Origin of the sequence: Saccharopolyspora ipomoeae, from assembly GCF_029952525.1 — a bacterium.
Lineage (GTDB): Bacteria > Actinomycetota > Actinomycetes > Mycobacteriales > Pseudonocardiaceae > Saccharopolyspora > Saccharopolyspora ipomoeae.
In genome coordinates this window covers 1-56,482 of sequence record NZ_JASAOF010000014.1, presented here as the reverse complement: position 1 = coordinate 56,482, position 56,482 = coordinate 1, and the positions used below count along the sequence as shown (strand labels likewise).

Here is a 56,482-nt window from a genome sequence, read left to right as displayed (position 1 = left end):
CGGACTTGACCATGATGTCCTGACCGGCGGTGTAGTACGGCCCGGCGAAGCTGATCCGCTGCTTGCGCGAGTCGTTGATGGTGTAGGTGGCCACCACCATGTCGACGCGGCCCTGCTCGATGATCTCCTCGCGGGTCTTGCTCGGCGCCTCGACCCACTGGATCTTGTCGGCCGGGATGCCCAGCTTCGCCGCGACCAGCTTGGCCATCTCGACGTCGAAGCCCTGCGGCTTGCCCTCCAGATCGTTCAGGCCGAACAGCGGCTGGTCGATCTTGGTGCCGATCCGGATGGTGCCCGCCTGCTTGAGGTTGGCCATCGTGGTGCCGGGTTCGAACTGCGCGTTCTGGTCGACCGGGATCTCCGGGGCGCCACCGCCGCCGGCCAGCTGGTTCTCGCCGCCCCCGCCGCAGGCGGACAGCGCCAGGGCCAGCGATGCCGTCAGCACCGTGACCAGACGAAACCTCTTGCCTCGCATCTGCTTAACGCCTCTCTGTGCAGTGGGTGGAGAACATCAGTGGGTGAGGATCTTGCCGAGGAAGTCCTTGGCCCGGTCGCTCTTCGGCTCTCCGAAGAACTTCTCGGGCTCGGCGTCCTCGACGACCTCGCCATCGGCCATGAACAGGACGCGGTGCGCGGCGCGGCGGGCGAAACCCATCTCGTGCGTGACGACCACCATCGTCATGCCCTCGTCGGCCAGGCCGGTCATCACGTCGAGCACCTCGTTGACCATCTCCGGGTCCAGCGCGGAGGTCGGCTCGTCGAAGAGCATCACCTTCGGCTTCATCGCCAGCGCCCGGGCGATGGCCGCCCGCTGCTGCTGGCCACCGGAGAGCTGCGCCGGGTACTTGTCGGCCTGGTCGGCGATGCCGACGCGCTCCAGCAGCTTCGTGGCCTCGCGCTGGGCCTCGTCGCGGCCCTGCCCGCGCACCTTGATCGGTCCGAGCGTGACGTTCTCCAGGATCGTCTTGTGCGCGAAGAGGTTGAACTGCTGGAAGACCATGCCGACGTCGGCGCGCAGTTCGGCCAGGGCACGTCCTTCGGCGGGCAGCGGCACGCCGTCGATCTCGATCGATCCGGAGTCGATCGGCTCCAGCCGGTTGATGGCCCGGCACAGCGTCGACTTGCCGGAGCCGGAGGGACCCAGCACGACGACGACCTGTCCGCGGGGCACTTCGAGATCGATCGACCGCAGCACGTGCAGTGAGCCGAAGAACTTGTCGACCGCGGACATCCGGATCATCGGGGAGTCCGAGGGGGCTGCGGTCATTCAGTGCTCCCGAATGCGTCGTTTGTGGATTTCGTTGGCGGAAACTTAAGCCTGTCGCGCAGCCGGAGTCCAGTGGTTGGGATCGATACGTTGTTTCAACTCAGTTACGCAATGCGGTTGTCCTCATCCGCGTAAGGGCTTAACCCGTGCACCCCTGTTGCGCTCCGTAGTTGCCCGGTGTGGTCCGGCACCGCCCCATCATCGGTCCGGGCGGGTGAATCGGCGATCTGACCAGGCGCTACCGTGGAACGGTGAGCACGAAGACGTACGAGATCCGCACTTTCGGCTGTCAGATGAACGTGCACGACTCCGAGCGGCTCGCGGGCATGCTGGAGGACGCCGGATACGTGCGGGCCGCCGGTGGCGGGGAGATGCCCGCCGACGTGGTCGTGTTCAACACCTGCGCGGTGCGCGAGAACGCCGACAACCGGCTCTACGGCACGCTCGGCCACATGCGTCCGCAGAAGGACGTCAACCCGAACATGCAGATCGCCGTCGGTGGCTGCCTCGCGCAGAAGGACCGCGACACCATCGTCAAGAAGGCGCCCTGGGTCGACGTCGTCTTCGGCACCCACAACCTCGGCTCGCTGCCGACGCTGCTGGAGCGCGCGCGGCACAACCAGGAGGCCGAGGTCGAGATCCTGGAGTCGCTGGACGTCTTCCCGTCCACGCTCCCGGCGCGCCGCGACTCCGCCTACTCCGGCTGGGTCTCGGTGTCGGTGGGCTGCAACAACACCTGCACCTTCTGCATCGTGCCGTCGCTGCGCGGCAAGGAGAAGGACCGCCGCCCCGGCGAGATCCTCTCCGAGGTCGAAGCGCTGGTCTCCGAGGGCGTGCTCGAGGTGACCCTGCTGGGCCAGAACGTCAACGCCTACGGCGTGGAGTTCGGCGACCGCTTCGCCTTCGGCAAGCTGCTGCGCTCCTGCGGCCAGATCGAGGGCCTGGAGCGGGTCCGCTTCACCTCGCCGCACCCGCGCGACTTCACCGACGACGTCATCGAGGCGATGGCCGAGACGCCCAACGTCTGCCCGCAGCTGCACATGCCGCTGCAGTCCGGTTCGGACCGGGTCCTCAAGGCGATGCGCCGCTCCTACCGCAGCGAGCGCTTCCTCGACATCGTCGGCAAGGTCCGCCGGGCCATGCCGGACGCGGCCATCACCACCGACATCATCGTCGGGTTCCCGGGGGAGACCGAGGAGGACTTCGAGGCCACGATGGAGGTCGTGCGCCGCGCCCGGTTCTCCAGCGCCTTCACCTTCCAGTACTCCAAGCGCCCGGGCACGCCCGCCGCGGACATGCCCGACCAGCTGCCCAAGGAGGTCGTCCAGCAGCGCTACGACCGGCTGGTCGCGCTGCAGAACGAGATCTCCTGGGAGGAGAACAAGAAGATCGTCGGCCGCGAGGTCGAGCTGCTGGTCGCCGAGGGGGAGGGGCGCAAGGACGCCGAGACCCACCGGCTCAGCGGCCGCGCCCGCGACGGCCGCCTGGTGCACTTCACGCCCACCGGCGCGCTCGACGGCGAGATCCGCCCCGGCGATCTCGTGCGGACCACGATCACCCGCGCCGCCCCGCACCACCTGGTCGCCGACACCGAGATCACCGGCCACCGCCGGACCCGCGCCGGCGACCACTGGGAGGAAGGCGTGCGACCCAAGACCTCCGGGGTCAGCCTCGGGCTGCCCTCCATCGGCGCCCCGGCCCCGCAGCCGGCGGCGCAGCAGGGATGTGCGTGTTGAGCGAGGAACAGGACGTCAAACCCCGCATCGCGGTGCTGCGGCGCTTCGACCCCGGCTCCAAGGCGCTGGTCATCGCCACGGTGATGCTGGTGCTCGTGGTGAGCGCGCTGCTGCCGTGGGCCGGTGACAGCGCGGGCTGGCAGGTGCTGGCCGGGCAGGCCGACCCGGACCTGAAGGTGGGCCTGCTGCCGCGGCTGTTCGCGATCAACGCCACCATCATCGGGCTCGGCTTCGGCGCGCTGGCGCTGATCACCCGATTCTGGGGAGCGGCGTTCGTGGCCGGTCTCGCCGGACTCGTAGTCACCTTCGAAGGCATGATCGCGATCTGGTCGCGGCAGACGAGCGGCACCGGGGGGCCGGGCGTCGGCCTCCTCCTCGCCGTGGCGTGCATGCTGATCCTGGCGATCCAGTGGATGCGCATCGTCTGGTCCCGCGACTGACCGGTCCCGCGATTGCGACCGCTCGCGAAGAAGCCCCGCACCGGAACGGGTGCGGGGCTTCTTCGCGTTCCGGCTCAGCGGCTGGCGATGGCCTGCTCCGCTGCGCGCAGCCACTCGCGCCACTGCGCGGCCTGCTCGTCGGCCTTCTTGGCGCGGCGCTCGTCACCGGCGGCCCGGGCCTTCTCCGCCTGCGCCTCGAACTGCTCGACGCGGCCGCGGAACTGGTCGACGCGGGCCTGGGCCTCCGGGTCGGTCCGGCGCCACTGGGCGTCGGCGGCCTCGTGGACCTTGTCGGCCACCGCGCGCAGCCGACCCTCCAGCTCGCGCATCCGCTCGCGCGGGACCTTGCCGATCTCGTCCCAGCGCTCCTGCAACCGCTGCAGCTGCGACTGCGCCGTCTTCAGATCGGCCGACGGATCGATCTGCTCGGCCTCGACCAGCAGCTCCTCCTTCAGCTTCGCGTTGGCGGCGTACTCGGCGTCGCGCTCGGAGAACGCCGCAGAACGGCGGCTGAAGAACCGGTCCTGGGCGGCGCGGAAGCGCTGCCACAGCTGCTCGTCGGTGTCCTTGGGAGCCCGCCCGGCGGCCTTCCACTCCTGCATCAGCTGCTTGTAGCGGTTCGCCGTCTCGCCCCAGTCGCTGGACTCGGTCAGCGACTCGGCCTCCTCGACCAGCTCCTGCTTGTGGACCTTCGAGGCCGCGCGCTGGCGGTCCAGCTCGGCGAAGTGCGAGCCGCGACGGCGGCTGAAGGCGTCGCGGGCCTTGGAGAACCGCCGCCACAGCTGCTCGTCGGTCTTGCGGTCGACGCCGCGGACCTTCTTCCACTCCTCGAGGATCTGCCGCAGCCGGTCGCCCGCCGACTTCCAGTGCGTCGACTCGTGCGCGATCTCCTCGGCCTCGGCGACCAGCGCCTCCTTGCGGGCGATGGCGTCCGCGCGGGCGCGCTCCTTCTCGTGCTTGGCGCCCTCGACGGCCTCCTCGGCCCGGGCCACCAGGTGCTCGAGGCGGGCGGCCAGCGCGCCGAGATCACCGATCACGGCCGCCTCGGGCAGCGCCTCCTGGAGGTGCTTGGCGCTGGTCAGGGTGTGCTTCGGCTCCCCGGCGTGGGTGCCCAGCCGGGTTTCGAGCAGCTCGACCTCGGTGACCATGTCGTCGAACTTGCGGGCGTAGAGGGCCAGGCCTTCGGCCGCATCACCGGCTTGCCACGAACCGATCGCCCGCTCGCCGTCGGAGGTGCTCACGTACACCGTCCCGTCGGCGTCGACCCGACCCCACTTGGACGGGTCCGAGGAGGCTTTCGGTACTGCGGGCGCGACCGCGGGTGACCCGGTGTTGCTGCTGGTCGAGTCCGCGACCGCCTTGCTGGCGACCGACTCGGGGGTCGTGTCCTGGTGCGTCATGGCCGGCTTCCTCCTTGCGTGCCCGCTCCGATGCCCGTGTCCGGCACGGGCGCCCCGCATCGACGGGGCCCAGCAAGCGTCAGCCCGAACCGTCGGATGGTCCGGCTTCCGCTGGCGCATTCAAACAGGTCAGCAGCCGATCCGGTACTCCACGTCCGAATCGGTGCCCGGCCGAAACCTCGCGACGCCATGACCTGCACGGCTTCATTGTCATCGGAGGCCCGTCCAGCGGCAGCGAGCAGGGTGCCGATGCCTCGCACCGGTCCGCACCGCCGCGCTCCGCGGTCACCCGCTCCAACCAAGTCGACCGTGACCTCTTAACGTGCACGGATGTGATCACCCGAGTCGCCGTCGTGCCGCACCCGCCGCTGCTGGTTCCCGCCCTGACCGTGCGGGCCGATGCCGAAACCGAGCGGTTGCGAGGCGCCTGTTTGCGCGCCGTGTCCAGTCTGGCGGATTCGAGCGCCGAATGGGTGGCCGTTGGCGTAGATCCCTCCGGCCCGATCCGATTCAGTTCGACCACCTCGGGCACCTTCGCCGGCTACGGCCGGGACGTGCGCGTCTCGCTCGGCGACCCATCGCTCGGTGATGCGGCCGAACCGCTAACGGAGCTGCCGTTGCCCGCCCTCATCGCCGGGCTGCTGCGCGAGCAGGCGGGCGCCCGGACCGTCGACGTGCGGCTGCTGGCGCCCGGCACCCCGGCCGAGCAGTGCCGCGACCTGGGTGCGGAGCTCGCCGGATCGGACACCGCGCTGCTGGTCCTGGCCGAGGGCAGCAACCGCTCGGACGAGCGCTCCCCGCACCGGCCCGACCACCGCGCCCGGCCGCTGGACGAGCTGCTGGCCACCGCCCTGGCCCGGGTCGACGCCGAGGCCCTGATGGAGCTGGATCCCGCGCTGTGCGCCGAGGTCGGGGTGTCCCGCGAGGCCCTGCAGGTGCTACCGGGAGTGGTCGCCGAGGGCACCTGGAGGGGTGAGCTGCTCTACTCGGGCACCCCGTTCGGGGTGACCTACGACGTCGCCACCTGGACCAGGGACGACTGAAGCGCCGGGCGAGCTCTTAAGGTTCTGGTGTGTCCCCGCTCCCGCACCCCGTCGCCGTCGTCGGGCCCACCGCGACCGGCAAGTCCGACCTGGCCGTAGCGCTCGCCGAACGCCTCGACGGCGAGGTGATCAACGCCGACGCCATGCAGCTCTACCGAGGCATGGACATCGGCACCGCCAAGCTCACCCCGGACGAGCGACGCGGCATCCCGCACCACCAGCTCGACGTCCTCGACGTCACCGAGACCGCCTCCGTGGCGGCCTACCAGCGCGCCGCCCGCGCCGACGTGGAGGACGTCCTCGCCCGCGGCCGCACTCCGATCCTCGTCGGCGGTTCCGGGCTCTACGTGCAGGCGGTCGTCGACGACCTGACCTTCCCGGGGACCGACCCCCAGGTGCGGCAGAAGTACGAGGACGAGCTGGCCCGGCTCGGCCCGGTCGCGCTGCACCGCAGGCTCGCCGAGCTCGATCCGGCAGCGGCGACGGCCATCCTGACCAGCAACGGGCGGCGCATCGTGCGGGCGCTGGAGGTCATCGAGATCACCGGCGAGCCGTTCTCGGCGAACCTGCCCACGCCCGGGCCCGCCCGCTACGGCACCGTCCTGATCGGCCTGGACCGCCCGGCCGAGGACCTCGACGACCGCGTCGACGAGCGCGTGACCCGCATGTTCGACGCGGGCCTGGCCGACGAGGTGCGCCACCTGGAAGAACAGGGGCTCCGGCACGGCCGCACCGCCAGCCGGGCCCTGGGTTACCAGCAGGTGCTCGCCGAGTTCGACGGGGCGGGCGACATGACCGCCGCGGCCGCCGAGACCGCGCGGCTGACCCGTCGCTTCGTGCGACGGCAGCGCTCCTGGTTCCGCCGCGACGAACGCATCCGCTGGTTCGACGCCGCCGACGCCTCGCTTGCCGACGATGTCCTGGCCCTGGTGAATCCGTAGACTGGCGACGTGCACGCCTTCGCAGGACCCGAGTACATCAAGGGCCACGGGACCCAGAACGACTTCGTCATCCTCCCCGACCCGGACGGTGAGCTGGAGCTCACCGAGGACCGGGTGCGCGCGCTGTGCGACAGGCAGCGCGGCCTGGGCGCTGACGGCGTGCTGCGCGTGATCCGAGCGGCCAACCTGCCCGACGCTCCCGCCGACGTCCCCGGCGACGTGTGGTTCATGGACTACCGCAACGCCGACGGCTCCATCGCCGAGATGTGCGGCAACGGCGTGCGGGTCTTCGCCCGCTACCTGGTCGAGTCCGGCCTCGCGCAGGCCGGTGACCTGCCGGTCGGCACTCGCGCGGGCATCCGTCCGGTGCGCACCCACGACGACGGCCGGGTGACCGTGGAGATGGGGCAGGCCAAGATCTTCGGCGAGTCCACCACGGCCGTGACCGGCCAGGTCTTCTCCGGGGTCGCGGTCGACGTCGGCAACCCCCACCTGGTCTGCGTCGGCGACCACGACCTCGACGCCCTGAACCTCGACACCGCCCCGCCGCACGACGCGCACCTGTTCCCGGACGGCGTGAACGTCGAGTTCGTCCGGCCGCTGGGCGGCGACGAGGTGCGCATGCGGGTGCACGAGCGCGGCGTGGGCGAGACCCGCTCCTGCGGCACCGGCACGGTCGCCGCGACCGCCGCCGCGCTGCACGCCGCAGGTCAGACCACCGGGCACCGGACCGTGCACATCCCCGGCGGCACCGTCGAGGTGGAGGTCACCGCCAGCGGCTCGACCCTGACCGGACCGGCCGTGCTCGTCGGCGGGGGACGGCTCGACGCCGGTTGGTGGCAGAACCCGTGACGAGAGACTTCCCGAAAGCGCAGGTCAACGCCGGTTTCGGCGGTGCGCGATCGGGCGCCTGCGAGCGCTGTGCGGGAAAATGGGTCGCGCAGCGTGGGACAATGACCCTGAGATGAGAGATTCCTTGACCGCATCCCCAGAGCTCGACCAGGACTCGGCGTTGGAGCCGGACGTGGCCGACGTCGACGAATTCGAACCGATCCTCGACGGGGACGAGCCGTCCACCGGCGAGATGGAGCTGGAGGAACGCGCGTCCCTCCGGCGGATCTCGGGCCTGTCCACCGAGCTCGAGGACATCACCGAGGTCGAGTACCGGCGGCTGCGCCTGGAGCGCGTCGTGCTGGTGGGCGTGTGGACCGAAGGCGACGCCGAGCACGCCGACGCCTCGCTGACCGAGCTCGCGCGCCTCGCCGAGACCGCGGGCTCGGAGGTGCTCGACGGCATCATCCAGCGCCGCGACCGGCCCGACCCGGGCACCTACATCGGCTCGGGCAAGGTCCGCGAGCTGCGCGACCTGGTCGCCTCCAACGGCGCCGACACGGTCATCTGCGACGGCGAGCTCTCGCCCGGCCAGCTGCGGCAGCTGGAGGAGAAGCTCAAGGTCAAGGTCGTCGACCGAACCGCGCTGATCCTCGACATCTTCGCGCAGCACGCCCGTTCCAAGGAGGGCAAGGCGCAGGTCGAGCTCGCTCAGCTGCAGTACTTCCTGCCGCGCCTGCGCGGTTGGGGTGAAACGATGTCCCGTCAGGCCGGTGGCCGGGCGGGCGCCAACGGCGGCGTGGGCACCCGCGGTCCCGGTGAGACCAAGCTGGAGACCGACCGCCGGAGCGTGCACAAGCGCATCAGCAAGCTGCGCAAGGAACTGGCGGCGATGAAGACCGTCCGCGGCACCAAGCGCAGCCGCCGCGAGTCCAACGAGGTCCCGGGCGTGGCCATCGCCGGTTACACCAACGCCGGCAAGTCCAGCCTGCTCAACGCCCTGACCGGCGCCGGTGTGCTGGTCGAGGACGCGCTGTTCGCCACCCTGGACCCGACCACCCGCAAGGCGGTCACCCCGGATGGCAGGCCGCACACCCTCACCGACACCGTCGGGTTCGTCCGGCACCTGCCGCACCAGCTGGTCGAGGCGTTCCGCTCCACCCTGGAGGAGGTCGCCAGCGCCGACCTGCTGGTCCACGTGGTCGACGGCTCCGAGTCGTCGCCGCACGAGCAGGTCGCCGCGGTGCGGGAGGTGCTCAGCGAGATCTCCGAGGAGCACGCCTCGGAGATGCCGCCGGAGCTGCTGGTCGTCAACAAGATCGACTCGGTGGACGCGACCAGGATGGCCGAGCTGCGCCGCCTGCTCCCGGAGGCCGTGTTCGTCTCCGCGCACAGCGGCAAGGGCATCGAGGGTCTTCGCGAGATCATCGCCGACCGGCTTCCCCGACCGGAGCTGTTCGTCAACGCCCTGATCCCCTACACGCGGGGTGATCTGGTGGCGCGGCTGCACAGCGACGGAGAGGTCGTCGTCGAGGAGCACACGCCGGAGGGCACCCGCATCCAGGCCAAGGTCCGGCCGGACCTGGCCTCGTTGCTCGAGCCGTTCGCGGCCGACGGTGCGGCCTGACCGAGCCGGCGGCCTGACCGGGGCCGCGCTGCTCGCCGCGGGCGTGATCGTCACCGGCACGCCCGCGCACGGCCAACCGGGACCGGTCGAGGTGTGCACGGTCGAGGACTCCGAGCTCTCCGAGCTGTCGGGCCTGGCCTCCGACGGGAACCACTGGTACGCCGTCGGTGACGGGGGATCTTCGGTGCAGGTGTTCCTGCTGAACCCGCAGACCTGCGAAGTGGTGTCCCAGCGCACCAGCACGGCCAACCCCTACGACGTCGAGGACCTGGCGCTGGCGCCCGACGGCGCGGTGTGGCTCGCCGACACCGGCGACAACCGGCACGACCGCAAGACCGTCGCGCTGCACGTCCTGCCCGCGGGCGGCGGCTCGACGCTGTACCGGATGCAGTACCCGGACAGCCCGCACGACGCCGAAGCGCTCCTGCTGGATCGCGCGGGAGTGCCCTACGTCGTCACCAAGGAACCGCTCGGCTGGGCGGGCGTCTACCGGCCCGCGCAACCGCTGGACCCGGACGCCACCGTCCCGATGGAACGAGTCGGCACAGTGTCGTTGCGCGCGACCAGGACGCCGGGCGGGCCGATGGACGGGTCGATGGGCTCGGTCCTGGTCACCGGCGGTTCGGTGAGCGCGGACGGCACGCTGGTCGCGCTGCGCACCTACACCGAGGCCTACGTCTACCGCTCGCCGAACGGCGACGTGCTCGAGGCGCTCCGCGGCGAACCCGTGCGCATCCCGCTGCCGAACGAGGAGCAGGGCGAGGCCATCGCCTGGGAACCCGGCGGCGGGCTGCTGTCGGGGTCGGAGGGCAACGAGCCGATCCGCCGCGTTTCCGGTGCGGACGGGGACCCGTCCGAGGAGCCCGCGGCGAACCCCGCACCCGGCGACGGTGATCAGGCCCAGCCCGCGGCCGAGGAGGACGGCATGTCCACCGGCCGCTCGCTGGTCTTCGCCGTAGTCGTCGCCGCCCTGCTGGTCTACCTGGTGGGCTGGCGCCGCAGGCGCTCCTGACCGCCTCGTTCGCAGGAGGGCCTCGTCCGGAGGCGGTCTTCGGTCAGGGACGGCGCCCAGGTCTGGGACGGCCCCAGGTCAGAGACGGCCCCCAGGTCAGAGACGGCCCCCAGGTCAGAGACGGCGCAGGACCGCGACGACCTTGCCGAGGATCTGGGCGTCATCTCCGAGGATGGGTTCGTAGGCCGAGTTGTGCGGCATCAGCCAGACGTGATCGTCGGTGCGCTTGAGCGTCTTGACCGTGGCCTCGCCTTCGATCATCGCTGCGACGACCTCGCCGTTGTCGGCCTCGGGCTGCTGGCGAACCGCGACCCAGTCCCCGTCGGTGATGGCCAGGTCGACCATCGAGTCGCCGACGACCTTGAGCAGGAACAGCGTCCCGTCGCCGACGATTTCCTTCGGCAGTGGGAAGACGTCCTCGATGGACTCCTCGGCGAGGATCGGGCCACCGGCCGCGATACGCCCGACGACCGGTACGTAGGCCGGCTTGGCCTGGGTCTCGCTCTCGGACTCGCCGCCGACGAGCACGCCCACGGTGCGCGGCCGGTGCGGGTCGCGGCGCAGGAAGCCCTTGCGCTCCAGCACGCGCAGCTGGTAGGCCACCGACGAGGTGGAGGTCAGGCCGACCGCGTCGCCGATCTCCCGCACGCTCGGTGGGTAGCCGTGCTCGCTCATCCACTCCCGGATGGCTTCGAGGACCTTCAGCTGGCGGTCGCTGAGCTCCTCGGCCGCCGTGGCCTGTTCCGGCACGGTGTCCACCTCGGCAGGGGAGTCCTTGATGTCGTGTACGCGGCCCCCGACAGAGCCGGTCGCATTCGTCGCCACCGCTGCCTCCTGAATCCGTGTGAACTGCGGTGCTGGTGTGGGTCGAGCGGTGCGTCGCCCCGGTTCTGGTCGCCGGTGACCGCCGTTCGCCGCTCGCTTTCCACAGTAGACGCGACAAACACGGAGATCAAACACCTGTTCGAGTTAATTTCAGGCTCGGGTCTCGCGCTGAAGGCCACTCTTGGTACACAATCGCACGGAGGTTCGATCGAACAACCTTTCGATCATTGTTTCCGCGCGGGAGGCGACATGACCACGTTCATCGACACAGTACGGCGGGTTCGGCCGGTTGAGCGGGAATCGCTCGCCGTGCGGCCGGAAGTCGAACCGATCGTGTCGCCCCGCCGACGTGCGGAAGAGCGTCGCCCACATGGGCGGGTGATCCAGGCGGCCGGTCGTGGCCGGGTGGGCGAGGTCAGATCGTGCGCGCGGCCGCTGCGCGCGATCGGCAGAGCCGGTGAGTGGCTCGTGCTGGGCGGCGTCGCGGCCGCGACCTTCCTCGTCGTGGTGCTGGTGGGGCTGTTCGGGGTCGGCGACGCGCCGGTGACGGGAGGTACCACCGTTGTGCAGGTGCGAACGGGGGACACTCTCTGGGGCATCGCGACGCGGATGGCTCCCGACGAGGACCCCCGTGCGGTGGTCGAGCGCATCGTCGAGCTCAACGGTCTCGGGGGCGCTTCCGCCGAAGCGGGACGTCACCTGGTGGTGCCGGTCGGTAGCTGACCGAACCACTAGATGTTGTGGTTCGCCGGGTTTTCGCAGCTGGGGCGAGGAGTGCGTCATCCGGCCGGGCGACAAGGGTGTGTCGGTTTGCAACGCGGTTGGACACGGGTTTAGAGTCGACCACAACATCTAGTAGTTACGTCCATGTGGTTAGCCCAGAGATTGGGCTTCCGGTCTTCCGGGTACTCCATGGGCGTACGTGGTCGTGGGCCGGTGGGAGTCGGTCGGCGGCCGCTCAGGGGGAAGGGGGTGCATGGCCGGTGCGGTGCCCGTTCTGCCGCGGCGATGACTCCAGGGTCGTGGACTCGCGCGAGGTCGAGGACGGCCAGGCGATCCGTCGTCGGCGTTCGTGCTCGGCGTGCGGTCGCCGGTTCACGACCATCGAAGAACTGGTGTTGTCGGTCGTGAAGCGGTCGGGTGTCACCGAACCCTTCAGCCGGGACAAGGTGGTGACCGGTGTGCGCCGCGCGTGTCAGGGGCGTCCGGTAGAAGAGGACGCGCTGCAGCAGTTGGCGCACCAGGTGGAGGAGGCGATCCGGTCCTCCGGCATCGCCGAGCTGCCCAGCCACGAGGTCGGGCTGGCCATCCTCGGTCCGCTGCGGGAGCTGGACGAAGTCGCGTACCTGCGCTTCGCCAGCGTCTACCGCGCGTACTCCTCGGTGGAGGACTTCGAGAAGGAAATAGCCGACCTGCGGTCCGCGAGGGAGACCCAGCGGGACGGCGAGCAACGAGACGTGGAGAGCGGCGGTTGAGCAAGCCGCGACGGCGCGCGTCCCGCAGAGGGGGCGGAAGCGCGAAACGCCAATCGGCGTCCCGGGCGGGCACGCCGAAGAGAACAGAGCCGCGACCGAACCGGACGGGGAGCCCGGACGGGGCCGACAGAACGCGATCGACTGAGCGAGCGATGAAGAACGAAAAGGGGCAGGTCATGACAGAGACCGTCGGTAGCCCGGCCGGCGCAGCGGGGGAGCCGGAAGCAGGTGCCCGCGAGGGCATCCGGGTGGAGCGCGTCTACACCACCGAGGGGGTGCACCCCTACGACGACGTCAAGTGGGAGCGCCGCGATGTGGTGATGACCAACTGGCGGGACGGTTCGGTCAACTTCGAGCAGCGCGGGGTCGAGTTCCCCGACTTCTGGTCGTTGAACGCGGTCAACATCGTCACCAGCAAGTACTTCCGCGGTGCCGTCGGCACCGACGAGCGCGAGAGCAGCCTGCGGCAGCTGATCGACCGGGTCGTCAAGACCTACGTCGCCTCGGGTGTCGAGAACGGCTACTTCGCCACCGACGCCGACGCCGAGATCTTCGAGCACGAGCTGACCTACATGCTTCTGCACCAGGTCTTCAGCTTCAACTCGCCGGTCTGGTTCAACGTGGGCACCAGCTCCCGCCAGCAGGTCTCGGCCTGCTTCATCCTGTCGGTCGACGACACGATGGAGTCGATCCTCGACTGGTACAAGGAAGAGGGCCTGATCTTCAAGGGCGGCTCCGGCGCCGGGCTGAACCTGTCCCGGATCCGCTCCAGCAAGGAGCTGCTGTCCTCCGGTGGCACGGCCTCCGGCCCGGTGTCGTTCATGCGCGGCGCCGACGCCTCCGCGGGCACCATCAAGTCCGGTGGCGCCACCCGCCGCGCGGCCAAGATGGTCGTGCTCGACGTCGACCACCCCGACGTCGAGGAGTTCATCGAGACCAAGTCGCGCGAGGAGCACAAGATCCGCGCGCTGCGCGACGCCGGTTTCGACATGGACCTGGGCGGCGCGGACTCGAACTCGGTGCAGTACCAGAACGCGAACAACTCGGTGCGCGTCTCCGACGAGTTCATGCGCTCGGTCGAGAGCGACGGCGACTTCGGCCTGCGCTCCCGCACCGACGGCGACGTGATCAGCACCGTCAAGGGCCGCGAGCTGTTCCGCAAGATGGCCAAGGCCGCGTGGGAGTGCGCCGACCCGGGCATCCAGTACGACGACACGATCAACGACTGGCACACCTCGCCGGAGACGGGCCGGATCACCGCGTCCAACCCGTGCTCGGAGTACATGCACCTGGACAACTCCAGCTGCAACCTGGCTTCGCTGAACCTGATGAAGTTCCTGCGCGATGACCTGACCTTCGACGCCGAGCTGTTCTCCAAGGCCGTCGAGTTCGTCATCACCGCGATGGACATCTCGATCTGCTTCGCCGACTTCCCCACCGAGTCGATCGGCGTCACCACCCGCAAGTTCCGCCAGCTGGGCATCGGCTACGCCAACCTCGGCGCGCTGCTGATGGCCACCGGTCACGCCTACGACTCGGACGGCGGTCGTGCGCTGGCCGGGGCGATCACCTCGCTGATGACCGGTACCGCCTACAAGCGCTCGGCTGAGCTGGCCGGTGTCGTGGGCCCGTACGAGGGCTACGCCCGCAACGCCGAGGGCCACCAGCGGGTCATGCGCAAGCACGCCGCGGCCAACGACCTGGTGCGCACCTACCACCACAACGACAAGACCGTGCACAAGCTGGCCACCGAGGTCTGGCAGCAGGGTCTGGAGATCGGTGGCCGCAACGGCTGGCGCAACGCCCAGGCGTCGGTGCTGGCCCCGACCGGCACCATCGGCCTGATGATGGACTGCGACACCACCGGTGTCGAGCCCGACCTGGCGCTGGTGAAGTTCAAGAAGCTGGTCGGCGGCGGCTCGATGCAGATCGTCAACCAGACGGTGCCGCGCGCCCTGCAGGCGCTGGGCTACCAGGAAGAGCAGATCGAGGCGGTCGTCGAGTACATCGCCGAGCACGGCCACGTCATCGACGCGCCGGGTCTGCGCCCGGAGCACTACGAGGTCTTCGACTGCGCGATGGGCGAGCGCTCGATCGCGCCGATGGGCCACGTCCGGATGATGGCCGCGGTGCAGCCGTTCATCTCGGGTGCGATCTCCAAGACGGTCAACATGCCGGAGTCGGCCACCGTCGAAGAGGTCGAGGAGCTCTACTTCGAGGGCTGGAAGCTGGGCCTGAAGGCGCTGGCGATCTACCGCGACAACTGCAAGGTCGGCCAGCCGCTGTCCGCGGGCAAGGGCGACAAGGGCGAGTCGGAGAAGGCGGTCGAGAAGCAGATCGAGTACCGCCCGGTCCGCAAGCGCCTGCCCAAGAAGCGCCCGAGCCAGACGGTGTCGTTCACCGTGGGCGGTGCCGAGGGCTACCTGCACGCCGGGTCGTACCCGGACGACGGGCTGGGCGAGATCTTCGTCAAGCTCGGCAAGCAGGGCTCGACCTTGGCCGGCGTGATGGACGCCTTCTCGATGTCGATCTCGGTGGGTCTGCAGTACGGCATCCCGCTGGAGTTCTACGTCTCGAAGTTCCAGAACCTGCGCTTCGAGCCGGCCGGTATGACCGACGACCCGGACATCCGGATGGCCAGCAGCGTCCTGGACTACCTGTTCCGCCGCCTGGCGCTGGACTACCTGCCCTACGAGAAGCGCGCCCAGCTGGGCATCTTCACCGTGGACGAGCGGGAAGCCCAGGTCAACAACACGGAACCGGCTCCGGCGTCGGACAACGTCGACCTGGACACGATGCGGTCCACGGTGGACTACTCGAAGGCCGAGGAGAAGTCCGAGTCCAAGGACGACGTCCGCGCGGGGAGCTCCACCGAGCTGCTCGAGCTCCAGCTGGGCAAGGCCGCCGACGCGCCGCTGTGCATGACCTGCGGCACGAAGATGCGCCCGTCCGGTTCCTGCTACCTCTGCGAGGGCTGCGGTTCCACCTCGGGCTGCAGCTGAGCCTGAGGGCTGAATGACCGAAGTCCGGGGTGGGTGTGACCAACACACCCACCCCGGACTTCTTTCGTGTCAACACCGTTCGCGTTTGGCCAGGTGAGGCGTTCACGGTCAGGCGACGCCCGTCGGGCGACCGCCGGAAGAACCCGGTGGAGCGCCGCGGATTCGGCACGCTCGTCCGCACCGAACAAGCGGAGGTGGAGATGCGGGCACGAAACCTGTTGAAGAACGCGATTCTCTTCGCGGCACCTGGGATTCACGTCCTGACCGTGACCGGGCTCCCGGACCCGGACCGGTCCGTGACCACCCTGGCGGCGATCGACTACGCCGGGGAACTGGCCTTGGAGAACCCCGAGGCCGAGCACTACCTCGACGAGTTGCTCGACGAGGAAGCGGTGGTGTCGATCGTCCTGCACTCGCTCAGCGAGGAGGTCGCGTTCACCGATGCGCGCGGCGAGGACGTGCTGGTCAAGCACGTGTACGGATGGTTCATCGAGGGTGGTGTGATCTCGCCGGTCACCGCGGCCGAGGCGTTCGACCTGGGCTGCGTGGATCCGGACACGGGAGAGCCCGTCCCGCCGGAGCCCGGTGTCGTCTACGAGGACGCCTGGCCGCTGGTGCTGGAAGGTGAGAGCTCCAGCTGATCAGACGACGAAGGCCGGTGCGGTTCCGCGGAACCGCACCGGCCTTCGTCGTGCTCGGGTCAGGACTGCTCGTCCGCCAGCAGCTTCTCGGTGGCGATCAAGCGGACGCAGACGGCCAGGCCCGCCGTGGCGGCCTCGACGTCGGCGAGCTCCGGGAAGGTCGGCGCGATGCGGATCACCGAGTCGGCCGGGTCGTCACCGTGGGGGTGGGTCGAGCCGGCCGGGGTGAGCGCGATGCCCGCTTCCTTGGCCTTGGCGACGACGGCCTTCGCGCAGCCTTCGGGAACCTCCAGGCTGATGAAGTAGCCGCCGGCCGGGTTGCTCCACCGAGCGAGGCCGGTCCCGCCCAGTTCGGCGCTGAGGATCTTGTCCACGGCTTCGAACTTGGGCCGGATCAGCGCGGCGTGCTTGCGCATGTGCTCGCGCAGCCCGTCGCGGTCGCGCAGCAGTCGGGCGTGCGCCCGCTGGTTGACCTTGTTCGGGCCGATGCTGCGCTTGGAGGTCGATGCCAGCCACCACTCGATGTTGGCGGGGGAGGAACCGAAGAACGCCACGCCCGCGCCCGCGAAGGTGATCTTCGAGGTGGAGCCGAACACCAGCGCGCGGTCCGGGTTGCCGTTCTCGGCGCACAGCGCCAGCAGGTCGGCGATCTCCGCCTCGTCGTCGGTGAGGTGGTGCACCGCGTAGGCGTTGTCCCAGAAGATCCGGAAGTCGGATGCAGCGGTGCTCATCGCCGCCAGCCGCCGCACGGTCTCGTCGGAGTAGACGGTGCCGTCCGGGTTGCTGTACTTCGGCACGCACCAGATGCCCTTGATCCGGGAGTCCTCGGCGACGAGCCGCTCGACGACGTCCATGTCGGGGCCGTCCGCGGTCATCGGAACGGTGATCATCTTGATCCCGAGGCGCTCGGTGAGAGCGAAGTGGCGGTCGTAGCCGGGAACCGGGCACAGGAACGCGATCTCCGGCTCGGCGACCCAGCGCTGCGAGCCGCCGGGAACCCCGTTGAGCAGTGCGAACACCAGCGCGTCGTGCATCAGCTCCAGGCTGGAGTTGCCCGCGGCGAGCAGCTGGTCGACCGGCACCTGCAGGTCGGTGCTGAAGATCTCGCGCAGCTCGGGCAGGCCGTTGAGGCCGCCGTAGTTGCGCAGGTCGGCACCGTCGGCGTCGGTTCCGCTGGCGAGGTCGAGCAGCTCGTTGGAGAGGTCGAGTTGCTTCGGCGAGGGCTTTCCTCGGGTGATATCCAGTTTCAGGCCACGCGCCACGAGATCTGCGAACTCCTGGTGGGCGCGGTCGCGCTGGGCGGTCAGCTCTTCGATGGTTGAAGCTGGATCGGGCACCGGTTGAATCCTTCGCCGTATCGGGTAACGAGCAGGAAACAGCCTAGTCGTTGTGGCCGGTCGGTGTGAGCACGACCTGCGGCCAAGCCGACACCGCACCGCTCATCTATGACGTGGATCACCGGATTGCGCTGGTCATGGCGTCACGCCGGCGGGGTTGACCTCGTCTGCCCGGTGAGACTTCGAGGGGAGGGCCACGACGTGGGAAAGTCGATCTTGGTCACCGGTGGGACCGGAACGCTCGGCAGCGCTCTCGTGCGGCGACTGCGGGAGGATGACGAGGACGTCGAGGTGCTCAGCCGCCGCCCGGGCACGGGTCGGGTGGTCGGCGATCTGCGCACCCGGCAGGGACTCGCGGACGCGGTCTCCGGCGCGGACGTGATCGTGCACTGCGCGACCACCAACAGCGGTCACGACGTGCAGGCCACCCGCAACCTGGTGGAGTTCGCCCGCCGGTCCGGTCGACCGCACGTGGTCTACATCTCCATCGTCGGCATCGAGCGGATCCCGCTGTTCTACTACCGCGCCAAGCTCGAGTCCGAGCGGCTGATCAGCGAATCCGGGCTGCCGTGGACGATCCTGCGCACCACGCAGTTCCACGACCTCGTCGCCAAGTTCAGCGCCGTGCAACGCCGCTCACCGGTGGTGGCGGCGCTGTTCGGCGTGCGGTTCCAGCCGATCTCGGTGCGTGACGTCGCGGAGCGGCTCGCCGAGCTCGCCCGCTGCGACGCAGCGGGACGAGTGGCGGACCTGGGCGGCCCGCAGGTGCGCAGCCACGAGGACCTGACCAGGGCCTACTTCCAGGCCAACGGCCTGCGCCGAAGGGTGTTGCGACTGCGCCCGCCGGGCTCGTTGTTCCGGGAGCTGCGGTCCGGGGCCAACCTCGTCGCGGACCGAGCCGTGGGCCGGGAGACCTTCGAGGAGTTCCTCAGCGGCGGGTGAGCAGGTGCGCAGCGGTGGCCGTCGCCGCGGTCACGGTGAACACCGACGGCCAGGCGCCGATCTTCTTGGCCAGCGGGTGCGATCCGACCAGCGCGGTTCCGTAGGTAGCGCCCAGGGCCAGCGCGGGGACGACACCGGCCCGGCGACGGCAGATCTCCATCGCGCCCAGGCCGGCGCCCGCCGCGACGACTCCACCCCAGTGCCGGTGCTGCGAAGCGCGGGCCACCGCGAAGCCACCGATCAACCCGGCCGACGTCAGCAGGCTGGAGGGAATCGACATGCGCACTCCTTGGGTTCCGGTTCGGATGCTTCGACCTTACTGCCGCTCGGGTGGTTCTGGCGGGAACCCGCCGCATCGGTGTTTGACTTCCCGTTTCGCGCTAAGAAAAGTGCCGGTGTCGTCCACTTCTCCAGCTTCGGGAGCCCCGCATGCGGCGCGTTCGGACAGGTTTGCTCGCGGCGATCGTCGCCCTGCCCCTGATCGGGTCCGCGGCCGCGGGGGCCGAGCCGCCGCAGGGTCCGGTGTTCGCCGACGGCGAGGCGCAGCCGGTGTTCGACCCGGCGCGGGCGGTGCGGCAGGACCTGTTCGTCACCGCGCCGGTCGACAGCGACCACGACGGATCGCAGGACCGGGTGCACGTCCAGGTGGTGCGGCCCGCCGAGTCCGACCAGGGACTGCGGGTGCCTGTGGTCTACCAGGCCAGCCCGTACTTCTCCGGCGGCAACGACGTGCCCAACCACAACGTCGACACCGAGCTGCACGTGCCGGAGCGGTCGGGTGCCCGGACGACGCTGAGCACCTCCGGTGACGAGCGGATCGCGGTGGCCGCCGAGATCGACTGGGCCTACGAGCAATACCTGCTGGCCAGGGGGTATGCCGTGGTCTACGCGGAGTCGCTGGGCACGGGGGAGTCCACCGGGTGCCCGACCACGGGGGCCGAGAACGAGACGATCGGCGCCAAGTCCGTGGTGGACTGGCTCAACGGTCGGGCGCCGGGGCACGACGCCGCCGGCACCGAGATTCCGGCGACCTGGTCGACCGGCAAGGTCGGCATGATGGGCGTCTCCTACAACGGGACCCTGCCGAACGCCGTCGCCGCCACCGGCGTCGAGGGGCTGGAAGCGATCGTGCCCATCGGGGCCATCTCCAACTGGTACGACTACTACCGCACCGACGGCGCCGTGGTCGCTCCCGGTGGGTACCAGGGCGAGGACGCCGACGTGCTGGCCGAGTACGTCCACACCCGAGCCGACCGCGAGCCCTGCCGCCCGGTGATCGACGGGCTCACCGCGGAGCAGGACCGCATCACCGGTGATGACAGCCCCTTCTGGGGCGAGCGCAACTATTTCGGCGACGCGGACCGGGTGCGCGCGGCGGTGCTGTCGGTGCACGGGCTCAACGACTGGAACGTCAAGACCCGCCAGGCCGCCCAGTGGTACGGGCTGCTGCGGGAGCACGACGTGCCGCACAAGATCTGGTGGCACCAGTCCGGCCACACGGACCCCCTCGAACTGCGCGAGCAGGAGTGGTTGCGAACCCTCAACCGGTGGTTCACCCGGTACCTGCACGGCGTGCCCAACGGGGTCGAGGACGAGCCCCGCGCCACGGTCCAGCGCGAGGACGGCAGCTGGACCGAGGAGGCCGAATGGCCTGCTCCGGGGGTCGCCGAGACGGTGCTGCGGCCGACGGCGGGCGGCTCGCAGCGCGGTGGTCTGAGCGCCGAAGCGCCCGCTCAGCGAGCGGTGGAAGGGCTCACCGACGACGCGGGCCAGAAGGCCGAGGACCTCGCTTCCGCCGCCAGCTCGCCGAACCGGTTGGCCTACTTCACCGAACCGCTCGTCGAGCGGGCCCGGGTCAGCGGGGAGGTGCGCGCAGAGCTCGGACTCAGCTTCGACGAGCCGGCCGCCAACGTGACCGCGCTGCTGGTCGATCAGGCACCGGACGGATCGGTCTCGGTGGTCACCCGAGGCTGGGCCGACCCGCAGAACCGCGAGGCCCTGGACCGGACGACGCCGATCGAACCGGGGCGCCAGTACGCGATCACCGTGCGGATGCAGCCCGACGACTACGTCTTCGCGCCGGGGCACCGGCTCGGCGTCGTGGTGCTCTCCAGCGATCACGACTTCACGTTGCGGCCCCGTCCGGGTGCGGGACTGGCGCTGGACCTGGCGCGCACGCAGGTCTCACTTCCGGTGGTCGGGCGGATCTCGTGACGGTCTTTCGCGAAAACCGGTGTCATGGCGGACGGTGATACCCGATCGAGCAGTGAATTGACCTGACCGATCGACGCTGATCGGTGTGGTTTCAAGGGTTTCAACCCCGATCCGTCCACAGCGGATGAAGTTGTCCAGAGATTGCCGAATCCGCTTTCGGCGGAGGCGTTTTCGTCCGCATCGTGGTGGTCATGACGACGCGATTGAACACCCAGCTCTCGCTGAGCGACCCCGGGGACGTGCTCGCCGCGATCCCGCACATGCTCGGCTTCCACCCGACCGACTCGTTCGTGCTGATCACGATGCACGACCTGACCGGAACACCGAGGTTCGGCGCGACCATGCGCGTCGACCTGCCGTGCCCGTCACAGGCATGCCTGTTCAGCGAGTTCCTGCTCACCGGGGCCGTGGGCAAGCAGCAGGCCGAAGGCGTGTTCATGATCGTGATCGGGGACCGTCCCAACCTCGCCGCGTGCCCGGAGACTTGCGGCGGGGCCTGCCACACCACCGACAGCCCCGGCGACGGCTCCGGGCCGCCGCTGCACGACGTCGTCGAAGTGGTGCGGAAAACCCTGCTGCAGGCGGGAATCATCACCGCCCACGCGGTGCACACGCCGGCGATCGGGGTCGGTGAGCCGTGGACGTGCTACTACGACGAGGACTGCCGCGGCGTCGTCGCGGACCCGAAGGAATCTCCGATGGGCGCGCTGATGGCCGCCCAGGGATCGGTGACCTTCGGCAGCAGGGAGGAGCTCCGCGAGCTCGTCGCGCCTGAATCACCGGAGGTCCTCAACCGCTGGTCGGCCAAGCTCGACGCGCTCGTCGAGGACGCCATCGACTCCTACGACCCGTCCCGGCACGCCACGGACGTGCGCACGGTCTTCGGCGCGATCCGGCGCATCGCCGCCGGTTCGGCGCTCACCGAGGACGACCTGCTGGGCGTGCTGCAGGCGGTGTCGGACGTCCGCGTCCGCGACGTCGTCATCGGTGCCGCGCTGACCGAACTGGCGCGCCCGGCCGAGGAGCTCTGGCTCACCCTCGTGCGCAAGGCACCGGAACCCGAGGTCGTCGAGGTCGCGGCGCTGCTGGCGTTCTCGGCCTACGTCCGCGGCGAGGGCGCGCTGGCCAGCGTCGCGCTCGAACGCATCGAGCAGGTCAAGCTCGACCACAACCTGGGGGTCCTGCTGCGCCGGTCGCTGGACGCGGGCCTCCCGCCGGCGGAGCTGGCCGGCATCGCCAGGGATTCGGCCGACGACGTCCAGCTCCTGCTCGACGAGGAGGGACCCTGCTGATGTGCGCGAAGAAGAGGAAGCAGCGCTCAGGACGCGTGGCGGGCGCGGGTGAACTCCCACGCGTCACCGACGATCACGCCGAGGTCGGCGCGCTGGGGCTGCCACCCCAGCTCGGCCCGGGCGCGCTGACTGGAGGCCACCAGCGTCGCGGGGTCGCCGGCCCGGCGGGGAGCGACCTGGGCGGGGATCGGGTGCCCGGTGACCTCGCGGCAGGTGTCGATGACCTGCTTGACCGAGAAGCCCGTGCCGTTGCCGAGGTTGTAGATGCGGTGCTGGCCGCTCGTCGCGTTTTCCAGCGCCAGCAGGTGCGCGTCGGCGAGGTCGGTGACGTGGATGTAGTCGCGGACGCAGGTGCCGTCGGCGGTGGGCCAGTCCTCGCCGAAGATCTGCACCTGCTCGCGCTGGCCCAGCGCCACCTGCAGCACGATCGGGATCAGGTGGGTCTCGACGGCGTGCCGCTCACCGAAGGCCCCATGCGCCCCGGCGACGTTGAAGTACCGGAGGCTGACCGCGCCGATGCCGTGGGCGGAGGCGTACGACGTGATCGCGTGGTCGATCGCCAGCTTGGTCGCGCCGTAGGTGTTGGTGGGCCGCGTCGGGAGGTCCTCGGTGATCGGGGAGGACTCCGGTTCGCCGTACGTCGCCGCCGTGGACGAGAACACCAGGCGCGGCGTGCCGTGTTCGCGCATCGCGTCCAGCAGTCGCAGCGACGTCACGACGTTGCCCTGCCAGTACTTCTGCGGCTGCTCCATCGACTCGCCGACGAGCGACTTCGCCGCGAAGTGCAGCACGCCGTCGAACTGCTCCGCGAGCAGTTCACCCGCCGCCGAGGCGATGTCCGCCTCGACGAACTTGCAGCCGTCCGGGATCGCGTCGGCGTGCCCGGTGGACAGGTCGTCGACCACGACGACCTCGTGGCCTGCTTCCACCAGGCGTGCTGCGCACACGCTTCCGACGTAACCGGCACCGCCTGTGACCAGGAGCTTCAACTGCGCACTGCCTTCCGTGGGAGAACCAATCGACTCAGCGGGAAGCGGCCGAGGACCGGGTCGTCACCTGTCCCGCCCCGCACCGGCGGAGGGTATCGCGATGAACACGCGCGGTTCGGCCAGGCTCCGCTCGGCGAACGCGGCCCGAACGGCCGACTCGACCCGGGCGCGGTCGGCCGTCGGGATCAGCGCGATCGCCGAACCGCCGAAGCCACCGCCGGTCATCCGCGCGCCCAGTGCGCCGGCCTGCACCGCTGCGTCCACTGCGACGTCGAGTTCGAGGCAGGAGACGCGGTAGTCGTCGCGGAGGCTGGCGTGGGAGGCGTTGAGCAGCGGACCGATCTCGGCGTACCCGCCGGAGCGCAGCAGCTCGACGGCGGACAGCACCCGCTCGTTCTCCGTCACCACGTGCTTGACCAGCGGCTGAAGCTCGTCCGGAAGCTTCTCGTTCGCCTCCGGCAGCTGCGCCGCCGAGATGTCCCGCAGCGCCTTCACCTCGAGCAGCTCCGCCGCCCGCTCGCAGCCCTTCCGGCGTTCTCCGTAGCCGGATTCGCTGTGCGAGTGCTTGGCGCGGGTGTCGATGACGAGCAGTTCGAGACCCGCGCCGCGGGGATCGAACGGGACCTGCTCGGCGTCACCGGAGCGGACGTCGAAGAACAGCACGCGGGACTCGACGCAGCGCAGCGACGCCGTCTGGTCGAGCAGGCCGGTGGGGGCCCCGACGTAGTCGTTCTCCGAGCGCTGCACCAGCCGGGCGATCTCCGCCAGGCTCGGCGCGCCGGGCTCGCCCGGTGCCAGGCCGAGATGATCGAGCATCGCCAGCGCCAGAGCGCACTGCAGCGCGTGGGACGAGGACAGGCCGGCGCCGGTGGGGACGTCACCGACGATCAACAGGTCCAGGCCGGGGACGGCGTGACCGGCTTCGCGCAGCGCCCATGCGACGCCTGCGGGAAACGCGGGCCAACCGGTGGGGGAGCCGGGCCGGAGGTCGTCGACGACGAGCTCGTCCGCCTGGTGGAGCTCACCGTCGTCGCCCCACGTCGTGGCCACGAGCTTGCGGTCGTCGCGCGGACCGATGGCCACCGCGACCCGGTGCGGGATCGCCATCGGGAGCACGAAACCGTCGTTGTAGTCGGTGTGCTCACCGATGAGGTTGACCCGGCCGGGTGCGGACCACACCGCGCTGGGCGCGCGGCCGTGCTCGGCGGCGAAGAGCTCTGCCGCGCGGGTGGAGACGCTCACTTGGCCGTCACCATCACCGCGTGCGCGATGCTGGGGGTCAGCTCTGCGGCACCGCTCTGGCCGCGGACCTCGATCGGCTTGTTCGCACCGACCACCGACATGATCTCGACCTCGTTGCCCGGGACGACCCCCACCTCCTTGAGATCGGTCATCAGATCCGGGTCGAGCTGCACGTGCTCGGAGATCCGGCGGATGACCGCGCGGCCACCGCCGTTGCGGGCGATCTCGTCGACCCGCTGGAGCTCACCGTCGATCGCGGTGTCGATGTGGTCGACACCGAGGTCGTCCAGGCCGGGAATGGGGTTGCCGTAGGGAGAGGTGGTGGGGCCGCCGAGGAGCTTGACGAGCTTGCGCTCGACGGCCTCGCTCATCACGTGCTCCCAGCGGCACGCCTCGTTGTGCACGTGCTCCCACTCGAGGCCGATCACGTCGACGAGGAGCCGTTCGGCGAGGCGGTGCTTGCGCATCACGCTGATCGCGCGGGCGCGGCCGGCCTTGGTCAGTTCGAGGTGGCGATCCTCGGCGACCGTGAGCAGGCCGTCCCGCTCCATGCGGGCCACCGTCTGGCTGACGGTCGGTCCGCTCTGCTCCAGGCGCTCGGCGATCCGCGCCCGCAGCGGCACCACGCCCTCTTCCTCGAGGTCGTAAATGGTGCGGAGGTACATCTCAGTGGTATCGATGAGATCGTTCACGTCGGCTCCCCATTCAAGTCCCAACCACGATGCTAGTCGCTGCCAGCGACAACGGTCAGTGGCCGGGGAGTTGACAGCCAGGATCAGCGACCGACCTCGTCGGCGGGCTTCGAAAGGCCGTCATGCATCCCTTGATCAGTACCGATGATCTCATGACCGCACTGGGTGCGGAGCCGCACCCGACCTTGCTGGACGTGCGGTGGTCACTGCTCGGCCCACCGGGCCGCGACGACTACGCCGCGGGGCACGTGCCCGGAGCGGTTTTCGTGGATCTGGACGCCGAACTGGCCGCTGAGCCGAGTTCGGCCGGGCGGCATCCGCTGCCCGATCCGACCGCGCTGCAGGAGGTGCTGCGTCGGGCGGGCGTGGACGCCGACCGCCCGGTCGTGGTCTACGACGCCGACAACGGTTCGGCGGCGGCGCGGGCCTGGTGGCTGCTGCGCTGGGCGGGACACCGGTCGGTGGCCGTGCTCGACGGCGGCTACGCGGCGTGGACCGCCGAGGGCAAGCCGACCACCACCGACGTCCCCGAACCCGGTGATGGCGGGTTCCGGGTGCGTCCCGGGGCGATGCCGGTGATCGACGCCGACCAGGCGGCGGAGCTGGCCCGAGACGGCGTGCTGCTCGACGCCCGCGCACCGGAGCGCTACCGGGGCGAGGTGGAACCGATGGATCCGCGCGCCGGGCACGTCCCGGGCGCGCGCAACGCGCCGTTCAGCGAGCACGTCGCGCCCACGGGCCGGTGGCGTTCGCCGGAGGAGCTGGCCGAGCGCTTCGCCGCGCTGGGCGTCACCGGAGCCACCGCCGTCGGGGCCTACTGCGGCTCGGGGGTCACGGCCTGCTCGGTGCTGCTGGCGCTGGAACACGCCGGGGTCACCGACGCCCACGCGCCCGCCGCGCTCTACGCGGGCTCGTGGTCGAACTGGGCGGCGGACCCGTCACGACCGGCGGCGACCGGTCCGGAGGCCGGGTGAGCGGTCGGCGAGATCCATCCGATTCGGCTCCTCGGGCCGTCGAGACCCTGTGTCGGGGCGCGTCCGGCAGGTAGCGTCCCGCCCATGGGTTCTCAGTTGGCCGTGGTCTGGGACGAGTCGGTGCTCGAGTACGACCTGGGCGGGCACCATCCGCTGCATCCGATCCGGCTGGACCTGACCATGCGGCTGGCCAACTCGCTCGGCGTGCTCGACGGCGTGGAGACGATCAAGCCCGAACCCGCCACCGAGCAGGACCTGCTGCGCGTGCACACCGCCGAGTACATGGCGGCGGTGCGCGCCGCGCCGCTGAGCGCTTGGGAGGTCGGGCACGGGTTGGGCACCGATGACAACCCGATCTTCGACCGGATGCACGAGGCCTCGGCCTTGATCGCCGGAGCGTCGATCAAGGCCGCGGAGCAGATTGTCTCGGGCGTGGCGGACCGGGCGGTCAACATCGCCGGGGGACTGCACCACGCGATGGCCGACCGCGCCGCCGGGTTCTGCGTCTACAACGACTGCTCGGCGGCCATCGCCTGGATGCTGGAGCAGGGCGTGGAGCGCATCGCCTACCTCGACGTCGACGTGCACCACGGCGACGGGGTGCAGGCGGCCTTCTACGACGACCCGCGGGTCATGACCATCTCGCTGCACCAGCACCCGGTGACGCTGTGGCCGGGAACCGGTTTCGCCACCGAGGTCGGGCGCGGCAACGCCGACGGCACCGCGGTCAACGTCCCGCTGCCGCCGGGCACCGGTGATGCCGACTGGCGTCGCGCCTTCCACGCCGTGGTCCCGTCGGTGCTGGACCAGTTCCGGCCGCAGGTGCTGGTCACCCAGTGCGGGGCCGATGCGCACCGGGACGACCCGCTCGCCGACCTGTCGCTGACCGTCGACGCCCAGCGCGCCACCTACCAGGACCTCCGCGACCTGGCCGAGAGCTACGCCGGGGGGAAGTGGCTGGCTCTGGGCGGTGGTGGCTACTCGCTGTTCCGCGTGGTGCCGCGAGCCTGGACCCACCTGCTGGCGACGCTGCTGAACCGGGATATCGCGCCGGAGACGACCATCCCCGAGGATTGGATCGCGTACGCCGTCCGGCGTGCGCAGAACGTGCCGATGCCGACGTCGATGTCGGACGGGGCCGACCCGTCCTTCGAGCGCTGGTCCGGGGTGACCGCGTCCGCGGTCGACACCGCGATCCGCGACGCCCGGCACGCGGTGTTCCCCCTGCTCGGGCTGGACCCGGCTGACAGTCGCGACTGAGGAGTGCCCGAAGTGGACGAAGAAGCGAGAGAGGAGACCGGGCCGGAGCAGGACTACCCCCGGCAGTGGGAAGCCGACGTCGTCCTCTCCGACGGCGGCACGGTGCACATGCGGCCGATCACCCCGGCCGACAAGGACAAGCTGGTCGCCTTCCACGGGAGGCTCAGCGACCGCACCAGGTACTACCGCTACTTCGGCCCGTACCCGCGGATGCCCGAGCGCGACGCGCGCCGGTTCACGCAGGTCGACTACGTCAACCGGGTCGCGCTGGTGGCGCTGCTCGGCGATGACATCGTCGCCGTCGGCCGCTTCGACCGCCTCGGCGAGCAGGAGTCGGCCGAGGTCGCCTTCGTCGTCGAGGACGGTCATCAGGGGCGCGGTCTGGGGTCGATCCTGCTCGAACACCTCGCCGCGGCCGCGCAGGAGTGCGGTCTGCGGCGCTTCGTGGCCGAGGTGCTGGCCGAGAACTCCACGATGGTGCGCGTCTTCCGCGACGCCGGTTACCAGGTGAGCCGGGCGATGGAGGAAGGCGTGGTGCACCTGGAGTTCGACATCGACCCGACCGAGGAGTCCGTGGCGGTGGCCCGGGCGCGCGAGCAGGCCGCCGAGGCGCGCAGCGTGCACAACCTGCTGCGGCCGCGGGCGGTGGCGGTGATCGGCGCTTCCACCGACCACCGCAAGATCGGCCACGCGGTGCTGACCAACCTGCTCACCGCCGACTTCAACGGGCCGGTCTACCCGGTCAACCCCGAGCACCGCTCGGTGCGCGGGGTGCGCGCCTACGCCTCGGTGCTCGACATCCCCGACGAGGTCGACCTGGCGGTGGTGGCGATCCCGGCGGCCGGCGTCAACGAGGTCCTCGACGACTGCTTGGCCAAGGGCGTGAAAACGCTGGTCATCGTCTCCTCCGGGTTCAGCGAGACCGGTTCGGAGGGGCGCGAGGTGGAACGCGAGATGGTGCGCGCCGCGCGGGTGCACGGCATGCGCGTGGTCGGTCCGAACGCGCTCGGCGTGGTCAACCCGGACCCGGAGTTCCGGCTCAACGCGAGTCTCGCGCCGCAGCTGCCCGGGCGCGGCCGGACCGGGTTCTTCTGCCAGTCCGGTGCGCTGGGCGTGGCGATCCTGGAGACCGCCACCGAGCGCGGGCTCGGCCTGTCGACGTTCGTCTCGGCGGGCAACCGCGCCGACCTGTCCGGCAACGACCTGCTGCAGTACTGGCAGACCGACCCGGCCACCGACGTGGTGCTGCTGTACCTGGAATCGTTCGGCAACCCGCGCAAGTTCGGCCGGTTGGCCCGGCGGCTGGCGCGCAGCAAGCCGGTCGTGGTGGTCAAGTCGGGCCGCAACTCGGTGCGGGCCGGTTTGGCGGCCACGACGGTGGAGATCGACGAGACGAGCGTGCAGGCGCTGTTCGAGCAGTCCGGCGTGATCCGCGTCGAGTCGGTGGCGCAGATGTTCGACACCGCGCTGCTGCTCGCGCACCAGCCGTTGCCGCAGGGCGACCGGGTTTCGATCGTGGGCAACTCCTCGGCGCTGGGAATGATCGCCGCCGACGTGGCGCAGGCGCAGGGGTTGCAGCTGGCGCACGATCCGGTCGACGTCGGCGCCTCGGCGGAGCCCGACGAGTTCGCGGCCGCGGTGCGCGATGCCGCCCTGCGCGACGACGTCGACGCGCTGATCACGGTGTTCGCCCCGCCGGTGGCGGTGCCCGGCGCGGCCTACGCGCGGGCGCTGCGGGAGGCGTTGCACGAGGCCGACGCGACCCGCTCGAAGCCGGTGGCGACCACGTTCCTGGCGGCCGAGGGCGTTCCGGACGAGCTGCGGGTGCCGGGCCCGGACGGCACGACCGGCAAGGGCTCGGTGCCGTCGTACCCGAGCCCGGAGCGCTCGGTGCTCGCGCTGGCGCGCGTGACCCGCTACGCGAAGTGGCGCGCAGCGCCGAAGGGGCACTTCGTGCGCCCGGACGTGGCGGCCGAGGAGGCGCGTTCGCTGGTCGAGCAGTGGTTGGCCGAGGGCGTCTCCGAGCTCGGCGACGAGCGCACGGTGCGCCTGCTGGAGTGCTACGGCATCGAGCTGGTGCCCTTCCGCAAGGTCGGCGACGTGGACGCGGCGGTAGCGGCGGCCGAGGAACTGGGCTACCCGGTGGTGCTGAAGTCGACCAGCACGGATCTGCGGCACCGCAACGACCTGGTCGGCGTCCGGCTGGACCTGACCGGGCCGGAGGCGGTGCGCACGGCCTACGAAGACGTGCGGCGAGTCTCCGGCGTCGAGCAGGTCTACGTGCAGCGGATGGCCGGGCGCGGGACCTCGTGCGTGATCGACCTGCTCGACGACCCCTCGTTCGGCACGTTGGTGTCCTTCGGGCTCTCCGGCGTGGCCAGCGAGCTGCTGGGGGACAAGGCCTACCGCGCGCTGCCGCTGACCGACGTGGACGTCGCGACGTTGGTGCGCGCGCCCCGCGCGGCGCCGCTGCTGGTCGGCTACCGGGGCGTGGAGCCCGCGGACCTGTCGGCGCTGGAGGACCTGGTGCTGCGGGTGGCGACGCTGGCCGAGGACCTGCCGGAGGTGCGCTACCTGGCGTTGCAGCCCGTGCTGGCCTCGCCCACCGGGGCTGCGGTCACCGGGGCGAAGGTGTCCTTGGGCGAATCGCCCGCGGCGTTGGACACCGGACCGCGTCGACTGCGGTAACCGTCTGCGTCGGGTGCCGACTGCGACGGGGGACACAGACCCGCAGATCGAAACCGGGTCGTTCCGTTAATCTGGTGCGCGTGGATGAGGTCACGACCCGGAAAGTCGACGCACCGGCGCCCGTGCTCGGCGTGGTCCCCGCGGGCCAGTACCGCATCAAGGTGCGAGCGGTGCAGCAGGACGACCCGAGCGCGCCGGTCGCGGTGCTGGCGCCGGCCATGGGCGTGCCGGCCGGCTACTACCGGCCGTTCGTCGCGGAGCTGCACCGGCTCGGCATGACCGTCGTGTCGTTCGACGTGCGCGGCCAGGGCGAGAACAAGCCCCGGGCCCGGCGCGGCGTGCACTTCGGCTACCAGGACTTCGTCGACGACCTCGACGCCGTGCTCGACCTCGTCGAGTCCGTCTTCCCCCGGGCGCCCCGGTTCGTCCTCGGACACAGCCTCGGCGGCCAGATCGCGCTGCTGCACACCGCCGCCAACCCCGGCCGGATCAGCGGCGCGGCCCTGATCGCCACCGGGTCGGTCTGGTACCGGGGCTACCCGGGCCTGGCCAAGTACTACTACTCGCTGCTCGGCACCCAGACGATCGCGCTGGCCTCGACCCTGCTCGGCTACTGGCCCGGATACGTCTTCGGCGGCAAGCAGGCGACCGGGCTGATGCGGGACTGGGCGCGCCAGGCGCGCACCGGCCGCTGGCGGCTCCGCGGTTCCGACCTCGACTACGACGCGGCGATGGCCGAGGTGACGACCCCGCTGCTCACGGTGACCGTGGCCAACGACGAGCTGGCCCCGACATCGGCGATGGACGACCTGGTCAAGCACTCCACCCGCGCCGAGCGGACGAGCCGCCACTACACCGCCGACGACGCGGGAGGGCCGGTGGACCACTTCAAGTGGACCCGCAGCTCCGGTGAGATGGCCGCCTGGATCCAGGACTGGATGAACGGCGTCCTCGAACGCTGATCAGCTCCGCGGAGGAGGTTTCGGCCCGGCCGGGTGAATTGTGTGAAAGGTGGGTACCGATCCACTTCGGCCGGGACGCAACCCGCGACTCCCGCGCGTCCGTCTACAAGGCATGAGACGCCTACGAACCGCAGTGGGCGCGGGGAGTCTGCTACTGGTGCTGGCAGCCTGCGCCCAACAACCGACCAACGACGTGGGGTTCGGTGGTCAGCCTCCGGCGCCACCCGGACCGGTTCAGCCGAAACCTGAACCGGAGCGGACGCCGGTGGCCGCGGAAGCCATCGACCTCTCGCAGCTGCCGCGAGGATATCCGAAGAAGGTCTGGACTCAGGACAACGGTACCGCAGTGGTCGCCACCGGTCAGGAGGGCGGCTGCAGCAAGGTGCGCGCCGAAGTGGCGGAGCAGACCGCTGACCACGTGAAGATCCTCCTCGTGGAGGAAACCCCGGATCCGCCGGGAATCTGCACGATGGACCTGCGGTACCCGCCCGTGGCGGTGAGCCTCAGCGCCCCGCTGGAAGGGCGAAAGGTGGTCCTGGAGCAGAAGGATGTGAAGGTCCCGCGCTGATTCGGCTGCTGCGCGGCGGTAACCTGCCGCCGCCGCGCGTGAAGCCGGTTCGCCGCCGGAGGTGGGGCTCCACGGCGCACCGGGTTCGGCAGTTCGTTCCTCACGGGTCCGCACAAGCGGGATGACCGCGGCCGCTCGGGCTCACCCGCGCCTCGCGCGCGGGTGAGCCCGGGACCGGTCGTGCGAGAACCTCAGCGGCCGAACGAGATCTGCAGGGTCGGCTGCGTGGAGTTGGCGAAGAAGTCGTTGCCCTTGTCGTCGACGACGATGAAGGCGGGGAAGTCCTCGACCTCGATGCGCCACACCGCTTCCATGCCCAGCTCGGGGTACTCCAGCACCTCGACCTTGCGGATGCAGTCCTGCGCCAGCCGCGCGGCCGGACCACCGATCGAACCGAGGTAGAACCCGCCGTGGTTCTGGCAGGACTGCGAGACCTGCTTGGACCGGTTGCCCTTGGCCAGCATGACCATCGAGCCGCCCGCGGCCTGGAACTGCTCCACGTACGAGTCCATCCGGCCGGCGGTGGTCGGGCCGAAGGAGCCCGAGGCGTAGCCGTCGGGCGTCTTGGCCGGACCCGCGTAGTACACCGGGTGGTCGCGCATGTAGTCGGGCATCGGCTCGCCCGCGTCGAGCCGCTCGGCGATCTTGGCGTGCGCGATGTCGCGCGCCACCACCAGCGGACCGGTCAGCGACACCCGCGTCTTGACCGGCAGCTTCGACAGCTCGGAGCGGATCTCGTCCATCGGCCGGTTGAGGTCGATCTTCACGACCTCGTCGGAGAGCTGCTCGTCGGAGACCTCCGGCAGGTACTTCGCCGGGTCGCGCTCCAGCTGCTCCAGGAACACGCCCTCCGGGGTGATCTTGGCCTTGGCCTGCCGGTCCGCCGAGCAGGACACCGCCACGCCGACCGGCAGCGAGGCGCCGTGCCGGGGCAGGCGGATCACGCGCACGTCGTGGCAGAAGTACTTGCCGCCGAACTGCGCGCCGATGCCGAACTGGCGGGTCATCTCCAGGACCTGCTGCTCCATCTCGACGTCGCGCAGCGCGTGGCCGGAGCCCGAGCCCTCGCGCGGCAGCTCGTCGAGGTAGCGGGCGGAGGCCAGCTTGGCGACCTTGAGGTTGTACTCGGCCGACATGCCGCCGACGACGATCGCCAGGTGGTACGGCGGGCACGCCGCAGTGCCCAGCGAGCGCAGCTTCTCCTCCAGGAAGCGGCCCAGCCGCGTCGGGTTCAGCAGCGCCTTGGTCTCCTGGTAGAGGAACGTCTTGTTGGCGCTGCCGCCGCCCTTGGCCATGAACAGCAGCTCGTAGAACGGGTCGGTGCCCGGCTTGTTGAACAGCTCGATCTGGGCGGGCAGGTTGCTGCCGGTGTTGCGCTCCTCCCAGAAGTTCAACGGCGCCATCTGCGAGTAGCGCAGGTTGAGGTCCTGGTAGGCGTTGAAGATGCCGCGCGCCAGCGACTCCTCGTCCTGGCCGCCGGTGAGCACCGTCTCGGTGCGCTTGCCGATGACGATCGCCGTGCCCGTGTCCTGGCACATCGGCAGCACCCCACCGGCCGACACGCAGGCGTTGCGCAGCAGGTCCGTGGCCACGAACCGGTCGTTCGCGCTGGCCTCCGGGTCTTCCACGATCGACTTCAGCTGGGCGAGGTGCGACGGACGCAGCAGGTGCTGGATGTCCTTGATCGCCTCGGCGGCCAGCGAGGTCAGCGTGGCGGGCTCGATCTCCAAGAAGCGGCGCCCTGCGGCTTCGACGACCTTGATGCCTTCATCGGTCACCAAGCGGTACTCGGTGTCGTCGGGGCCGAGGGGGAGCACCTCGGTGAAGTCGAAATTCGTGGTGGTCACGTCGCGGCTCCTTTGCGCGCGTTCGGGTTACGCGTGCACTCATGTAACCGCGCAGCGGATCACGGCGTCCACACGGGTCGGCAATGTGTGACGGAGACCCGCGGCGGGAGCTGGTCGAAATGCGCTCGGGTTGAGATTCTCGAACCTGGACGGCTCTTCTCCCGATTCGGAGGCCTCATGGCGCTCGACGAACTGGTCAACCTGCGCGACCTCGGCGGTCAGCCCACCGGCAGCGGTGTGCTGACCAGGAGCGGAGTGGTCTACCGCAGCGACGCACCGCGGCTCGGGGACCGCGACCCGAGCGGACTGCCCGCGTGGCCGCCGCGCGTGGTCGTCGACCTGCGCGAGGCCGCCGAGACCCGGGACGAGCACCCGATGGCCACGGCGAGCCTGGTGCACCGCGTGCGGGTGCTGGAGGGTCTGGACACGCCGGACGAGGACGACGAGGCGGTCCACGAGCTGACCACTCTCTACCGGGGCATGCTGCAGGGCGCGCCGAAGAAGCTGGTGGAGGTCTTCCGGCACGTCCTGGCGGCCGACGGCCCGGCGCTGGTGCACTGCGCGGCCGGCAAGGACCGCACCGGCGTGGTCTCGGCGATGCTGCTCAGCGCCGCGGGCGTGCGACCGGACGCGATCGTCGCCGACTACGTGCGCACCGACAAGAACATGCTGCGCGTCCTGCAACGCCTCGAAGAGCTGCCGGAGCTGCCGCCGGGCGTGGACGAGGAGATGGTCGCCGAGCTCATGGCCACGCCGACGCAGGCCATCGAGAGCGTGCTGGAGATCTTCGACGAGCACCAGGACGCGGCCGCGGGCTGGTTGGCCGGCCACGGCGTCACCGACGACGAGCTCGACCGGTGGCGGGAGAAGTTCCTGGAGAAGTAGGTGAGGAGGTCGGACCCGCCCTTTCGACGAGTCCGGCCTCCTCCAGCAAGCGGTGGAGGACCCCACCGCTCAAGTTTGCGGAAGAAGATCTTCGCCCCGCGGGGTGTCTCGGGTCAACGAGCCGTTCGGGTGCAAAGTGACGCCGAATTCCCCCGAACAGGGCACGGACCGCCTCAGGCGTCACATCAGTGGCGAAAGAAGGGGCGCCCTTCGCGGTGAAGGGCGCCCCGATGGGTCAGCTGGCGTAGGCGCGGAGCTTGTCGGCGCGGTCGCCCTGGCGGAGCTTGGACATGACCTCGCGCTCGATCTGGCGGACCCGCTCGCGGGACAGGCCGAAGGCCTTGCCGATCTGGTCCAGGGTGCGCGGCTGGCCGTCCTCGAGGCCGTAGCGCATCCGGATGACCGCCTGCTCGCGCTCCTCGAGCGTGGACAGGACCCGGCGCAGGTCGTCCTGCAGGAAGCCGGAGATCACCGCGTTCTCGGCGTCGGCGGACTCGGCGTCCTCGATGAAGTCGCCCAGCGGGGCGTCCTCCTCGGTGCCCACCGGCATGTCCAGGCTGACCGGATCGCGCGAGTGGTCCATCAGGTCGAGGATCTTCTCGACCGGGATGCCCGCCTCCTCCGAGAGCTCGTCGTCGGTGGCCTCGCGGCCCAGCTTCTGGTGCAGGTCGCGCTTGATGCGGGCCAGCTTGTTGACCTGCTCGACGAGGTGGACGGGGAGCCGGATGGTGCGGCTCTGGTCGGCCATGCCCCGGGTGATGGCCTGCCGGATCCACCAGGTCGCGTAGGTCGAGAACTTGAAGCCCTTGGTGTAGTCGAACTTCTCCACCGCGCGGATCAGCCCCAGGTTGCCCTCCTGGATGAGGTCCAGCAGGGGCATGCCGCGGCCGGTGTAGCGCTTGGCGAGGCTGACGACCAGGCGGAGGTTGGCCTCCATCAGGTGGTTCTTCGCGCGACGACCGTCCCGGACGACGGCATTGAGGTCCGAACGCCGCTCGGGGGAGAGGTTCTTGCCGGTTTCCAGCAGGTGCTTGGCGAAAACCCCGGCCTCGATGCGCTTGGCGAGGTCGACCTCTTCCTGTGCCGTGAGCAGCGCGGTGCGCCCGATGCCGTTGAGGTAGACGCGCACCAGGTCGGCCGATGGTCCCTGGGTGTCCAGTTCTTCGGCGACGGCGACGTCTGGCTTGGTGGTCTGCGGGACGGTCATGAGCTCCCTCCCTGACGGGCTGGCTAGCGGGGCGCAATTCACACCGACGCATCGGTGCGCGGTGTGCAGGACGCGTACGCTCGGTATTAACCGGGGCTTCCGCGCCTACGTTCTTCTCCGGGTGCCGAGTCGGTGCCGGACTGTTCCGGTCACCGCGGACGGCATGGCCGTCGAAGCTTCGTTACCTGGAAAACGACGGGCGCGACGAATTCGTTCCCGAAGTTCTCGATTCGAAGACGTCGCGGCCGTCACATCGGTTGCGCCCTGAGTCTGAGGATTTGCTGAGAGCTCTCGTTACATTTAGACCTCAACCAAAAGTGTGAATGGTCCGTCGTTCACACTTTCGACCGCCATCATCGCGCCGAACGCCCCGGTGGACACCCGCGCGCCCCGTTCCCGGAGCTCCGCCACGACCGCGTCGACCAGTGGTTCGGCCTGCTCCGGTCGGGCGGCCTCGGTCCACGAGGGGCGGCGGCCCTTCCTGGTCGACCCGTAGAGGGTGAACTGGCTGACCACCAGCAGCGGGGCTCCCGTCGTGGCGCAGGACTCCTCGTCCCGGAGCGCGCGAATCTCGTGCAGTTTCCGGGCCATTTTTGCGACTTCCTCACGCCCGTCGGAATGGGTCACACCCAATAGGACCAACAGCCCTGGTTCTTCGATCTTCCCGACGACTTCGCCCTCGACCGTTACGGAGGCGCGAGTGACCCGCGTGACGATTGCCCTCATTGATCAACACCTCGCCATTCGGCCGGAACGACCATTCCGTGCCGGATGAGTTCCCGCACCATCGGAATGGCAGCGGAGGTCAAGTCCTCCACATCTTCGCCGTAACCCATCGCCAGCAGTTCCAGCAGTTCCTCCAGCGGCAGCGCACCCCGGAATCCCGCCAGCAACCGGACGCCGAGCTCATCGATCTCGTGCTGCCACCCGGGACCGTCGGTGCGGTGCAGCCGGTGCACCAGGGGTTCCCAGCCCTCGTCTCCGGGTTGCGAGACCTGCTCCAGGACGGTGCTGTCGGCGGTGACCAGCCTGGCGGCCAGCAGGTCGTCGTCGGAGTCGTGGTCGCGCAGCCAGTCGACCCGGCGCAGCCAGGCGTCGGACTCCGGTCCCAGCGGGTCGTCGAAGGCGTGCCGCAGGTCCTCGCAGACCACCTCGCCGGGCCCGTCGGTGCGGCGCAGGGTGATGAAGCCGAAACCGATGCCGATCACGTCGTTGGTCTCGAACCAGTCCAGCCACTCGGCGGCCTTGCGCAGGCCCTGCTCGGAACGCAGGTCGTAGCCCGCGTCGCGCAGCCAGGTGCCCACGTAGAGATCCGGGTCGGCGACGTCGCGCTGCACGAACCACGCGTCCACCCCGGCACCCGGCGGCAACCAGGAGGCGACCCGGTCCTCCCAGTCCTCGCCCTCGCGATGCACCCACGAGGCGAGCAGCTGCCCGGTGCCGCCCTCGTTGAGGAACGACGGCAGCTGGCGCACCACCAGCGCGCTCGCGTCGTCCCCGGCCAGCCCGGAGTCGCGGTAGGTGAAGTCGGTGCGCGGCGGACCCACCACGAACGGCGGGTTGCACACGACCAGGTCGAACTTGCGGCCGCGGACCGGCTCGAACCACTCGCCCTCGCCGACCTCGGCGTCGACCCCGTTGAGCCGGAACGTCGCCTCGGCCAGCGCCAGCGCCCGCTTCGAGACGTCGGTGACGGTGATGCTCCGCGCGTGCGTGCTCGCGTGCAGGGCCTGCACGCCGCAGCCGGTGCCCAGGTCGAGCACCGAGCCGATCGGCCGCCGGGTGGTGGCGCGCACCAGGCTCAGCGACGCGTGACCGACGCCCAGCACGTGGTCGGCGTCGACGGGACGCCCGCCGCGCAGGTCGGAATCCAGGTCCGACACCACCCACCAGGAGTGCTCGCCCTCGCCGTAGGGGCGGATGTCCAGGCCGGCGCGGAGCAGCTCGCCGTCGGCGGCCAGGATGCCCGCGGCCAGCGCGTCGTCGGTGCTCAGCGAGCCGAGGGCGGCCTGCACGTCGGGCCGCGTCTCGGCCTGGCCCAGCAGGAACAGGCGGACGAGCGTGCCCAGCGCACCGGCGCCCTCGGTGGCGCGCAGCGCGGGCACCGGCTCACCGCGGCCGAGCGCGGCGTGCGCGGAGTGGCCGAGCAGGTCGAGGACGCCGTCGGCGTCGTAGGAGGCGGCGCGGAACGCGTCGCGAAGTCGGTCGATGCGGTCAGCGGACAGATCTGGAATCACGCCCTGAATCCTCACACGCCCGCCGACCCGCGCATCCGCTCACTCGGCCGGGGAGGTCCGGGACGGCCGACACCGTCGGTGGCCCGGCTTAGCATCGGGGTGACGGCGATGGGGGAGATGCCATGACCACTCTGGAGAACAGGCCGAACACCGCGTTGCTCGTCATCGACGTGCAGAACGGCGTGGTCGCCGACGCCCACGACCGGAACCGCGTCGTGGCCAACATCGGCGACCTCGTGGACCGGGCGCGCGCGGCCGGGGTGGACGTGGTCTGGGTCCAGCACCACGACGACGGCCTGATCCGCGACAGCGAGGGCTGGGACCTGGTGCCCGAGCTGGACCCGGGCGACGCCGAGTCGCTGGTGCACAAGTCCTACGGCGACGCCTTCGAGGACACCGAGCTGGAGAAGGTGCTCGCCGCGCGCGGCATCGGCCGGGTGATCGTGGCGGGAGCGCAGACCGACCAGTGCGTGCGGTGCACCCTGCACGGGGCGTTCACCCGCGGTTACGACGCGACGCTGGTCAGCGACGCGCACACCACCAGCGATCTGACCCGCTACGGCGCGCCCTCGCCGGAGGAGGTCATCGCGCACACCAACCTGTACTGGCAGTACCAGGTCGCCCCCGGCCGCACGGCGGGCACGGTCAGCACCGCAGAGCTGGACTTCGCGTCGCAGTGAGCGGAAAGGCGGTACGCATCGCGCGCCCGCGCCGCTAGATTCGGCCGGTGCCTGACGCGATGTTCGCCCATCCCCGGCTCGCGCCGCTCTACGACGCGTTCGAACCGGACCGCAGTGACCTCGACGCCTACCTGGAGATCGCCGACGAGCTGGGCTCGGCCCGGGTCCTCGACGTCGGCTGCGGAACCGGCTCTTTGGCGATCCGGCTGGAGGAGACCGGGCGCACGGTCGTCGGGACCGACCCGGCCGAGGCATCCCTCGCGGTCGCCCGCGCCAAGGACGGGTCTGCCCGCGTCGTCTGGGTGCGCTGCGACGCCACGATCCTGCCGACGATCGCCGCCGACCTGGCGGTGATGACCGGCAACGTCGCGCAGCTCTTCACCACCGACGAGGAGTGGACGCGAGTCCTGCTCAGCGTCCGCGCCGCCCTGCGGCCGGGAACCCACTTGGTGTTCGAGAGCCGCAAACCGGCGCGCCGGGCGTGGGAGCGGTGGCCCGGCACCACCAGCGTCGACCTGCCGGGTATCGGCCTGGTCGAACGGCACGACGAGCTGACCGACGTGACGCCGCCGCTGGTCTCCTTCCGCAGCACCTACCGCTTCCCCGACGGCGAGGAGCTCCTCTCCGACTCCACCCTCCGCTTCCGCACCGAGGAGGAGATCGCGACGAGCCTCGCCGAAGCGGGCTTCGACCTCCTCGAAGTCAGGGAGGCTCCGGACCGCCCCGACGAGGAGCACGTCTACCTCACCCGGCGCACCGACTGATCAACCCACCTCAACCGGCCCGGACGAGCTTGTAGTGCAGGCGCACCACGGGGGCGGACCACAGGTGCAGGGCGTGGTCGGTGCGCAGGGTCCCCTCGTTGTCGACGAAGACGTGGAAGGTCTCGTGGATCGGGATGCGGGCGGCGAAGGTGCGCCCGCCGTCCGCGACGACGGCGTAGGCGCCGTCCTGGCCGAACGCACCGGCGGGCGACCGCAGCTCCAGACCGCCCCCGGGCAGCGCCACGGGACGCAGGAAGACCTGGACGTTGCCTGATTCGAGTGGGAACGCCACGTGCACGCTCGGGCTGCGCCGACCCGGCAGCGTCCGGGTCGCGTAGTGCCCGCTGTAGACGTACTCGCCGGTCGAGCGCAGCGTCCGGATCCACGCGGCGGCACGCCGGGTCCCGCCGGGATCTAGGACGGGCACGACCTTGCTGTCCATGCCGCAGGCCACGTCGAGCGGCCGGGTGGGCAGCGCGAGCTGCTGCACGCGGCGTCCGAACAGCCGGGAGACGACCTCACCGCCGGGCTGGAACACCGGGTTCCACTGGGTCCACACCTCCATCCGCCACCGCGAGGTGCGCTCGTAGAAGTCCCGGACGTCCGGGTGCAGGTCGGCCGCTCGGAAATCCGGCCCGTCCAGCTCCGACATGTCGGCGAGCAGCCCGGTCTCGTCCGCGTCGCCGTGGTCGTGGGGGAGCAACCAGTCCTCGCCGACGACCGAGCGGTCGTGCATCGGCGCGTCGAGCCAGGGCTCGGAACCGGCGAGGTCGACGGGGCGGCCGGTGATCCGCCAGAACAGCCGCGTGGCCCGATCGAGGCTCGACGTCCAGGTGCGCACGCGCCACAGCCTGCCAAAGCGCCCAGGGCGCGTGTTCGGCGGAAGCGGTCACGAGCGGTTGTTCGGCGCGTAGCGTGCGGCGGGTGGAGGTCTCGCAGCTTCCCCGCATCGATGAGCACTCGGTCGGGGTCGACGCCGATCCCGACGCGGTGTGGCTCGCGCTGAGCCCGGTTCCTCGTCATCGGCACGCGCGGTCATGGGTTCGCGGTGCGCCGTCTCCTCGCCGGGGTCGCTTCCCGCGCGGAACTGGCCGGGTGAGTCGGGAGCACGCCCGGGTCCCGGGTGCGTGAGATGATGCGGGCATGTCCGACGCACTGCACCTGACCGGCGACGCCGAGGCGGACCGCCTGCTCTCCGAGGACTCGTTCGCCCTGCTCACCGGCATGCTGCTGGATCAGCAGGTGGCGATGGAGCTGGCGTTCGCCGGGCCGAAGAAGATCGATGACCGGATGGGCGGGTTCGACGTCACCAAGATCGCCGAGTGCGATCCGGAGGAGTTCGTCGAGCTCTGCGTGCAGAAGCCGGCGATCCACCGCTACGGCGGGTCGATGGCCAAGCGCGTGCAGGCCCTCGCGCAGCACGTCGTCGAGCACTACGACGGGCGGACCGAGCGGATCTGGACCGACGGCGACCCCGACGGCAAGGAAGTCCTCAAGCGGCTCAAGGCCCTGCCCGGCTACGGCGACCAGAAGGCCCGCATCTTCCTCGCCCTGCTCGGCAAGCAGCGCGGTGTCCAGCCGAAGGGCTGGCGCGAAGCGGCAGGCGCGTACGGCGACGACGGCTCCCGCCGCTCCATCGCCGACGTCGTCGACGAGCAGACCCTCCAGGAGGTCCGCTCCTTCAAGAAGGAGCAGAAGGCCGCCGCGAAGGCCGCGAAGCAGTAGATCACGCCCGGGTTAGCCGGTGTGAGAAGCGCGTTTCGCACTCGGGCGAACGCGCCCGTCACGCCCCCGGACACCGCCGCGATCGGGAATGCTGGCCGGGTGCGAGCGAAAGTGGGACGGCCTCGGGCCGGATCGGCGGGGACCGGCGATTCCCGGGAGGACCTGCTCGCCGCGGGTGCGGCGCTGTTCACCGAGCGCGGTTTCGCGGCCACGACCACGCGGATGCTGGCCGACCGCGCCGGACTGCGGCAGGCCGCGCTGTACCACTACTTCGAGACCAAGCAAGACGTGCTGGCCGCGCTGCTGGAGCGCACCGTGCGGCCCTCCGCGGAGTTCGCCGCGGCTCTGCTGCAGCGCTCCGAGGACCCCGCCGCGCGGTTGTGGGCGCTCTGCCGCGCCGACATCGCGCTGCTGGCCGGCGGTGAGCACAACCTAGGGGCGCTCCACCTGCTGCCGGAGATCGCCGGGCCGCGCTTCGAGGAGTTCCGCCGACAGCGGGCCGAGCTCAAAGCGGCCTACCGCGTCCTGGTGGAAACCCTCGCCGGACCGGAAGGGACGTCGCGGGCGGACTTCGTCTTCGGCGTCGTCGAGAGCGTCATCCTCATCCGCCGCGACACGCGGCACCTCGATCCCGACGACTTCGCCCGCACCGGTGCCGACGCCGCCCTGCGCGCCGCGGGCGTCGGCGACGAAGGGCTCCCCGAGATCCGCGAAGCCGCCGAAACCCTCCACCGCCACATGCGCACCTGACCCACCGAGGGCGAACACCGACCTCTGGGTGGGGAGGTCAGGCGGCCGCTGCTGCGCCCGGTTTCTGGTACTTGTCGACGTACTCCTGGTCCGAGAGCTCGGCGATGGAGTACATGATCTCGTCGGTGATGGAGCGCAGGACCGGCAGCGAGGACTCCATGCCCGCGTAGCGGGAGAAGTCCAGCGGGTCGCCGAAGCGGACCGTGACCGGGGCGAGCCGGGGGATCTTGGTGCCGCGCGGCTGGAGCTTGTCGGTCCCGGTCAGCGCGACCGGGACGACCGGGGCACCGGTGCTGAGCGTGAGCCGGGCGACGCCGGTGCGGCCCCGGTAGAGGCGGCCGTCGGGGGAGCGGGTGCCCTCCGGGTGGATGCCGAAGGCACCGCCGTCGCGCAGCACCTGCTCGGCCGCGCCGATCGCCTCCATCGCGGCGCGGCCGCGCCCCCGCTCGACGGGGATCGCGCCCAGCGAGCTGAACAGCCACTTGCTGAGGCCGCCCTTCACGCCGGTCCCCTGGAAGTACTCGGCCTTGGCCAGGAACGCCACCGGGCGCGGCAGCACCAGCGGGACGATGAAGCTGTCCAGCACGGCGAGGTGGTTCGGCGCGAGGATCACCGGGCCCGTGGTGGGCACCTTCTCCGCGTCGATGACCTTCGGCCGGTAGACGGACCGCGCCACCGCGCCCACGACCCGTTTGCTCACCGCGTACAGCATCGTCCTGCCTCTCCCGCTGGTTCTCGCTCCGCCTCGAATCTAACCCCAGGAGGTTTCGAGCGTGGGTCTCGCGGGTCAACCGGAGGGGGCAATCGGCCGCCCCCGGGGGTATCGGCGGGCAGGCGCGGGTGGGAGCATGGAATTCGGAGGTAGCGTCGTGAACACTTCACATCGTGACGACTCCCCGGTGCTGATCACCGAGGCCCAGCCGTCGATGGACGATCAGCAGGCGATGCGTCGCCGCCGATACGCGATCATGATGGCCAGCCGCATCCCGTGCCTGATCGGGGCGGTGGTCGTGTTCCAGCTGTGGCAGCTGTGGTGGTTGTCACTGATCATCCTGGCGATCTCCATCCCGCTGCCGTGGATGGCGGTGCTGATCGCCAACGACCGGCCCGCGCGCAAGACCGAGCACGTCAACCGGTTCCGCCGGTCGCACCGCAGCATCGAATCCCCAGGGCACCAGGTCATCGAAAGCGCCTGACCTTCGCTTTCCTCGAAGCGGGAGCGCCACCGCTGCGGACAGACCCATGCGGTGTGCGGCATCATTGGTGACATGAGCACGATGACGCTGCCGGAGACCGACACCCGGAACGAGACCGCTGATCAGGAAAGCGATGATCGTCCCGAGGTATTCCACTACGTGCAGAAGGACAAGATCGCCGAGAGCGCGGTCATGGGCACCTTCGTGGTGGCGCTGTGCGGTGAGGTCTTCCCGGTGACCAAGTCCGCCAAGCCGGGCTCGCCGGTCTGCCCGGACTGCAAGGAGATCTTCGAGTCGCTGCCCCCGGGCGGCGGTGACGAGTAGAGCGGTGCTCCCCGAACCGCCGCGGGTCAGCCGCCGTGCGGTTCGGGCTGGCCCGGGCGCTTGAACCCCACCGGCTTGCCGTTGGTCGGCGGTTCCGGATCCGACGGCGGGTCCGCCTTCGGCTGCTGCCCGGATCGCGGCTCGGGCTCGTCGTCGTGCGGCGGGGGAGTGTTGTCCTCGCGCCACGCCCGGTAGCCGTCCTCGGTGTGCATCCGCTGCGCCAGCCGCCGCATCTCCAGGCGGCGCCAGCGGCGACGCTCCCGGCGCGTCATCTTCGCCGGCCACATCTCCTGGATCGCGTTGTTGAACTCGGCGCCCATGATGATTGCGAACCCGATGAAGAACGCGAACAGCAGGAACGCGATCGGCGTGGCCAGCGCGCCGTAGGTGTAGCCGGTGCTGGTGATCCACGTGATGTAGACCCGCAGCCCGTAGCTGGCCACCAGGAACAGCACCATCGCCAGCAGCGCGCCCGGCACGCCCCGGTGCCAGGGCAGCTTGCGCGGCAGCGCCACGCTGTAGAGCGTCGCCAGCGCGATCACCAGCCCGGCGGCCGTGGCGGGGTAGTAGATGGCGTGGATCAGCCAGGTGACGTCGTCCTGCAGGAAGTGCGGGAACACCGTGGGCAGCCACTCCGGGCCCAGGGCGATCACCGGCAGCCCCACGATCGCCAGCACCAGCCCCACCAGGTACAGCAGCAGCGCCACGATCCGCTGCCAGACGCTGTTGCGCACCAGGTACTGGTCGTAGGCCTGCGTGATCGAGTCGACCAGCGACGCCAGCGCCGACGAGCCGGCCCACAGCGACAGCAGGAAACCCATCGAGGCGATCTCGCTGCGCCCCTTGGTGAGGATGTCGCCGACCGTCGGCCCGATGATCTGGTCCACGACGCTGCTGGTGAACACCGTGGAGCAGAACGCCAGGATCTTGTCGTGCACCGCGTCGACGATCGCGGGGCCGAACCAGTCGCCCAGGTAGCCCAGGCTGCCCAGCAGACCCAGCAGCAGCGGTGGCAGCGACATCGTCTGCCAGAACGCGGCGGCCGCCGACTCCGAGAAGATGTTGTCCCACCACGCCTTGTCCAGGGTGCGCGCGATCAAGCGCAGGGGACCGCGGCGGACCGGGACCTCGTCCCGCGCCGCGGTTGCGCTGCGCCCCCGACTGTCTGGCGAACTTGGCGAACCCATCTCGCCTACAAGGATGCTGCATGGACCGCGCGCGCAGGCGTCGAGGTGTTGAAACCGGAGTGTCGGAACCGTCTCGATCGGCCGAACCGGTGTTGATCGAAGCGCGAAGGTAAGCTGCACGACGGCCCGCCACAAGTTGATCGGTGCTGGTTGATCCGGTTCCGGTGGCTCCGGGGGGAGCGTGGCGGTAGCGGGGCTCAACGGATGTGCCCGCACCATCCGGTTTGGGGAGACGAGGAAGGGAGCGGCGAGCCGGCGTGTCCGAAACGCAACTCGACTATTCCGTCCGATCAGTTCTGAGCAATCCCTCGCAGGCACCGTCCCGGCCACTTCGAGCCTGGCAGCGGCGAGCCCTCACCAAGTACCTGGCCAACCGGCCGCAGGACTTCCTCGCGGTCGCGACGCCGGGGGCGGGCAAGACGACCTTCGGTCTGCGGGTGGCCGCCGAGCTGCTGGCCGACCGCACCGTCGAGCAGGTCACCGTGGTCGCGCCGACCGAGCACCTCAAGCACCAGTGGGCGCTGGCGGCGGGCGGCGCCGGGATCCCGCTGGACTCGAACTTCCGCAACGCCGACGGCGTCACCTCCAGCGACTACCGCGGCGTCGTGGTCACCTACGCGCAGGTCGCCGCCCACCCCAACCTGCACCGGGTGCGCACCGAGCGCCGCAAGACGCTGGTGATCCTGGACGAGGTGCACCACGCCGGTGACGCCAAGTCGTGGGGCGACGCGATCCGCGAGGCCTTCACGCCCGCGGTGCGGCGGCTGTCGCTGACCGGTACGCCGTTCCGCAGCGACGACTCGCCGATCCCGTTCATCGGCTACGAGCCCGACGCCGACGGCTCGCTGCGCAGCCGCGCCGACCACTCCTACGGCTACTCCGACGCGCTCGCCGACGGCGTCGTGCGGCCGGTGCTGTTCCTGGCCTACTCGGGCGAGGCGCGCTGGCGCACCAACGCCGGGGACGAGTTCAGCGCGCGACTCGGCGAGCCGCTCACCGCCGAGCAGACCGCCCGCGCGTGGCGGACCGCGCTGGACCCGGCCGGGGAGTGGATCCCGGCGGTGCTCAAGGCCGCCGACACGCGGCTGGAGCAGCTGCGCCAGGGCGGCATCCCGGACGCGGGCGGGCTGGTGATCGCCACCGACCACCCCACGGCCAAGGCCTACGCCAAGGCGCTGCACGAGATCACCGGATCGGAACCGGTCGTGGTGCTCTCCGACGACCCGCAGGCGTCGTCGCGGATCGGTGACTTCGCCGAGTCCGAGGACAAGTGGATGGTCGCGGTCCGGATGGTCTCCGAGGGCGTCGACGTGCCGCGCCTGGCCGTCGGCGTCTACGCCACCAGCGCCTCCACGCCGCTGTTCTTCGCCCAGGCCATCGGTCGCTTCGTGCGGTCGCGGCGGCCGGGGGAGACGGCCAGCATCTTCCTGCCCAGCGTGCCGGTGCTGCTGGAGCTGGCCAGCCAGCTGGAGGCGCAGCGCGACCACGTGCTGGGCAAGCCGCACCGGGAGAAGGACGGCTGGGACGACGAGCTGGTCGCCGCGGCCAACGCCCAGCGCGACGAGCCCGGCGAGGAGGAGAAGGCGTTCACCTCGCTGGGTGCCGAGGCCGAGCTGGACCAGGTGATCTACGACGGGTCGTCGTTCGGCACCGCCGCGTTCAGCACCACCGACGAGGAGCAGGACTACCTCGGTCTGCCGGGCCTGCTGGAACCGGACCAGGTCAAGGCGCTGCTGCGGCAGCGGCAGTCGCAGCAGCTGCAGGACGTCGGCAAGCGCGAGGCGGAGGCGAAGGCGGCCAAGGCCGCCGAGCAGGCCGAGCAGGCCGCGCGCCCGCAGACCGTGCAGGAGCGGCTGCAGAAGCTCCGCAAGGAGCTCAACACGCTGGTGTCGCTGCACCACCACCGCACCCGCAAGCCGCACGGGAAGATCTACAACGAGCTGCAGAAGGCCTGCGGCGGCCCGCCCACGTCGATGGCGACCGTCGAGCAGCTCGAGGAGCGCATCGCCACCCTCCGCTCCTGGTGATCCTGCGGCTCGGGTCCCGGGTGGGGGACAGTTTTAGCCGTAACTGTCCATGATCGATGTCCGAAATGTCCGGACAGTTATCACTAAAACTGTCCCCTGGTGACGGACGTCGGCACCGTGACCGTGGGACCGAGGGCGATGATCTTGGTGGGGTGTCCGGTCTTCTAGGGTCGTGGCATGGGATTCGACGTTGAGAAGGTACGGGCGCAGTACCCCGCCCTGGCCGACGGCCGGGCGTGGCTGGACGGGGCCGCGGGCACGCAGGTGCCCGAGGCGGTGATCGAGGCGATCAGCGACGCCTACCGCGCCGGGCTGTCGAACGTGGGCGGGCCCTACGAGTCGAGCCGCCGCTCCTCCGGGATCGTCGCCGAGGCCCGCGGCGCGGTGGCCGATCTGGTCGGCGCCCCCGACCCGGCGTGCGTGACCTTCGGCCCCAGCATGACGGCCTTGACCTACCGGTTCGCCGGCGTGCTGGCGCTCGGCTGGAACCCCGGTGACGAGATCGTGGTGACCAACCTCGACCACGACGCCAACGTCCGGCCGTGGGTGCAGCTCGCGCAGCGGGCCGGGGCGACCGTGCGCACCGCCGAGATCGACCCGGCCACCGGGGAGCTCCGGGTCGACGAGGTCGTCGGGCTGATCGGGGACCGCACCAAGCTCGTCGCCGTCACCGCCGCCTCCAACATCCTCGGCGTCGTGCCGGACCTCAAGCCCATCACCGACCGGGCGCGCGAGGTCGGCGCGCTGTCCTACGTCGACGGCGTGCAGCACTGCCCGCACGCGCACGTGCGCATCGCCGATCTGGGTGCGGACTTCTACGCCACCAGCGCCTACAAGTGGGCGGGGCCGCACCTGGCCGCGGTCGTGGCCGCCGACCCGTGGGGATTGGAGAACCTGCACCCCGACAAGCTCAAGCCCTCGCCGGAGAGCTCCCCGGAGCGCTTCGAGCTCGGCACCAACCCGTTCGCCGCGATGGCCGGCGTCGTCGCCGCCGTCGAGCACCTGGCCGACCTGGACACCGACGCCACCGGAACCCGGGCCGAACGGCTCGCGACCTCGCGGGAGGCCGTCGCCGCCCACGAAGCGCGGCTGGCGAACCGCCTGTTCGACGGTCTGGCCGGGTTGAGCGGCGTGCGGCGGCACGGCGCCCCGCAGGGGCCGACGACGCCCACCGCGTTCTTCAGCGTCCGGGGCAAGGCGCCTGCGGAGGTCTCCGCGGCGCTGTCGGAACGCGGGCTCAACGTCTCCGCTGGGCACTCCTACGCGTGGGAGCTCGTGCACGCCCTCGGCATCGGCCCGGAGGGCGGGGTCCGGGCGAGCCTGTCGCACTACTCGACCGCCGAGGAGGTCGACCGCCTGCTGACCGCCCTGGGCGAAGTCAGCGCCTGATCCGCCCGAGCGGGCCGAAACGCACCGGGCCCCCGCAGCGCGCGGCTGCGGGGGCCCGGTGACCTGGCTGATCAGGTTGTCACTGCTGCTCGTCCTGCTGGAGGTCGGCCTGGACGTCCTTCAGGCCGGCCTCGTAGGCGCGGGCGTGGTGCCCGCAGAACAGAAGCTCGCCACCGGACGGCAGTACGGCGCGAAGCTTGGCAGCGGCCCCGCAGCGGTCGCAGCGGTCGGCGGCGGTCAGCTCGGGGCGGGTGAGCGTTCCCGGCATCGATATCTCCCTCCGTCCCGGCGTCGGATTTCATCCCGACGCCCTCGATCCTGCTACGACCACCGGTGTCCTACTGGCTGCAGGGTCGGTGCTCGTTGGCTCCACTCTTCCAGACGTTCTGGCCGGAGTCAGTGTTCCCGCGCGGGCTAGCGACGGTCGTCACCATGAAGCACCCGGTTGCAGCAGCGGTCCTCGCGGAGTGTGATCAACAACTGAAGCAAGTCTCTGACCTGCGACGATGTAAAGATCAATGGATCTAGCTGGGCAAACGTCCGGTCGCGTCAAGGGTTTTCACCGTGCCCTGGATCACAAATATGACGATCTGTGGTCGGCTCCGTTCCTCTGGAAGCGAACAGCGAATCTCAGCCCTCGGACCGGAATCCGGCCTCCGGAGCCGCTCGAACCGCCCTCCGCGGACCGAAGTGGACACACGAAACCGGCCGCCGATCCGAGAGGATCGACGGCCGGTTCCGGACAATCCGGTCAGTCCAGGTAGTCCCGGAGGACCTGGGACCGCGACGGGTGGCGCAGCTTCGACATCGTCTTGGACTCGATCTGCCGGATCCGTTCCCGGGTGACCCCGTAGACCTGGCCGATCTCGTCCAGCGTCCGCGGCTGGCCGTCGGTGAGGCCGAAGCGCAGCCGGACCACGCCCGCCTCGCGCTCCGACAGCGTCGCCAGCACCGACTGCAGCTGGTCCTGCAGCAGCGTGAACGACACCGCGTCGACCGCGACGACCGCCTCGGAGTCCTCGATGAAGTCACCGAGCTGGCTGTCGCCCTCGTCGCCGATGGTCTGGTCGAGCGAGATGGGCTCCCGGGCGTACTGCTGGATCTCCAGCACCTTCTCCGGGGTGATGTCCATTTCCTTGGCGAGCTCTTCCGGCGTGGGCTCGCGACCGAGGTCCTGCAGCAGCTCGCGCTGGATGCGGCCGAGCTTGTTGATGACCTCGACCATGTGCACCGGGATGCGGATGGTGCGCGCCTGGTCGGCCATCGCACGCGTGATGGCCTGGCGGATCCACCAGGTCGCGTACGTGGAGAACTTGTAGCCCTTGGTGTAGTCGAACTTCTCGACCGCGCGGATCAGGCCGAGGTTGCCCTCCTGGATCAGGTCCAGGAACGCCATGCCGCGGCCGGTGTAGCGCTTGGCGAGGCTGACCACGAGCCGGAGGTTCGCCTCCAGCAGGTGGTTCTTGGCGCGCTCGCCGTCACGCACGATCCAGCGCAGGTCGCGCCGCATCTGCGTGGTCAGCTGCTCGCCGGACTCCTCGATCTGGCGCAACCGCTCGGCACCGTAGAGGCCGGCCTCGATGCGCTTGGCCAGCTCGACCTCTTCCTCGGCGTTGAGCAGCGCGACCTTGCCGATCTGCTTGAGGTAGGCCCGCACCGAGTCCGCGGACGCGGTGAGCTCGGCGTCCTTGCGCGCCTGGCGGAGCGCCTCGGACTCCTCCTCGTCCCAGACGAAGTCGCCGGACTCCTTGGAGTCCTCGTCCGGAACCGGTTCTTCGGGAATCTCCACCTCGACGTCCGCGAGATCGCCGACCTCCGGGGAGGTCAGGTCGGTCTCGATCGGTTCGTCGATCTCCATGCCCTCGCCGGTGCCCTTGGCGGAAGCCGACTTCGCCGTCTTCTTCGCCGGGGTCTTGGCGGTGCTCTTCTTGGCTGCGGTCTTGCGTGTCGTCGACTTCGCACCCGCGGAGCTCTTGGCGGTGCTCTTGCGCGCGGCAGGCTTCGTCTGCTCGACGTCAGACGAAGCAGCCGCCTCCGAAGCTGGGGTGGCCTGGGACTGGCCCGACTCGGCTTGGGCGCCGCCGGCGGTTGCGGCGGTGCTGGAGCGTCGGGTTGCGGTTTCTGCGGCTGCCACGTACGCCCTTTCGCGACGGTCGATCAGGGCTGGCCGGAGGGCGCGAAACCTCGGCCGCCAAAGGTCGGGGAACAGCCCACCCGATTCGGCGTCCTGGCTGGCGAACGATCACCCGAACTGCCGGGGTGGTCGGCTCGCCGGCGCACCGGCCCCCGCCGTCGGTGTCGGTTTGCACCAGCGGGCGGGTTCACCAGTGTTCACCAGCCAAAAGGACTTCGAACCAAGTGGGTCGCGTTCCATTGTAACCGCGATGCGGGGGTGCGGTTCCGCTGCAAGGCGGAGTCCGCGGGTCTCGATGTGTGCTAGGCACGGCTCCGGAGGCCCGTTGCGAGCCGTGCCGAACACTCCGACGGGGGTCACTCGATCAACCCCGCCGCGGCCGGGCCCAGCGCGCGGTCGTCGCTGTGCCCGGCAGCGGTCGGATCAGCTGTGCTCGCTGCTCGCGGCCGCCATGGCGGCGCCGACGATGCCGGCGTCGTTGCGCAGCGCAGCGGCCACCACGGGGGTGCGGGTCTCCAGCAGCGGGATCCACTTGTGGCCCTTCCGGCTGACACCGCCTCCGGCGATGAACAGGTCCGGCCAGATGAACTTCTCCAGGGACTGGATGTACCGGGTCACCCGCGGCGCCCACTCCTCGTAGGAGAGCTCCAGGTCGTCCTTGACCGATGCGGCGGCCTGCGACTCGGCGTCGTGGCCGTCGACCTCGATGTGGCCGAACTCGGTGCTGGGGATGAGCTTGCCGTCGATGAACATCGCGCTGCCGATCCCGGTGCCGAAGGTCAGCACCACGACCTGGCCCTGGTGCCCGACGCCCGCGCCGACCCGCATCTCCGCGACACCGGCCGCGTCGGCGTCGTTGAGCACGACGATCTCCTCCCGGGCGCGTCCGAGGCGCTCCGCGAACAGCGACTGGGCATCGGTACCGATCCAGCCCTTGTCGATGTTGGCGGCCGTCAGCGCCGTGCCGTCCTTGATGACGCAGGGGAGCGTGACTCCGACCGGGCCGGTCCAGGCGAACTTCTCGACGATCTCGGCCACGGAATCGGCAACCGCGTCCGGGGTCGAGGGTTGCGGCGTCGGGATGCGCAAGCGCTCCTCGGCCAGCACTCCGGCATCGATGTCGACCGGCGATCCCTTGATGCCGGATCCGCCGATATCCACGCCGAACCCGCGGGCTGTCGCCATGGCTGATCCTTCCTATTCGATTCAGACCAAGGTGTGGAGACCTTAACGGGACTGTGTTGCGATGTCTGCGTGGGATTGGCAAAAGATGTGGACGCAACAGCTTTGTCCGAGGTCGCGGTGCGGATCGCGCGCGAAGCCGCCGAACTGGCTCGCACCGTGCGTGACGAGGCGGTCACCGACGGTGTCGGAACGAAGAGCACCGAGACCGACGTCGTCACGATGGGCGATCGCGCCGTGGAACGCCTGGTGCGCGAGCGCCTCGCCGAGCTGCGCCCGGGCGAGTCGGTGCTGGGCGAGGAGGAAGGCGGCGACGGCGCCCTGGACGGGCTGCGCTGGGTCGTCGACCCGATCGACGGCACCGTGAACTACCTCTACGGATTCCCGTTCTACGCCGTCTCGCTCGCCGCGCAGCTCGACGGCCGGTCGGTCGCCGGTGCCGTCGTCGAACCCGTCTCCGGGCGGGTCTGGAGCGCCGCGGCCGGGCGCGGCGCGTTCCTGGACGGGCGACCGCTGCGCGTCTCCGGCGCCGACCGGCTGGACCTGGCGCTGGTGGGCACCGGCTTCGCCTACGACGTGCGGCGGCGCACCGCCCAGGCCCGGGTCGTGGGCGACCTGCTGGGGCAGGTGCGCGACATCCGGCGCGCCGGAGCCGCCTCGCTGGACCTGTGCGCGGTCGCGGCCGGCTGGCTGGACGCGACCTACGAGGTCGGGCTCAACCGCTGGGACTGGGCCGCCGGGGCGCTGGTCGCCGAGGAGGCCGGGGCGACGCTGCGGCTGCCCGCCGCGGGTTCCTCCGACGGGCTGGGCGACGAGATGCTGGTGTGCGCCACCCCGGGCGTGGCCGACGGGCTGACCGCCGCGCTGCGCGCCGCCGACGCGGGAGCGGTCTAGAGACGACGGTGGCGGAAACCCGCCACTTCTCGGCCGGGTTTCCGCCACGGGATCGTTGAGGAGCCGTTGCCGGCCCTGTGGTGAATCGTTATCAGCAGTGCACGTCGCGCGCGTTGGTGAGCAGCTCCTCGCTGATCTTCGGCGGCGTGACCTCCTGCTGCGCGCTCTCCTGCTGATCGCGCTGCGGCACCCAGTTCTGCAGCTGCTGCAGGATCTGCTTGGCCTCCTGGGTGCTCTTGATGTCGTCGAACTCCGCGCCCAGCGCGAAGTCCACGCCCGCGTCCTCGCGCTCGTCGCGCACCAGCTGCGCGCACGGCGCGATCAGGCTCAACGTGCGCGCAGCGCTCATGCCTGCCGCGCCGAACCGGATCTGGCCGTGGCACTGCAGGTCGTAGTTGACGTAGACGGCGTCGTTGTCGGCGCCGGCAGCCGTGAAGCCCAGGCTCGCGAGCTCATCGCCGACCATCGTGGCCTGGCGGCTCTCGCCGTTGCCGTTGAGCACCCGCACGTGCACGTCCTGCGGCGGGACCGGGGTCGTGGAGTCCAGCGCGTCGCGCTGCAGCATGGTGCCCAGCGGGACCTGCGCGGGCTGCCCGCTGACCTCGGGCGGGGCGGTCGGGGCTCCGGGCGGGTTGCACGTGGTGGCGGCGTCGATGTCCTCCACGGAGCCGAAGACGCGCGTCCACAGCAGTCCGGACAACACCACCAGCGCCACCAGCACGACCAGCGCGGGCAGTGGTCGACGTCGGCGATATCCGACCCGACGACCCCACCTTGCACCTACGGCTGCCACGTCCGCCCCTCCCTGGATGCCTCGGAACCGCGTGCTCCCGCCCGCACTGGATCAGCCTAGGGGTTGAACCTGTGGTGCGCGGTGTTGGTCGCCGCTGCCGTGTCTTGATCTCCCCGTGATCATCGCGATGCCGACGTCGCCCGGGAAACCGCGAGCGCATCGCATCACGAGGCGATCGGGGGAGCAACCGGGAGAGCGGCTCCGCGCGCCCCCTCGGCTCGTCCGATCTTGATCTACGATGCCCGCCGGATGCGCGTAATGCCACACCTACGGGTGACCTGCTGCGTGTTCGCAGAAGTAATGAGCTACCCTCTCGGCGCCTCACGGAGTGCCGGGTTGAGGCGAGTCGCTCTTTACGGGGGAACTAGACGCGTTGCAGGGCGAGACCGCGATCACTGTCCCATCGGGCACAAATTCGGGTCCTGGAACGTTTACCAGCGGCACACCATTGCAGTCTCCACTAACGCAGGGGTGAATCACGATGGCGACCGACTACGACGCTCCTCGCCGCGAGTCCGAGGACTTGGCGGAGGACTCGTTGGAGGAGCTGAAGGCGCGACGCAACGATGCGCAATCCGGCGTCGTCGACGAAGACGAAGGGGCGATCGCGGAGAACTTCGAACTGCCGGGCGCTGACCTGTCCGGTGAGGAGATGACCGTCAAGGTGCTCCCGAAGCAGGCTGACGAGTTCACCTGCTCAAGCTGCTTCCTCGTTCATCACCGCAGCCGGCTGGCCGAGACCAAGAACGGCCAGTTCATCTGCCGTGATTGCGCCGCCTGAGGCGCACGTCGACGACGCACAAGCGGGAAGTAGCTGGGCACACGCGGGGCGTGTGCCCAGTGTTTTTCCCGGTGAGAACAACACCGCCGATTTCGCATTGTTCCGGTCACCCGGGACCAATGCGGATCCGGTGCTGCTCAGGACTCGCCGAGCAGCACCGCTCTGAGCTTCTCGGGCTTGCGGGTGCTGACCACCCAGTACGGGGTGGGGTCGTCCGGGTCGTCGAGCCAGACGCGGACCGAGGTGCGCACCCACGAGCGGTGCACCAGGAACGCGGCCGGGTCCAGGTCCGGGCCGAGCGCCCGGCGCTGCTCGGCGGCGGGCACGATCTCGACCTCGTCGATGAACCGCAGCGGCAGGTGGGCGTCCCCCACCCACAGCTCGTCGTCCGCGACCTCGATCTTGAGCCTGCCCAGCCACAGCGGGATCGCGATGGCCAGCGGCACCAGCACGACGTAGGGCAGCCAAGCGCGCACGCCCGGGTAGCCCATGTGCACCTGCGCGGCCATCAGCACCGCCGCGATCAGCGGCAACGGCCAGGTCCACCAGGACGCGTACAGGCGCTCGCGGAACACGGCCTGCCCCTTCGCATTCGCCTGACCGGGGGTGTCCCCGTTCGTGGTGGCTGCTTCTACGCTTTCCGACACGTGTTCAGGGTAGTCTCGCCGCCCGTGTCGAACGTGAAGGTCCTGCTTACCAGAGTCGACCCCGACGTACCGCTTCCCGAATACGCCAAACCGGGGGATGCCGGTGCCGATCTGGTAACCACCAGTGATGTGGTTCTCGAACCGGGTGAACGCGCCCTCGTGGGCACCGGCGTCGCCGTGGCGCTGCCGGAGGGGTACGCGGGTTTCGTGCACCCCCGCTCCGGCATGGCCGCCAAGACCGGCCTCAGCGTGGTCAACACGCCCGGCACGATCGATTCCGGGTACCGCGGTGAGATCAAGGTCTGCCTGATCAATCATGATCGGGTGCAGCCGGTGTCGCTGCGACGAGGTGACCGGATCGCCCAGCTCGTCGTGCAGAAGGTCGAGCACGCCGTGTTCGCCGAGGTCGACGAGCTGCCCGAGTCGTCGCGCGGTGCCGGTGGCTATGGCTCCACAGGTGGTCACGAGGTGCTGACGGCGTCGGGAACGACCGGTGCCGGTCACAGGACGGAGGTCTGAGGGGATGTTCAGAAGGGGCCGGGGCAAGTCCAAGCGCGAGGCGGCCGTCGAGGACGAGGTGCCGGAGCCGCAGGCTCCCGCCCGGGGGCCGTTCGACGAGGCCGAGGCGCCCGAATCCGGGGTGGAACGGCTCGACCTCGGCTCGGTCCGGGTTCCGGTGCCCGAGGGCGGTCAGCTGCAGGTCGAGGTCGACCCGGCTGGCCCGGTCCGCGCGGTGCACCTGGTCACCCCGGTCGGCCGGCTGACGGTGAGCGCCTTCGCGGCGCCCCGCAGCGGCGGGCTGTGGGATGAGGTCAGCAACGAGCTGGCCGAGCAGCTGCGCAAGGACGGCGCGCGGGTGCACACCGAGCAGGGCGACTGGGGCGTCGAGCTGGTCGCCGACTCGCCGAAGGCCGCGCTGCGGTTCGTCGGCGTCGACGGCCCGCGCTGGCTGCTGCGCGGCGTGGCGGCCGGTCCGGCGGAGTCGGCCAAGGAGTGCGCGCGCCTGCTCTACGGCGTGCTGGACGACACCGTGGTCGTCCGGGGGACGGAGCCGATGCCGGTGCGCACGCCGCTGCCGATCGAGCTCCCCGAGGCGATCCTCCGGCACATCCAGCAGGCGCAGACCGAGACCCCCAACGGCCAGGTCTGAGGTGGTCGGGGCGGGGTGGCCGCACCGCCCCACCCCGCGCCCGATCGGGTGGGGCGGAATCGCCGGTGTGCGGTGGGTTTCTTAATCCCGCCGGGCGTGGGTTTCCCCCTGCCGGGGCGGTTACGCTGGAACGTGCACGGGCTGCGGATTCGAGCCCCGAGGCGCACAGGAGCGCTAGATGAGCAAGACCGAAGGCGGCTACTGGAAACGCTTCGTGCGGAGGCTGACCAGCGACGTCGCCGAACTGGACGCCGACGACCTCTCCGACCGGTCGCAGGCGGGCGGTGCGCAGCGGGCCAGCGAGTGCCAGTGCGGGGAGGAAGCGGTGGTGCTGGGCCGGGTGCGCAGCGTCGAGCTCTGCCCCAAGACATCCGCTCCCACCCTGGAGGCCGAGCTCTACGACGGCACCGAAGGGGTGACGTTGGTGTGGCTCGGCCGGAGGCGCATCGTCGGCATCGAGCCGGGCCGTATCGTGAAGGCCCGTGGCCGGATCGCAGTCCGGGACGGTCGCAAGGTGCTGTACAACCCCTACTACGAGTTGCAGAACACCGCATGAGCGAACACGACGCCTCGGCCGCCGGGATCAACGCCCGGCAGGCCGACGACGACCGGCGGCCCGAGGGCCGGACCGGTGTTTCCGAGCAGACCCTGCTGGAGCAGATGGGCGGTGTCAGCGGGCTCGCCTACTCCGCTGTGCCGATCGTCGTGTTCGTGGTGGTCAGCTCGTTCACCTCGATGATGCCGGCGATCTGGGCCTCCATCGGGGTCGCCGTCGCCATCGCGATCTTCCGCATGGTGCGCAAGGAACCGCTGCAACCGGCGATCTCCGGCGTGCTCGGCGTGGCGGTCTGCTCGTTCATCGCCTACCGGTCCGGCGAGACCAAGGGCTTCTTCCTGCTCGGCATCTGGACCAGCCTGATCTACGGCGGCGTGTTCCTGGTGTCGGTGGCGGCCCGCTGGCCGCTGGTGGGCGTGGCCTGGTCGGCGCTCAACGGCCTGGGCATGAGCTGGCGCAAGCAGCGCCGCGCGATGCGCGCCTACGACATCGCCACGCTGTCCTGGACCGCGGTGTTCGCCGCGAAGTACGTGGTGCAGCAGTGGCTCTACGACAACGACCAGACCGGCTGGCTGGCCTTCGCCCGGATCGCGATGGGCTACCCGCTGACCGGCATCGCGCTGATCGTCACGGTGTGGGCGATCCGCAGGGCCAAGAAGGTCGCCGAGGAATCGGCGGCGGTCGCCGAGGCGTAGCGCCCGAGACGTGGGGCGGGGGGGGGGGCGCT

General features: G+C 70.4%; 55 protein-coding genes (1 of these 55 cut by a window edge). 34 read left to right on the top strand and 21 right to left on the bottom strand.

Going from position 1 to position 56,482, the window contains the following annotated elements:
• Both QFW96_RS20215 and QFW96_RS20210 read right to left on the bottom strand, forming a co-directional pair.
• On the bottom strand, nt 1-445 hold the 5' portion of the coding sequence (locus QFW96_RS20215; RefSeq protein WP_281457257.1) for a glutamate ABC transporter substrate-binding protein. 431 nt of this gene lie to the left of the window's left edge; 445 of the gene's 876 nt are visible here — the first part of the coding sequence; the start codon lies at nt 443-445; its stop codon lies off the left edge, out of view.
• 66 nt (nt 446-511) lie between these two features.
• Nucleotides 512-1,240, bottom strand: coding sequence for an amino acid ABC transporter ATP-binding protein (locus QFW96_RS20210; RefSeq protein ID WP_281457347.1), 729 nt, complete (start codon nt 1,238-1,240; stop codon nt 512-514).
• Between the two features lie 278 nt (nt 1,241-1,518).
• Here QFW96_RS20210 and miaB point away from each other — a divergent pair, with 278 nt between their 5' ends.
• Together miaB and QFW96_RS20200 are read left to right on the top strand one after the other, a co-directional pair.
• The gene (gene miaB, locus QFW96_RS20205; RefSeq protein WP_281457256.1) at nt 1,519-3,003 is read left to right on the top strand and encodes a tRNA (N6-isopentenyl adenosine(37)-C2)-methylthiotransferase MiaB; all 1,485 of its coding nucleotides are present in this window, start codon (nt 1,519-1,521) and stop codon (nt 3,001-3,003) included.
• On the top strand, nt 3,000-3,443 hold the full coding sequence (locus tag QFW96_RS20200) for an Rv2732c family membrane protein (protein ID WP_281457255.1): 444 nt from the start codon (nt 3,000-3,002) through the stop codon (nt 3,441-3,443). Before miaB ends, QFW96_RS20200 begins: the two co-directional genes overlap by 4 nt.
• A 74-nt stretch (nt 3,444-3,517) precedes the next feature.
• Here the strand turns inward: QFW96_RS20200 and QFW96_RS20195 are convergent, their stop codons facing one another.
• Nucleotides 3,518-4,843 carry a DUF349 domain-containing protein gene (locus tag QFW96_RS20195; protein ID WP_281457254.1) on the bottom strand — a complete coding sequence of 442 codons (1,326 nt, stop codon included), beginning with the start codon at nt 4,841-4,843 and terminating at the stop codon, nt 3,518-3,520.
• Between the two features lie 332 nt (nt 4,844-5,175).
• On the opposite strand from QFW96_RS20195, the gene QFW96_RS20190 reads away from it, so the two are divergent.
• The 5 genes from QFW96_RS20190 to QFW96_RS20170 all read left to right on the top strand — a co-directional run bounded on the left by QFW96_RS20190 (nt 5,176) and on the right by QFW96_RS20170 (nt 10,297).
• Nucleotides 5,176-5,886 carry a class III extradiol ring-cleavage dioxygenase family protein gene (locus QFW96_RS20190; RefSeq protein ID WP_281457253.1) on the top strand — a complete coding sequence of 237 codons (711 nt, stop codon included), beginning with the start codon at nt 5,176-5,178 and terminating at the stop codon, nt 5,884-5,886.
• A gap of 29 nt (nt 5,887-5,915) precedes the next feature.
• Nucleotides 5,916-6,827: a tRNA (adenosine(37)-N6)-dimethylallyltransferase MiaA gene (miaA, locus tag QFW96_RS20185; RefSeq protein WP_281457252.1), complete on the top strand. Its 912-nt coding sequence runs from the start codon at nt 5,916-5,918 to the stop codon at nt 6,825-6,827.
• Nucleotides 6,828-6,836: 9 nt separating this feature from the next.
• Nucleotides 6,837-7,679, top strand: coding sequence for a diaminopimelate epimerase (gene dapF / locus QFW96_RS20180; protein ID WP_281457251.1), 843 nt, complete (start codon nt 6,837-6,839; stop codon nt 7,677-7,679).
• A 232-nt stretch (nt 7,680-7,911) separates the two neighbouring features.
• Nucleotides 7,912-9,285: a GTPase HflX gene (gene hflX / locus QFW96_RS20175; protein WP_281457346.1), complete on the top strand. Its 1,374-nt coding sequence runs from the start codon at nt 7,912-7,914 to the stop codon at nt 9,283-9,285.
• On the top strand, nt 9,275-10,297 hold the full coding sequence (locus tag QFW96_RS20170) for a hypothetical protein (RefSeq protein WP_281457250.1): 1,023 nt from the start codon (nt 9,275-9,277) through the stop codon (nt 10,295-10,297). The genes hflX and QFW96_RS20170 overlap by 11 nt, the downstream gene beginning before the upstream one ends.
• Before the next feature lie 114 nt (nt 10,298-10,411).
• On the opposite strand, the gene lexA is transcribed toward QFW96_RS20170, so the two are convergent.
• Nucleotides 10,412-11,122, bottom strand: a complete 711-nt coding sequence (lexA, locus tag QFW96_RS20165) for a transcriptional repressor LexA (RefSeq protein ID WP_406692178.1) — start codon at nt 11,120-11,122, stop codon at nt 10,412-10,414.
• 249 nt (nt 11,123-11,371) lie between these two features.
• Here lexA and QFW96_RS20160 point away from each other — a divergent pair, with 249 nt between their 5' ends.
• From QFW96_RS20160 to QFW96_RS20145, 4 genes are all read left to right on the top strand, one after another.
• On the top strand, nt 11,372-11,845 hold the full coding sequence (locus QFW96_RS20160) for a LysM peptidoglycan-binding domain-containing protein (protein ID WP_281457249.1): 474 nt from the start codon (nt 11,372-11,374) through the stop codon (nt 11,843-11,845).
• A gap of 260 nt (nt 11,846-12,105) precedes the next feature.
• Nucleotides 12,106-12,597: a transcriptional regulator NrdR gene (nrdR, locus tag QFW96_RS20155; RefSeq protein WP_281457248.1), complete on the top strand. Its 492-nt coding sequence runs from the start codon at nt 12,106-12,108 to the stop codon at nt 12,595-12,597.
• A 176-nt stretch (nt 12,598-12,773) separates the two neighbouring features.
• Nucleotides 12,774-15,599, top strand: coding sequence for a vitamin B12-dependent ribonucleotide reductase (locus tag QFW96_RS20150; RefSeq protein WP_281457247.1), 2,826 nt, complete (start codon nt 12,774-12,776; stop codon nt 15,597-15,599).
• A 266-nt stretch (nt 15,600-15,865) separates the two neighbouring features.
• A complete protein-coding gene (locus tag QFW96_RS20145; RefSeq protein ID WP_281457246.1) occupies nt 15,866-16,240 on the top strand; it encodes a hypothetical protein in 375 nt (124 codons plus the stop codon).
• Nucleotides 16,241-16,299: 59 nt separating this feature from the next.
• Here the strand turns inward: QFW96_RS20145 and QFW96_RS20140 are convergent, their stop codons facing one another.
• Nucleotides 16,300-17,577, bottom strand: coding sequence for an aspartate aminotransferase type Ic (locus QFW96_RS20140; RefSeq protein ID WP_281457245.1), 1,278 nt, complete (start codon nt 17,575-17,577; stop codon nt 16,300-16,302).
• Nucleotides 17,578-17,778: 201 nt separating this feature from the next.
• On the opposite strand from QFW96_RS20140, the gene QFW96_RS20135 reads away from it, so the two are divergent.
• Entirely contained in the window at nt 17,779-18,519 is a 741-nt protein-coding gene (locus QFW96_RS20135; protein WP_281457244.1) for an SDR family oxidoreductase, read from the top strand.
• Here QFW96_RS20135 and QFW96_RS20130 read toward each other — a convergent pair.
• The gene (locus QFW96_RS20130) at nt 18,506-18,799 is read right to left on the bottom strand and encodes a hypothetical protein (protein WP_281457243.1); all 294 of its coding nucleotides are present in this window, start codon (nt 18,797-18,799) and stop codon (nt 18,506-18,508) included. The two genes, QFW96_RS20135 and QFW96_RS20130, sit on opposite strands and share 14 nt — an antisense overlap.
• Nucleotides 18,800-18,948: 149 nt before the next feature.
• Here QFW96_RS20130 and QFW96_RS20125 point away from each other — a divergent pair, with 149 nt between their 5' ends.
• Both QFW96_RS20125 and QFW96_RS20120 read left to right on the top strand, forming a co-directional pair.
• On the top strand, nt 18,949-20,733 hold the full coding sequence (locus tag QFW96_RS20125; RefSeq protein WP_281457242.1) for a Xaa-Pro dipeptidyl-peptidase: 1,785 nt from the start codon (nt 18,949-18,951) through the stop codon (nt 20,731-20,733).
• Between the two features lie 191 nt (nt 20,734-20,924).
• Nucleotides 20,925-22,025: a DUF4192 domain-containing protein gene (locus QFW96_RS20120; RefSeq protein ID WP_281457241.1), complete on the top strand. Its 1,101-nt coding sequence runs from the start codon at nt 20,925-20,927 to the stop codon at nt 22,023-22,025.
• A gap of 26 nt (nt 22,026-22,051) precedes the next feature.
• Here the strand turns inward: QFW96_RS20120 and galE are convergent, their stop codons facing one another.
• From galE to QFW96_RS20105, 3 genes are all read right to left on the bottom strand, one after another.
• Complete coding sequence (galE, locus tag QFW96_RS20115; protein ID WP_281457240.1) at nt 22,052-23,014, bottom strand: UDP-glucose 4-epimerase GalE; 963 nt, start codon at nt 23,012-23,014, stop codon at nt 22,052-22,054.
• 63 nt (nt 23,015-23,077) lie between these two features.
• On the bottom strand, nt 23,078-24,256 hold the full coding sequence (gene galK, locus QFW96_RS20110) for a galactokinase (protein ID WP_281457239.1): 1,179 nt from the start codon (nt 24,254-24,256) through the stop codon (nt 23,078-23,080).
• Nucleotides 24,253-24,948, bottom strand: a complete 696-nt coding sequence (locus tag QFW96_RS20105; protein ID WP_281457238.1) for an iron-dependent transcriptional repressor DtxR — start codon at nt 24,946-24,948, stop codon at nt 24,253-24,255. Before QFW96_RS20105 ends, galK begins: the two co-directional genes overlap by 4 nt.
• Before the next feature lie 122 nt (nt 24,949-25,070).
• Here QFW96_RS20105 and QFW96_RS20100 point away from each other — a divergent pair, with 122 nt between their 5' ends.
• The 5 genes from QFW96_RS20100 to QFW96_RS20080 all read left to right on the top strand — a co-directional run bounded on the left by QFW96_RS20100 (nt 25,071) and on the right by QFW96_RS20080 (nt 31,400).
• Nucleotides 25,071-25,922, top strand: a complete 852-nt coding sequence (locus tag QFW96_RS20100) for a sulfurtransferase (RefSeq protein ID WP_281457237.1) — start codon at nt 25,071-25,073, stop codon at nt 25,920-25,922.
• Nucleotides 25,923-26,006: 84 nt separating this feature from the next.
• Entirely contained in the window at nt 26,007-27,182 is a 1,176-nt protein-coding gene (locus QFW96_RS20095) for an acetoin utilization protein AcuC (RefSeq protein ID WP_281457236.1), read from the top strand.
• A 108-nt stretch (nt 27,183-27,290) separates the two neighbouring features.
• Nucleotides 27,291-29,870 (top strand): bifunctional acetate--CoA ligase family protein/GNAT family N-acetyltransferase, encoded by a 2,580-nt coding sequence (locus tag QFW96_RS20090; RefSeq protein WP_425524776.1) that lies wholly within the window; start codon nt 27,291-27,293, stop codon nt 29,868-29,870.
• Nucleotides 29,871-29,950: 80 nt separating this feature from the next.
• On the top strand, nt 29,951-30,832 hold the full coding sequence (locus tag QFW96_RS20085; protein ID WP_281457234.1) for an alpha/beta hydrolase family protein: 882 nt from the start codon (nt 29,951-29,953) through the stop codon (nt 30,830-30,832).
• 265 nt (nt 30,833-31,097) lie between these two features.
• On the top strand, nt 31,098-31,400 hold the full coding sequence (locus QFW96_RS20080) for a hypothetical protein (RefSeq protein WP_281457233.1): 303 nt from the start codon (nt 31,098-31,100) through the stop codon (nt 31,398-31,400).
• Between the two features lie 191 nt (nt 31,401-31,591).
• On the opposite strand, the gene QFW96_RS20075 is transcribed toward QFW96_RS20080, so the two are convergent.
• Nucleotides 31,592-33,247, bottom strand: a complete 1,656-nt coding sequence (locus tag QFW96_RS20075; protein ID WP_281457232.1) for a fumarate hydratase — start codon at nt 33,245-33,247, stop codon at nt 31,592-31,594.
• Between the two features lie 177 nt (nt 33,248-33,424).
• Here QFW96_RS20075 and QFW96_RS20070 point away from each other — a divergent pair, with 177 nt between their 5' ends.
• Nucleotides 33,425-34,132, top strand: coding sequence for a tyrosine-protein phosphatase (locus tag QFW96_RS20070; protein WP_281457231.1), 708 nt, complete (start codon nt 33,425-33,427; stop codon nt 34,130-34,132).
• A gap of 235 nt (nt 34,133-34,367) precedes the next feature.
• Here QFW96_RS20070 and QFW96_RS20065 read toward each other — a convergent pair whose 3' ends face one another.
• From QFW96_RS20065 to QFW96_RS20055, 3 genes are all read right to left on the bottom strand, one after another.
• Nucleotides 34,368-35,339, bottom strand: a complete 972-nt coding sequence (locus tag QFW96_RS20065) for a sigma-70 family RNA polymerase sigma factor (RefSeq protein WP_281457230.1) — start codon at nt 35,337-35,339, stop codon at nt 34,368-34,370.
• 300 nt (nt 35,340-35,639) lie between these two features.
• Nucleotides 35,640-36,065: a D-aminoacyl-tRNA deacylase gene (gene dtd / locus QFW96_RS20060; RefSeq protein WP_281457229.1), complete on the bottom strand. Its 426-nt coding sequence runs from the start codon at nt 36,063-36,065 to the stop codon at nt 35,640-35,642.
• A complete protein-coding gene (locus tag QFW96_RS20055) occupies nt 36,062-37,576 on the bottom strand; it encodes a DUF7782 domain-containing protein (protein WP_281457228.1) in 1,515 nt (504 codons plus the stop codon). The genes dtd and QFW96_RS20055 overlap by 4 nt, the downstream gene beginning before the upstream one ends.
• Before the next feature lie 122 nt (nt 37,577-37,698).
• On the opposite strand from QFW96_RS20055, the gene QFW96_RS20050 reads away from it, so the two are divergent.
• Nucleotides 37,699-38,256, top strand: coding sequence for a cysteine hydrolase family protein (locus QFW96_RS20050; protein ID WP_281457227.1), 558 nt, complete (start codon nt 37,699-37,701; stop codon nt 38,254-38,256).
• 47 nt (nt 38,257-38,303) lie between these two features.
• Entirely contained in the window at nt 38,304-39,020 is a 717-nt protein-coding gene (locus tag QFW96_RS20045; RefSeq protein WP_281457226.1) for a class I SAM-dependent methyltransferase, read from the top strand.
• A gap of 10 nt (nt 39,021-39,030) precedes the next feature.
• Here QFW96_RS20045 and QFW96_RS20040 read toward each other — a convergent pair whose 3' ends face one another.
• Nucleotides 39,031-39,861, bottom strand: coding sequence for a hypothetical protein (locus tag QFW96_RS20040; protein WP_281457225.1), 831 nt, complete (start codon nt 39,859-39,861; stop codon nt 39,031-39,033).
• Nucleotides 39,862-40,163: 302 nt separating this feature from the next.
• Here QFW96_RS20040 and QFW96_RS20035 point away from each other — a divergent pair, with 302 nt between their 5' ends.
• Together QFW96_RS20035 and QFW96_RS20030 are read left to right on the top strand one after the other, a co-directional pair.
• Entirely contained in the window at nt 40,164-40,745 is a 582-nt protein-coding gene (locus QFW96_RS20035; protein WP_281457224.1) for an HhH-GPD-type base excision DNA repair protein, read from the top strand.
• A gap of 99 nt (nt 40,746-40,844) precedes the next feature.
• On the top strand, nt 40,845-41,495 hold the full coding sequence (locus QFW96_RS20030; protein WP_281457223.1) for a TetR/AcrR family transcriptional regulator: 651 nt from the start codon (nt 40,845-40,847) through the stop codon (nt 41,493-41,495).
• Between the two features lie 37 nt (nt 41,496-41,532).
• On the opposite strand, the gene QFW96_RS20025 is transcribed toward QFW96_RS20030, so the two are convergent.
• Nucleotides 41,533-42,207, bottom strand: coding sequence for a lysophospholipid acyltransferase family protein (locus QFW96_RS20025; protein ID WP_281457222.1), 675 nt, complete (start codon nt 42,205-42,207; stop codon nt 41,533-41,535).
• Between the two features lie 136 nt (nt 42,208-42,343).
• Here QFW96_RS20025 and QFW96_RS20020 point away from each other — a divergent pair, with 136 nt between their 5' ends.
• Both QFW96_RS20020 and QFW96_RS20015 read left to right on the top strand, forming a co-directional pair.
• Complete coding sequence (locus QFW96_RS20020; protein WP_281457221.1) at nt 42,344-42,691, top strand: DUF3099 domain-containing protein; 348 nt, start codon at nt 42,344-42,346, stop codon at nt 42,689-42,691.
• Between the two features lie 72 nt (nt 42,692-42,763).
• Complete coding sequence (locus QFW96_RS20015; protein WP_093416538.1) at nt 42,764-43,015, top strand: DUF3039 domain-containing protein; 252 nt, start codon at nt 42,764-42,766, stop codon at nt 43,013-43,015.
• A 26-nt stretch (nt 43,016-43,041) separates the two neighbouring features.
• Here the strand turns inward: QFW96_RS20015 and QFW96_RS20010 are convergent, their stop codons facing one another.
• Nucleotides 43,042-44,202: a YihY/virulence factor BrkB family protein gene (locus tag QFW96_RS20010; protein WP_281457220.1), complete on the bottom strand. Its 1,161-nt coding sequence runs from the start codon at nt 44,200-44,202 to the stop codon at nt 43,042-43,044.
• Between the two features lie 257 nt (nt 44,203-44,459).
• Here QFW96_RS20010 and QFW96_RS20005 point away from each other — a divergent pair, with 257 nt between their 5' ends.
• The gene (locus tag QFW96_RS20005; RefSeq protein ID WP_425524773.1) at nt 44,460-46,229 is read left to right on the top strand and encodes a DEAD/DEAH box helicase; all 1,770 of its coding nucleotides are present in this window, start codon (nt 44,460-44,462) and stop codon (nt 46,227-46,229) included.
• A 177-nt stretch (nt 46,230-46,406) separates the two neighbouring features.
• Nucleotides 46,407-47,618, top strand: a complete 1,212-nt coding sequence (locus QFW96_RS20000) for a cysteine desulfurase-like protein (protein ID WP_281457219.1) — start codon at nt 46,407-46,409, stop codon at nt 47,616-47,618.
• A gap of 79 nt (nt 47,619-47,697) precedes the next feature.
• Here the strand turns inward: QFW96_RS20000 and QFW96_RS19995 are convergent, their stop codons facing one another.
• From QFW96_RS19995 to ppgK, 3 genes are all read right to left on the bottom strand, one after another.
• Nucleotides 47,698-47,886, bottom strand: a complete 189-nt coding sequence (locus tag QFW96_RS19995; protein ID WP_281457218.1) for a DUF7455 domain-containing protein — start codon at nt 47,884-47,886, stop codon at nt 47,698-47,700.
• Between the two features lie 483 nt (nt 47,887-48,369).
• A complete protein-coding gene (locus QFW96_RS19990) occupies nt 48,370-49,752 on the bottom strand; it encodes an RNA polymerase sigma factor (RefSeq protein WP_281457217.1) in 1,383 nt (460 codons plus the stop codon).
• Nucleotides 49,753-50,175: 423 nt separating this feature from the next.
• A complete protein-coding gene (gene ppgK, locus QFW96_RS19985) occupies nt 50,176-50,937 on the bottom strand; it encodes a polyphosphate--glucose phosphotransferase (RefSeq protein ID WP_281457216.1) in 762 nt (253 codons plus the stop codon).
• A gap of 87 nt (nt 50,938-51,024) precedes the next feature.
• Between ppgK and QFW96_RS19980 the strand changes: the two genes are divergently transcribed.
• The gene (locus QFW96_RS19980; RefSeq protein ID WP_281457215.1) at nt 51,025-51,828 is read left to right on the top strand and encodes an inositol monophosphatase family protein; all 804 of its coding nucleotides are present in this window, start codon (nt 51,025-51,027) and stop codon (nt 51,826-51,828) included.
• Nucleotides 51,829-51,919: 91 nt separating this feature from the next.
• Here QFW96_RS19980 and cei read toward each other — a convergent pair whose 3' ends face one another.
• Complete coding sequence (gene cei / locus QFW96_RS19975) at nt 51,920-52,621, bottom strand: envelope integrity protein Cei (RefSeq protein ID WP_281457214.1); 702 nt, start codon at nt 52,619-52,621, stop codon at nt 51,920-51,922.
• A 481-nt stretch (nt 52,622-53,102) separates the two neighbouring features.
• On the opposite strand from cei, the gene QFW96_RS19970 reads away from it, so the two are divergent.
• The gene (locus tag QFW96_RS19970) at nt 53,103-53,402 is read left to right on the top strand and encodes a DUF4193 domain-containing protein (RefSeq protein WP_093416518.1); all 300 of its coding nucleotides are present in this window, start codon (nt 53,103-53,105) and stop codon (nt 53,400-53,402) included.
• 137 nt (nt 53,403-53,539) lie between these two features.
• Here the strand turns inward: QFW96_RS19970 and QFW96_RS19965 are convergent, their stop codons facing one another.
• Nucleotides 53,540-54,049, bottom strand: a complete 510-nt coding sequence (locus QFW96_RS19965) for a DUF3093 domain-containing protein (RefSeq protein WP_281457213.1) — start codon at nt 54,047-54,049, stop codon at nt 53,540-53,542.
• Between the two features lie 24 nt (nt 54,050-54,073).
• Here QFW96_RS19965 and dut point away from each other — a divergent pair, with 24 nt between their 5' ends.
• The 4 genes from dut (at nt 54,074) to QFW96_RS19945 (ending at nt 56,450) form a co-directional block, all read left to right on the top strand.
• Complete coding sequence (dut, locus tag QFW96_RS19960) at nt 54,074-54,568, top strand: dUTP diphosphatase (RefSeq protein WP_093416513.1); 495 nt, start codon at nt 54,074-54,076, stop codon at nt 54,566-54,568.
• Nucleotides 54,569-54,572: 4 nt separating this feature from the next.
• Nucleotides 54,573-55,199: a DUF3710 domain-containing protein gene (locus QFW96_RS19955; RefSeq protein ID WP_281457212.1), complete on the top strand. Its 627-nt coding sequence runs from the start codon at nt 54,573-54,575 to the stop codon at nt 55,197-55,199.
• Nucleotides 55,200-55,377: 178 nt separating this feature from the next.
• Nucleotides 55,378-55,755 carry an OB-fold nucleic acid binding domain-containing protein gene (locus QFW96_RS19950; protein ID WP_281457211.1) on the top strand — a complete coding sequence of 126 codons (378 nt, stop codon included), beginning with the start codon at nt 55,378-55,380 and terminating at the stop codon, nt 55,753-55,755.
• The gene (locus QFW96_RS19945; RefSeq protein ID WP_281457210.1) at nt 55,752-56,450 is read left to right on the top strand and encodes a DUF3159 domain-containing protein; all 699 of its coding nucleotides are present in this window, start codon (nt 55,752-55,754) and stop codon (nt 56,448-56,450) included. Before QFW96_RS19950 ends, QFW96_RS19945 begins: the two co-directional genes overlap by 4 nt.
• Nucleotides 56,451-56,482: the final 32 nt, after the last annotated feature.

Bases quoted from the DNA above. Each gene is read 5' to 3' on its own strand.
- QFW96_RS20210 (WP_281457347.1), bottom strand. From the start codon at position 1,240: ATGATCCGGATGTCCGCGGTCGACAAGTTCTTCGGCTCACTGCACGTG.
- QFW96_RS20195 (WP_281457254.1), bottom strand. From the start codon at position 4,843: ATGACGCACCAGGACACGACCCCCGAGTCGGTCGCCAGCAAGGCGGTC.
- hflX (WP_281457346.1), top strand. From the start codon at position 7,912: ATGGAGCTGGAGGAACGCGCGTCCCTCCGGCGGATCTCGGGCCTGTCC.
- QFW96_RS20160 (WP_281457249.1), top strand. From the start codon at position 11,372: ATGACCACGTTCATCGACACAGTACGGCGGGTTCGGCCGGTTGAGCGG.
- QFW96_RS20150 (WP_281457247.1), top strand. From the start codon at position 12,774: ATGACAGAGACCGTCGGTAGCCCGGCCGGCGCAGCGGGGGAGCCGGAA.
- QFW96_RS20130 (WP_281457243.1), bottom strand. From the start codon at position 18,799: ATGTCGATTCCCTCCAGCCTGCTGACGTCGGCCGGGTTGATCGGTGGC.
- QFW96_RS20125 (WP_281457242.1), top strand. From the start codon at position 18,949: ATGCGGCGCGTTCGGACAGGTTTGCTCGCGGCGATCGTCGCCCTGCCC.
- QFW96_RS20120 (WP_281457241.1), top strand. From the start codon at position 20,925: ATGACGACGCGATTGAACACCCAGCTCTCGCTGAGCGACCCCGGGGAC.
- QFW96_RS20100 (WP_281457237.1), top strand. From the start codon at position 25,071: ATGCATCCCTTGATCAGTACCGATGATCTCATGACCGCACTGGGTGCG.
- QFW96_RS20095 (WP_281457236.1), top strand. From the start codon at position 26,007: ATGGGTTCTCAGTTGGCCGTGGTCTGGGACGAGTCGGTGCTCGAGTAC.
- QFW96_RS20090 (WP_425524776.1), top strand. From the start codon at position 27,291: ATGCGGCCGATCACCCCGGCCGACAAGGACAAGCTGGTCGCCTTCCAC.
- QFW96_RS20070 (WP_281457231.1), top strand. From the start codon at position 33,425: ATGGCGCTCGACGAACTGGTCAACCTGCGCGACCTCGGCGGTCAGCCC.
- QFW96_RS20065 (WP_281457230.1), bottom strand. From the start codon at position 35,339: ATGACCGTCCCGCAGACCACCAAGCCAGACGTCGCCGTCGCCGAAGAA.
- dtd (WP_281457229.1), bottom strand. From the start codon at position 36,065: ATGAGGGCAATCGTCACGCGGGTCACTCGCGCCTCCGTAACGGTCGAG.
- QFW96_RS20050 (WP_281457227.1), top strand. From the start codon at position 37,699: ATGACCACTCTGGAGAACAGGCCGAACACCGCGTTGCTCGTCATCGAC.
- QFW96_RS20035 (WP_281457224.1), top strand. From the start codon at position 40,164: ATGTCCGACGCACTGCACCTGACCGGCGACGCCGAGGCGGACCGCCTG.
- QFW96_RS20025 (WP_281457222.1), bottom strand. From the start codon at position 42,207: ATGCTGTACGCGGTGAGCAAACGGGTCGTGGGCGCGGTGGCGCGGTCC.
- QFW96_RS20020 (WP_281457221.1), top strand. From the start codon at position 42,344: ATGGAATTCGGAGGTAGCGTCGTGAACACTTCACATCGTGACGACTCC.
- QFW96_RS20015 (WP_093416538.1), top strand. From the start codon at position 42,764: ATGAGCACGATGACGCTGCCGGAGACCGACACCCGGAACGAGACCGCT.
- QFW96_RS20010 (WP_281457220.1), bottom strand. From the start codon at position 44,202: ATGGGTTCGCCAAGTTCGCCAGACAGTCGGGGGCGCAGCGCAACCGCG.
- QFW96_RS20000 (WP_281457219.1), top strand. From the start codon at position 46,407: ATGGGATTCGACGTTGAGAAGGTACGGGCGCAGTACCCCGCCCTGGCC.
- QFW96_RS19995 (WP_281457218.1), bottom strand. From the start codon at position 47,886: ATGCCGGGAACGCTCACCCGCCCCGAGCTGACCGCCGCCGACCGCTGC.
- ppgK (WP_281457216.1), bottom strand. From the start codon at position 50,937: ATGGCGACAGCCCGCGGGTTCGGCGTGGATATCGGCGGATCCGGCATC.
- QFW96_RS19970 (WP_093416518.1), top strand. From the start codon at position 53,103: ATGGCGACCGACTACGACGCTCCTCGCCGCGAGTCCGAGGACTTGGCG.
- QFW96_RS19955 (WP_281457212.1), top strand. From the start codon at position 54,573: ATGTTCAGAAGGGGCCGGGGCAAGTCCAAGCGCGAGGCGGCCGTCGAG.
- QFW96_RS19950 (WP_281457211.1), top strand. From the start codon at position 55,378: ATGAGCAAGACCGAAGGCGGCTACTGGAAACGCTTCGTGCGGAGGCTG.
- QFW96_RS19945 (WP_281457210.1), top strand. From the start codon at position 55,752: ATGAGCGAACACGACGCCTCGGCCGCCGGGATCAACGCCCGGCAGGCC.